Here is a 55334-nt window from a genome sequence, read left to right as displayed (position 1 = left end):
CCCTCCCCATAAATGGCGGGTCCGAATTGGTGGATATGTTTCGTTAATCCTGCAATGCTACCATAGGTTGTTAACCAATCATTAACTTCTCTTGAGGAGACTGGCCAATGGGACAGAAGTGGATCATCGACGTATTATCGGACCTGCAAGCTTTTGCGCAAAAGAATGATCTGCCGCTGTTGGCGGATCAACTTGTGCTGACTGCGCGTGTTGCGCAGGCCGAAATCGCGCCGTTGACCAAGGGAACACCGCTTGCGGTGGTTGGTGACGGCGCTGAAGCTGGACAACTTTCTGGAGAGACTGGAACAGGCCCGCGGGCTTGACGATGTTCAGGGCCTGACATTCGCCCTGCGCGACCTTTTTGGTGTCGATCACATCGTCTATCACTGGGTCAGCGCCGATGGCGAACAATACGGCTGCGGCACCTATGATCCGGTCTGGATCCAGCACTACCTTGATCGCGAATACCTGCGGGTTGATCCTGTGGTCCTTGGCTGCTTCCAGCGGTTTCATCCGGTGGAATGGAAGCGGCTTGATTGGTCATCAAAACAGGCGCAGGCATTCCAGCGCGATGCGATTGCGCATGGCGTCGGCAATCAGGGATTTTCGGTGCCCGTGCGCGGCCCGAACGGGCAGTTTGCACTGTTTTCTGTATCGACCAATGCCAGTGACGATGACTGGGCGCGCTTTACCCAGGATTATCAGCGCGACCTGATCCTGATTGCGCATTATTTCAACAAAAAGGCGCTTGAGTTTGAAAAGCACCGCGCGCCCGAACCGACCAAACCGTTGTCCCCGCGCGAGGTAGACGCCTTGACCTTTCTGGCGATGGGATATGCGCGTGCGCAGGTCGCGGAGATGCTGTCGATCTCGGAACATACCCTGCGCGCCTATATCGAAAGTGCGCGCTTCAAACTGGGCGCAATCAACACGACGCATGCGGTTGCGCGCGCCATGTCCGAAGGGATGATCGTGGTGGGTGGATCAGCCCGCGCCGCCGCTGGCGCATGGCCCGGCAAAGGCACGATTCCGCCGCGCGAAGCCGCCGAGTAGACCACCGTCACGGTCGGTTTTCGTTGCGTTAACCATGGCAATCCTAACGTGCCCCCGTTGCAAGTCGCAAAGGGGAACAGGATGCTGCGTTATCTTTATGCTGACCAACTGAAGGATTATCCGGCCCTGCGCGCGTCGATGTTTCGTGACCGCGCCGACCAATTTGCACACCGTCTGGGGTGGGAAATGCAGGTGGATGAACAGGGCTGGGAACGGGATGCATATGACGCCCTGAACCCGCTTTACGTCATCTGGCAGCGCCGCGACGGGTTGCACGGCGGGTCGATGCGGTTCTTGCCAACCACGGGTCAGACGATGGTGCGCGACCACTTTGATGAACTGACCCAAGGCACAGATATCACCAGTCCGCTGATCTGGGAATGCACCCGGTTTTGTCTGGCGCGCGGTGCGGCACCACAGGTCGCGGGCGCGTTGATGTTGGCAGGGGGGGAGCTGATGCGCGGGTTCTCCTTGACGCATTTTGTCGGGGTGTTTGACGCCCGCATGGTGCGGATCTATCGCATGATCGGATCCTCGCCGACCGTGCTGGGCAGCAGCGGCGCGGGGCGCGACAAAATCAGCGTCGGCCTTTGGGAATATGCCCCCGCCGCACGCGCGCGGGTCTTGCAACGTGCAGGCATTTCCTCGGCCTTGTCGGAACACTGGTTTGCCCGCGCCTTTGGCCATTCACCACGGATATCGCAACAGGCTGCGTGACCTCTGGCACGCGCCGCGCCTGCGCTGTAGGGTCACGCCATGTCACTGCCCGCACTCACATTTTCGCACGATCAGGCCGAAGCCTGGGATAGCATTGCTGAAACGCTGCGCGGCTCTGGAATCGATCTGGATGACCACTTGCTGATGCCGCCTGCGGGTGATCCGGCCTCGTCTGTGATGGCCGTGGTTGGCAAGGCGGGTTCGGGCAAGACGCTGCTGCTGGCGGAACTGTTCAAGGCGCTGCGCGATGCAGGCGTCGATGTGGTGTCGGGCGATTGGGAAGGGCGCAGGCGCAAGGATCGCCGCACGCTGGCCATTCTGGCGCCGACGAACAAGGCGGCCAGCGTTTTGCGCAATCGCGGCGTGCCTGCGACGACGATCCACCGGATCCTGTATACCCCCGTCTATGACCCCGAATTTGAAAAGGTCGCCGAATGGCTGGCCGGTCAAGGCGACCGCCCCGAGATCGAGGGGCTGACAGATGTGGCGCTGGATCGTGCCTGGGCGTCTTACCAGGCGAACACATCGGTGCCGGCGGCGTTGGCGGCGGCGGGCCTGCGCGGCAGTGATTTCATCACCGGATGGAAGCGCCGCGAGGAGCCTTTGGATATCGGCCTGGTTGACGAAAGCTCGATGCTGGACGCCAAACAATTCGAGGATCTGACCGAGATTTTCCCGACCCTGCTGTTGTTTGGCGACCCTGCACAATTGCCCCCCGTCAAAGGTGAAGGCGGGGCGATGGTTTTCGATAGTCTGCCGGACAACCGCAAGCTGGTCCTGAACCGTATTCACCGTCAGGATGCGGATAATCCGATCCTTGATCTGGCCCATGCGCTGGGCGATCCGGCGCTGGAATTTCACCAGTTCGAACAGATGATCGCCGATGCCGCCGCCCGCGACGAACGCGTTGTGATGGCGCAGCGGGTCGAAAGTGATCTTATGGCGCGCTCGCCCTGTCTGGTCTGGCGCAACGCCACGCGGATCAAGCTGATCCATGCGTTTCGGGCCGCCTTTGGTGCGCCCGAGGATGAATTGCTGGAAGGCGAGCCGCTGATCTGCGACGGGATCGAACTGCCGATGAAGCACCGCAAGAAACGCCTGGACCTTGAGGCGCGCGGCCTGATCAAAGGCGCGCAGGTGATCTATCTGGGGCCGGGGCGCAAGCCGGGGTTCTCGCGCCTGCACGTGATGGGGGCCGAAGATCCACAGGTCAGTGCCGCGTCCATCGTCAAGATCGAACACGAGGGCGACGAAGAACCCTTCATCCCCTTTGCCGCCCGCATGGGGGCCACGTTCTTGCACGGTGCGGCGGTGACGATCCACAAGGCGCAGGGTTCGCAATGGGATACCGTGCAGGTCTTTGCGCCCGACATCCAGATCGCCAGCCGCATGGGCCGGATGGAGGCGGGCACGCAGCTGTGGAAACGCCTCGCCTATGTGGCGATCACGCGAGCAGAAACGCAGTTGCGCTGGGTCGTTCGCAATCGTCTTGCGCGGCCCAGCGGGACGCTTGGCACCGAAGATTTGCGCGTTGACCCGGTGCCGTTGGAACTTGAACGGGACGCCGAATGAAAAGCATCATGATCACGGGTGCCAGCGGCGGGATTGGCCGTGCCTGCGCGCAGGCCTTTCTGGCAGCGGGCTGGCGTGTGGGGTTGATCGCGCGCCGCGCCGCTTTGCTGCAAGAGGTCGCGCAGGGGCACGACGGCGCCGTCGTCCTGCCCTGCGACGTGACGGACGAGGGCGCGGTTGCGCAGGCGTTCGATACCTTCGCGGCCAAGGCGGGCCGCCTTGATGTGTTGTTCAATAACGCCGGTATTTTTACGCCTGCCGCCCCGATTGATGACATTCCCGTTGCCGATTGGACCCGTGCGGTGGCCGTCAATCTGACGGGCATGTTTCTGTGCGCGCGGGCGGCGTTTGGCCAGATGCGTCGCCAGTCGCCGCAAGGGGGGCGGATCATCAACAATGGATCAATCAGCGCCCATGTCCCGCGCGAGGGTTCGGTGACCTATACCACGACGAAACACGGGGTGACGGGGTTGACCAAGACGCTCTCGCTGGATGGCCGTCCGTTTGATATTGCCTGCGGCCAGATTGACATTGGCAATGCCCGAACGGATATGGTGGCAGAGCTGGCAAAATCGCAGCCCGGAATGGCGACGATGGATGTGGGGCTGGTGGCCGATGCAGTGCTGCGCATGGCGCAATTGTCGCCCGAGGCCAACGTGCAGTTTCAGACGATCATGGCGACCAAGATGCCCTATATCGGGCGGGGTTAGCGGCGCAGTGCCGTAAAGATCGCCGAGGCCCCCCAGCCCGCCGCGATGGCGATCGCAAGCGACATCAGGCCGTAGATCAGCGGTTTTTCATGGGCGAGGTTAAAGAGCCAGCGTTCCAGCCCGACTTTCTTGACGGGAATCACCGTTTCATATTCGTCAACGACGATCCCGTTGCGGGTCAGGTAAATCTGGGCGTTATAGTCGCCCTCGGTAAGGTTGGCTGGCAGGCGGAACGCGGCGCTGAACAGCGTGCTTTCTTCAAGGTCGACCATGCCTTCGCGGACCTGATATAGGTCGTTGCCCGCGCGGATGCGGATCAACGCGGTCGTAAAATTTTCGGAATCTGTCACGCCCATCGGCGCGCCGACAGACCGGATCGCGCGCGGGATGCTGATCTTGTAGCGCAGGTCTTCGACGTCGGTCAGGATTTCGCGCAGGGGGGCAGTGGTCGCGACGGCATAGAAAGACGGGGCCGCGTCAATTTCTACGACATCGGTATTGACCCAAATGCCCAGGCGGCGTTCCTTGCGGCGGACCGTGACAGGGACAGTCGGCCCGGCGATGGTGATGATGACCTCAAGGTCGCTTGCCAGATCGATCGGGCTTTCGCGTTTGACCGCGCCAAACAGCAAAATGTCCGAGCCGTCAAATGTTGCCGTGATTGCAACGGCGTCTTTGCTAAGACCCAGCACGACTTCTTCGGCCTTGGCGGGCAGAGCAAGCACAATCAAAAGGGCGACAAGCCGGATCATGAATGCTCGCTTTCGCCAATGGAATAAAGCTCCGATGGCATGACCAGCAGATCAAACGCCAGCTTGCCGCAGACCGCCAGCACCATGATCGCCAGCAGGATACGCAGCTGTTCGGCTTTCATGCGTGTGCCGATGCGCGTGCCGATCTGCGCGCCAATCACGCCGCCGATCAGCAACAGTACCGCCAGTGCCATATCGACGGTAAAGTTGGTCGTTGCGTGCAGCAGGGTGGTGAAGGCGGTGACGAAAATGATCTGGAACAGCGAGGTGCCGACAACAACCTTGGTGGGCATGCCCAGCAAATAGATCATTGCGGGAACCATGATAAAGCCGCCACCGACACCCATGATCGCTGCAAGGATACCCACCAAAACCCCGACGATCAGTGGCGGAATCACCGAGATATAAAGCCCCGACACGCGGAACTTCATCTTGAACGGCAGCGAATGCACCCATGTGTGCTTGCGCCGGACCGGGGCCGCGCCCGTCTTTTTGCTGCGCCGGATCGCGCGCAGGCTTTCCAGAAACATCAGCCCGCCAACGATGCCAAGAAACAGCACATAGCTTAATTTTACCAGCAAATCGACTTGGCCAAGCGACCTGAGGTAATTGAACACGACAACCCCAAGGGCCGCGCCGACAAGCCCGCCTATCAGCAACACCGTGCCCATTCGCAGATCAACGGTTTTGCGTTTGAGATGTGCCAGCACACCGGAAAAGGACGATGCAACGATCTGGTTTGCTTCGGTTGCAACGGCCACGGCCGGGGGGATGCCGATAAAGAACAACAGCGGCGTCATCAGAAAGCCGCCGCCCACGCCAAACATGCCCGACAAAATCCCGACCATACCGCCCAACCCCAACAGGAGGAAGGCGTTGACCGATACTTCGGCAATGGGAAGGTAAATTTGCATAGGTTACCGGGTCCGGCGATGGCTAAGGCCGCTTACCTAGAAAACGCCGCTTTGGCCAGCAAGTCAAATGCCGCAGGCGTCAAATACCGGAAAATAGGGCTGCTTTCGGCCTGTGGACCTATGCCTTGGTCCGATCTGGATTTATTCGCGGTCGCGCAAATAGCGGCGCAGCACCTTTTCCAGCTTGGCGGCACCGATCGGGGCCATCGCCTTGGTGTGGTCGTGGCTGATGTTTTCGTCACTCATGCCCGCCGCCATATTGGTGATGGTGGAAATTGCGGCACAGCGCAGGCCAAGGAACCGCCCAAGGATCACTTCGGGGACGGTGGACATGCCCACCGCGTCTGCCCCCAACATCGCGATTGCGCGAATTTCGGCAGGGGTTTCAAAGGACGGGCCGGAATACCACGCATAAATCCCGTCGGCCATGTCGGTGTTTTCAGCAGTGGCGGCGGCGCGAAGGGCGGCGCGGAGGCCCGGATCATAGGCGTCTTTCATTGGCACAAAGCGTGCATCGGTCGGTTCTCCGATCAACGGATTCAACCCGGAAAAGTTGATGTGATCAGACAGGCACATGATTGAACCGGTCACCATATCAGGGCGCATGGATCCGGCGGCATTGGTGGCAATCAGCGTGTCCGCGCCCAAGTCGTGCAGCACCTCCAACGGCAGGCGCATTGCATCGCCGCGCCCGCTTTCGTAGTAATGCGCCCGCCCGCCAAAGACGGCCACGCGCACGCCCTCAAGATTGCCGATCACAAGGTTGGGGTTGTGCCCGCTGACACCTGCGTGGGGAAACCCGTCAAGGTCACCATATGGGATTGCCACGCCGTCCACCGCACCGGTCAGATGCCCAAGGCCGGACCCAAGGATCAGCCCGACCTGCACCGGTGCATCACCCGCGCGGGCGCGGATCAGGGCGGCAAGGTCAGCGCTCTTTGACATATGGTTCGCCGCCTGCGCGCGGTGGAATGGCCTTGCCGACGAAACCGGCCAAGATCACGACGGTCATGATAAAGGGCAGGGCGTCAAGCAGTTGACCCTGGATATCGAAACCAAAGGTTTTCTCGATCAGATCGGGGCGCAGGGCAATTGCCTGCAAATAGCCAAACAGGATTGTCGCAGACAGTGCATACCAGGGCCGCCATTTGGCAAAGATCAGCGCGGCCAGCGCGATATAACCGCGTCCTGCGGTCATGTCCTTGGTGAAACCGGCCTGCAAGGCCGTGGCAAGGTATGCACCGGCAATACCGCACAGGACACCACAAATCATCACGGCGGCATATCGCAGCCCGACAACTGAAACGCCTGCAGTATCGACCGCGGCGGGGTTTTCGCCCACGGCGCGCAGACGCAGCCCGAAACGGGTGCGATAAAGCAACCACCACGTGGCAGGGACGCAAAGCAGGGCAATATAAACAAGGATCGTCTGGCCTGAAATCAGGTCGGCGTAGACAGGGCCAACCATTGGCACGTCTGCCAGGGCTGCGGCAAAGGGCAATTCGATCGGTTCAAACCGCGCGCCACCGGCAAGCTGGGGGGTGCGCCCCCCTTGGGAAAACCAGCTTTGCGCGACGACCACTGTCAGGCCAGCCGCCAGAAAGTTGATGGCAACACCGGAAATAAGCTGGTTGCCGCGAAAGGTGATCGAGGCCATGCCATGCAGTGCAGCCAGTGCCATAGATGCGCCGATTCCCGCAAGCAGACCGATCCAGGCGTTGCCACTGGTATAGGCCACGGCGGCAGACAAAAAAGCGGCCGCCAGCATCTTGCCCTCAAGGCCGATGTCAAAAATGCCGGACCGTTCGGAAAACAAGCCCGCAAGGCAGGCCAGCAGCAGCGGCGTGGCAAGGCGGATGGTCGAATCCCAGACCTGGATATTGAACAAAAGATCCACGTGTTATCCCCCATCTTTGCTTGCGGCTTCGCTTGTGGCTCGGGCTGTGGCTTGTTGAAGGCGATGAACACCTTTTCAAGCGGCGCCCGCACCATCTGGTCGAGCGCGCCCGTAAACATGATCACGAGCGCCTGAATGACGACGATCATTTCGCGCGGGATACTTGTCCACAGGGCAAGTTCGGCACCGCCCTGATAAAGGAACCCGAACAGAATCGCGGCAAGGAACACACCAAACGGGTGGCTGCGCCCCATCAAGGCTACGGCGATACCGATGAAACCCGCGCCCTCGACGGCGTTCAGAACAAGGCGCTCCGCCTCGCCCATGACGTTGTTGACGGCCATCATCCCGGCCAGCCCGCCGGAAATGATCATCGAGACCATGATGATTTTCGTCGGGCTGATACCGGCGTATTTCGCAGCCGATTCCGAGTGGCCAAAGGCGCGGATTTCATAGCCAAGCCGCGTCTTCCAGATCAGCACCCAGATGGCGACACAAGCCAGAACCGCAACAAAAAACGCTACATTGGCGGGTGTGCCGCGAAACAGCGTGGTTTCGCCAAAGCTGAACATATCCTGAAAGGACGGCAGGTTCGTCGCTTCGGGGAATTTCGACGTGGCCGGTTCCATCCCCGGTGCCTTGAGCTGGTTGACCAGCAGGTAGTTCAGCAAAGCGGCGGCCATAAAGTTGAACATGATCGTGGTGATCACGATGTGGCTGCCGCGTTTGGCCTGCAGAAACGCCGGGATCACGGCCCATGCGGCGCCAAGCAGCGCAGCACCCGCCGTGGCCCCCAGGATCGCAAGCGTCCAGTGCGGCCAGGGGATATAAAGGCAGACAATCGCGACGCCAAGACCGCCCAGAATCGCCTGCCCCTCACCGCCGATGTTGAACATGCGCGCGTGAAAGGCGATGGCGACGGCAAGCCCCGTAAAGATGAAATTCGTCGCGTAATAAAGCGTGTAGCCCCAGCCATAACTGGACCCAAGCGCGCCACTGACCATCAGTTTCAACGCGGCCCAGGGATTTTCTCCGATCGCAAGGATCACAAAGGCCGAAATAATTGCGGCAAGGATCAACGAGACAAGCGGCACAAGAATAACATCGGCCCATTTTGGCATCCGTTCCATCAGGCGGCCTCCCCTTTGGTCATACCGGCCATCATCAGGCCAAGCTCGTTTTCGTCCGTGTCAGCGGGCAGGCGTTCGCCCATCATCTTGCCGTCAAAAATGACCGCGATCCGGTCCGACAAGGACAGGATTTCTTCAAGTTCGACTGACACCAGCAAGATCGCCTTGCCTTGGTCGCGCAGGGCGATGATCTGCTGGTGGATGAATTCAATCGCCCCGATATCGACACCGCGGGTGGGCTGGCCGATCAACAGCAGATCGGGGTCGCGCTCCATCTCGCGGGCCAGGACGATTTTTTGCTGGTTGCCGCCGGAAAAGCTTTTGGCCTGCAAAAAGGGATCGGGCGGGCGCACGTCAAACCGTTCCATCTTGTCGGCGGTGTCTTTCTTGATCGCGGCGTTATCCATCAACAGGCGGTTGCGCTGGTATTTTGGGTCGTGATGATAGCCGAACACCATGTTTTCCCAAGCGAAATAGTCCATGATCAGGCCTTCGCGCTGGCGGTCCTCGGGGACGTGGGCGATGCCGCGCGCCCGGCGGCTTTGGCCATCGGATTTGCTGCCCGTCAGGTCGATTTTTTCACCGTTGACGAGAATTTCACCGGTGGCTTTTTCATACCCGCCCAGCACCTCGAGAAGTTCGGACTGCCCGTTACCTGCAACGCCGGCAATCCCGAGGATTTCACCGGCGCGCACCTCAAAGGATACCCCCTTGAGGCGGTGCACGCCCTTGTCGTCAGTGATGTTCAAATCGCGGACTTCCAGAACCTTTGCGCCCGGCTTGGCAGGTTCTTTGTCGACCCGGAGCAGCACCTTGCGCCCGACCATCAGTTCGGCCAATTCGGGCGGGCTGGTGTTGGCGGTTTTCACGGTGGCGGTCATTTCGCCGCGTCGCATGACGCTGACGGTATCGGTGATCTCCATGATCTCGCGCAGCTTGTGGGTGATCAGGATGATGGTTTTGCCTTCTTCGCGCAGCCGCTCAAGGATGCGGAACAGCTGGTCGGCTTCGGCGGGGGTCAGCACGCCGGTGGGTTCGTCCAAAATCAGAATGTCAGCTTGACGATACAGCGCCTTGAGGATCTCGACGCGCTGTTGCATGCCAACACCGATGTCTTCGATCACGGCGTCGGGTTCGACGTTCAGGCCGTATTCTTCGGCCAGCGCCTTGAGTTCGCGCCGCGCCTTGGCAAGGCTGGGGCGCAGCATCGCGCCGTCTTCAGCCCCAAGGATCACGTTTTCAAGGACGGTGAAATTTTCGACCAGTTTGAAGTGTTGGAACACCATGCCGATGCCCGCAGCGATGGCCGCCTGGCTGTCGGGAATCTGGACTTTGCGCCCGCTGATAAAAATCTCGCCCTTATCGGCTTTGTAAAAACCGTAAAGGATCGACATGAGGGTCGATTTGCCCGCGCCGTTTTCGCCGATGATTCCGTGGATCGTGCCGGGCATGACGCGGATCGCGATATCCTTGTTGGCTTGGACGGGGCCGAACGCCTTGGAGATACCCTTGAGTTCGATGGCGGGGGCGATATCGGTCATGTCAGGCCCCTGTGCCGACAAATCCGGCCAGCAGAGTCAGTTTGCCAGCCTCATCGAGGGTGGCAAAATAGGTGCCGTGTTGGACCATTTCGGCACCGTCCGGCCCCTTGCCACCAAAGGCGATGATCGCGCGGTGGTAGCCGTTAACGTCGTCTGTTTTTTCGACGCGCGCGGTCCAGCCGGGGGCATTGGCGCTGAACATACCCACGTAGTCGGCGATGGCGCCGTTATCGTCCAGGCGCGCGCCGCTGCGCGGATCGGAATAGATCCCGCCAGTGGCAAAGGAATCGTCAATCAGGGCGCGCCGCGCCTTTGGGTCGGTTTCGCTCCAGGCGCGAAAGAAGGTTGTAATTGCATCGCTCATTGTTCTGATCCCCCATTTGCAAAGGGCCGCGCCGATCACCGGCGCGGCCCTAATTATTTGGCCTTAGTCACCTGACTTAGAAGTCATAGACAGGGCAGGATTCGTCGGTGTTGTAGTTGTGAACCGCGACTTCGCCCGACATGATCGCAGCGGATGCAGCATCAAGTGCAGCCTTCATTTCATCCGTAATCAGGGCTTCGTTGAATTCATCCAGCGCATAGCCGACGCCGCCGTTGGACAGGTCCATGACGTTAAAGCCGGCCTCCAGGTCTTCACCAGCGACCAATGCGTCATAAACGGCGTTGTCCACACGCTTGAGCATGGAGGTCAGAACCATGCCGGGGTGCAGGTAGTTCTGGTTGCTGTCCACACCGATTGACAGGATGCCTTCGTCGGCGGCGGTCTGCAGAACGCCAACACCTGTGCCGCCAGCGGCTGCGTAAACAACATCCGCGTCCTGGCTGATCTGGGCCAGTGTCAGTTCCGATCCCTTCACGGGGTCATTCCAGGCGGCAGGCGTCGTACCGGTCATGTTGGCGATGACCGTCGCGTCCGGATCCGTTGCCAGCACGCCCTGCACGTAACCACATGCAAAGTTGCGAATCAGCGGGATATCCATGCCGCCGATAAAGCCGACGGTGCCAGTTTCGGATGCCATCGCAGCCGCAACGCCGACCAGATACGATCCCTGTTCTTCGGCAAAGACGATCGAGCGCACGTTTGGCGCATCAACCACCATGTCGATGATCTGGAACTTGGTGTCGGGGTAGTCCGCCGCAACTTCGCTTAGCGCTGTGGCCCATGAAAAGCCTGCCATCACGATGGGGTTGTTGCCGGCTTCGGCGAAACGGCGAATGGCCTGTTCGCGCTGGGCATCGGACTGAATTTCAACTTCGTCGTATGAGCCGCCGGTTTCTTCGGCCCAACGCTGCGCACCGTTATAGGCGCTTTCGTTGAAGGATTTGTCGAACTTGCCACCAAGGTCGAACAGCACGGCCGGATTAGCCAGTGCGGCACCCGCCGTCAGCGCCAGAGCAGCCGAAGCAGAAAGTAATTTCGTCATGAGGGTCATGTGTGTCTCCCAGGTCTTTGATTTCGGGGCGTGTCCGGTTTCCCGTCGCCCCCGCGAAAAGCGTGCTGATCATGTCAGCATCGCAAGATAAGGCAACGCGGGGCCGCAAGGGTCAACAGCTTTTTAAGAAATTGATGGCCGAAAGGGCGGGTTCGCGCGATCCGGCCGTGGGTGACGTGAGGTCAGATCACCACAAGCGCTTTGCGCAGCACCAGGGCGGCAACGGCGGTGCCATCGTTGCGGCGATAGTAATTGGGCCGTTCGCCCACGAGACTATAGCCAAACCCCTTATAAAGTGCCTGTGCCGCCATGTTGTCGGCGGCAACTTCTAGGAAAACGCTTTGCACGTGACGGGCGCGCAACCGGTCTTCGCACGATTGCAGGACTGTGCGCGCCAGCCCCTGGCGGCGCAGATCTGGATCGGTGGCGAGGGTCAGAATTTCGGCCTCGTCCAGCGCAATGCGCGCGATGACCATCGCCGAGGTATCTCCGCAGAGAATCACATGGGCGTCAGCCATGAGCCGCGCGAATTCATCCGCGCTCCACCGGCGCGACGCTGGGAAGGCGCGCGCGTAAAGGCGCGCAGCGGTGGCAGGCGTCACGGCAGGATCAGCGGCGCGGGGTCGCTGGGCGGGGCCGCATCGGCGGGGCGCAGATAAAGCGGCGCGGGGCGCGCAATCGGCGCACCGGCGGTCAGACGTTCGGCCGCGAGTTGCGCGATGTTCGTGATCAGGGCGACCGGGTCAGGAGGGGAGGCCGTGCCTTGTGCCAGCATTGGCGCGTCACTGCCTTGCGCCGTATAGGTCTGCGCATAATGGTGGTCGCGGGGGGCAGGCAGGCAGGCGGCAAAGGGGCGTGGTTGACCGTGCGCGAGAGCCTCGAGTGATGACACGCCGATCGCAGGTTTGCCAAGCCCCAAAGCCACGCCGCGCGCGGCGGATACGGAAATGCGAATGCCGGTGAAATTGCCCGGCCCGATGCCAACGGCCACAGCGTCAAGCGCACTCCAGTCGATGCCTGCCTCGGACAGCATATCCGCAAGCATGACCATCAGGTGTTCAGCCTGCCCGCGCGCCATCGGATCGACGCGGGTGGTGATTTGGCTATCCAATAACAAAGCGGCGGCGCAATGCGCCGCCGATGTGTCAAATGCAAGGATCGTTGGGTTAGGCGGCAACGGGGCGCACCTCGACCACCTCGGGGATATAGTGGCGCAGCAGGTTTTCAATGCCCATTTTCAGGGTCAGTGTCGAAGACGGGCAGCCTGCGCAAGCGCCCTGCATGTGCAGATAGACGATGCCGCGATCAAAGCCGTGAAAGGTGATGTCGCCGCCATCTTGTGCCACTGCGGGGCGCACGCGGGTATCAAGCAATTCTTTGATCTGATTGACGATTTCACCATCTTCGCCGGTATGTTCCGCATGGCCGGACGCCGCCTGTTCGCCTTCCATCACCGGCTGGCCCGATTGATAGTGTTCCATCACCGCACCGAGGATCGAGGGTTTGATATGGTCCCAATCCGTGTCGTCGGATTTGGTCACGGTCACGAAATCGGTGCCGAAAAACACCGCCGCAACGCCTGACACCGCGAAAATACGCTGGGCAAGGGGGCTGACTGCCGCGGCCTCGGCACTTGCGAAATCGGCCGTGCCGGACGCCAAAACCGTCTGGCCGGGCAGGAATTTCAATGTCGCGGGGTTCGGCGTGGATTCGGTTTGAATGAACATGGGACCAACCTTTTTTGTCAGGCTTATGATATGCGCCTGCAACCCCGCAAAGTCAAGGTTTGGAACGATTCTAAATAGCAAAGGCCGGTCCAAGGGACCGGCCTGAGATGAAGGTGCAATGCTTACCGTGGTTCGACGTCATACTCTTGCGTGGCGACGATCTGGCCATTCACCTTGAGCACGGCGATCACATCGTCACGCACGGTTTGGCCAAGGTTGATCTGGACGTTGGCGTTTGCCCCGGCGCGCACTTTCTGGCTGCCCAGAAGGTCGCCCTGAACGCCCGTGTGATAGTCATAGATTTCGACCGTGCCATTACCCGACGCGCGGATATTCTCGAGCGAGATGAACGACGAAGCGTCAAGCTGGCGGTCAAGACTGAAGGAATTGTCTTGCGCAGAAGCAAGGGTGGCGGAGCCCAACAGGGCGGCGAGTGTTAGTGCGATTGTCTTGGTCATGGTGCGTCCTTTCAAAGACTTGGTTCGTATTTTTCAAGCTGGCGCATTGCCCGCTTTCGATGACACCAAGCTGACGCCGTGCACACCGTTTCGGAAGGGGAACAGCGCACACGAAAACTCGACCGCAAAGTGAACGGTCTATCCCCTTGACCCCGGCGCAGTTTGCGACGTGGCGAGAGTTTCACACATCCTTCAACAGTCATCGCGCGCCAGCGCACCGAACCCTGCCGGATTCAGGCGGTTTCACGCCATCTGTGATCACGCGGAAATCGGCCACGCAATTTTGTGATCTGGGAATGTTTCCGATTTCTCACGGAGTTGCGAGGAAAATACCGTGATTTCAGAGGCTTCTTGTGTCAGGTAATCGCTTCGAGCCGTTCTTTGGACATCTCGCCGGGGACGATGGTGATGGGAATCTGGAGAGCGCCGGAATTGCGGGTCAACTGCGTGACCAATGGGCCGGGCCCTTTTTTGTCGGTGCCGGCACCCAGGATCAGCACACCGATTTCGGGGTCTTCGTCAATTTGTGCCATGATTTCGGGAACGGCCTCGCCCTCGCGGATGATCAACTGCGGATCGACGCCTTGCTTGTCACGCATCCATTTGGCGAAAACCTCGAAATGCACCTCGATGCGTTCACGGGCCTCGGCGCGCATCACTTCGCCCACACCGATCCAGTGGTTAAATTCATCCGGCGGGATGATCGACAACACCGCAACGCCGCCACCGGTTTTCGCTGCCCGCATGGCGGCAAAGCGCATTGCATTCAGACATTCGCGGCTATCATCCAGAACAACCAGAAATTTACGCATGACGGTCCCCCATATTCGGCCCGAGTGTGGCGCAGTGCGGCCGAACTGGCAACGGTTTTGCGGTATCGACCTGATCGCATTCTAGATCAGGCGGCGCAATCTGCGCAGGCACAGGTTTCCACATTGTTGTCCGCAAAAGACCAGAATCTGAACGATCAAGGCATATCCGAATGCCAACGCCCCGATTGTCGCATCGCTGAGACGCACCATTGCGCGAAACACGCGGCTTTTGCCCAGAACCTGCATGATCCGGCGCGTATTTGGCCCCGCAGCGTCTGAAACGCGGGCCAGTCGCGCCGCATCCTCGGCGCTGTCGATATGGCGCATCAGAACAAGCGCCTGGGCGGTGTCGGTATTGCGGCGCAACCGGCCCAGATCTGCGGCAATCGCGCCCAGGCGGGCCAGTTGCACCGTGTCGGTAATTTCGTCCAGCGGCGCGCGCCCCCCGAGATAGGCAGGCACCCGCGACCAGTTGACCGGAAGGCGCGCTGCACCACCTAGAATACGTGCAAAGTCCGGTGTCAGGCTGCCAAGGCGGCGCGCCGTGCGGATCAGCCCCGCGCCAAGCTTTATGGTTCCTGACGTGCCGCCGCTGACGACGATCGCCGCCGTTGCGCCAAGCCCGACCAAGGCCAGCCCCAGATCAAGCTCGTCGACCTCGGCGCCTGTTGCATAGTTCACACCGGCGCGCCGCAATGCATTCAGATCGCCCGCCGGTGAGACCTCGAATGGCACCGCGCAGGCGCCAAGTTGCGCGATTGAACGGCAGGACGATATATCGACCGCGCATTGCGCGCATGACAGTGAATTGGCAACAAAGCCCGATTGCGCCGCAACGATATCGCCAGCCAGGGTCAATGTCTCGGGCGGCAGCGGGATCTGATATGCCTGCGCAAGGTCGATATGCAATTCGATACGGTCAAGATCCTTTGCCGCGACCGCGTCCTGAAACCGTGGGACCAGCCATTCAGGGTTCACGGTGCGCGCCATTTCCCGTTCAAGCGTGATTGCTAGCTGGTCAGTGCCGCGCGCGACGAACGGAGCGACGAAGGGGTTGGTTGTCATCAGCCAGACAAAGGTCATCGCCGTCAGACCAAACGGGCTGAGCGCAAGCGCGAGGCGAAGCCAGCGCCGCATCAGCCCGCCGTCGCGGCCCAATCCCAGTAAAGCTCGCGCAGGCGACGCGTTACGGGGCCGACCTGATACTGACGATCATCAAAGGCGGTGACGGGCGTGACCTTGGACAAATTGCCTGTCAGGAACACTTCGTCCGCGTTACGGAAATCATCGAACGTCAGCACGGTTTCCTGGACCTGCACGCCGTCATTGGCAAGGTTGCTGATGTGACGTGCGCGGGTGATTCCCGCCAAGAATGTCCCGTTGGGGATCGGCGTAAAGATCGCGCCGTCTTTGACCATAAAGGCGTTTGCCGTGGCACTTTCGGCCACGTTGCCCATTGCGTCAGCGACAAGGGCATTGCCGAACCCCTTGGCCCGGGCTTCGGCCAGCATCCGCGCGTTGTTGGGATAAAGGCAGCCCGCTTTGGCGTTGACCACCGCGCTTTCCATCACCGGGCGGCGAAAGCGCGTCGTCGTTAAAGTGGTTGTCGCATCCGGCGCTGCCATCGGGATTTCCTCGAGACAGATCGCAAAGCCCGTTTCGCCATCTTCGCGCGGCACGATCGCGTTGAACCCGCTGTCGATCGCCCAATACATCGGCCTGATGTAGATTGGTGACTTTGGCGGATAAAGCGCCAGCCCCTCGTGGATGATCTTGACCATATCTGCCGTTTCGATGGTCGGTGTGATCATCAGGGCCTTGGCCGAACGGTTCACGCGGGCGCAGTGGGCCTCAAGATCGGGGCATAGCCCGTCAAAGGCGCGCGCACCGTCAAACACACTGCTGCCCAGCCACATGCCATGATCGGCGGCGCGCATCACAGGGACGTCGCCGGTATGCCATGTGCCTTGGAAATAGGTGCGGATGTTCTTGCCGGTCGCCATCTGGACTTCCTTTCGTTTGGAAGAACGCTAGTCGCCGCAAGGTATAAGGTCCAGACCATGAAAACGCGCCCGGGCGGGGTGGCCCGGGCGCAAGGGACAATCGGCGGGACGGGGCCGAGTTGGCGCGTTGGGCAAGCCGCCCGTTGCGCATCTCTACATTGCCGGGATTCGGATTCAGTTTTGTGACGGATAGCGCGCCAGCAAGGCACCAACATCAAACGGGCGATTTCCCATTGTAAGTTGCCCGTCGGCCCCGCGCGGCCAGTCGGCCTTGGGGCGGTCGACATAAAGCTCGACACCGTTGTCATCGGGATCGCGCAGATAGACCGCCTCGCTCACGCCATGATCCGCCGCCCCGTCCAGCGGGACGCCAGCACCAAGCACCCGGTGAATCGCGGCGGCAAGGCTCGCATGATCGGGATAAAGGAACGCAGTGTGATACAACCCTGTGTGCCCGGGCGGTGGCGGTGTCGCGCCAAGGCTTTCCCAGGTGTTCAGCCCGATATGGTGGTGATAGCCACCCGCTGACAGGAACGCGGCCCCTTTGCCGTAACGCTGCTGCACTTCAAAGCCAAGAACATCGCCATAAAACGCGATGGCGCGATCAAGGTTGGACACGCGCAGATGAACATGGCCGATGCGGGTTGTGTTGGGGGCAAGGTTGGACATTTCAGGCTCCGATTGTCATGACTTGCAGATAGGTCGCGTGTGATCGTCTGTGAATATCCTGTTTCAAACGCCAATGGTGCGTAAATGCACAGTGGACGAGGCTTGAAACCTTCGCCAACAGCGTCAACTGTCCCCTGTATCAATGCAAAGGATGTCATATGACCTACACGCCGCCCAAAGTCTGGACCTGGGACCAAGAAAATGGCGGGCAGTTCGCCAGTATCAACCGCCCCATCGCAGGTGCCACCCACGACAAGGACTTGCCGGTGGGCAAGCATCCGCTTCAGCTTTATTCACTGGCCACGCCCAATGGCGTCAAGGTCACGGTGATGCTTGAAGAATTGTTGGCGCAGGGGGTGAATGAGGCGGAATATGATGCCTGGTTGATCAACATTGGTGATGGCGACCAATTTGGCAGCGGCTTTGTCGACGTCAACCCCAACTCCAAGATACCGGCGCTGATGGATCGCTCTGGCGACGCGCCCCAGAGGGTGTTTGAAAGCGGGGCGATCCTGCTTTATCTGGCGGAAAAGTTCGGGCATTTCCTTCCCAAGGACCACGGCGCGCGCACCGAATGTCTGTCGTGGTTATTCTGGCAGATGGGCAGCGCGCCCTATTTGGGCGGCGGGTTTGGCCATTTTTATGCCTATGCCCCTGAAAAATTTGAATATCCGATCAACCGTTTCGCGATGGAGACCAAACGTCAGCTGGACGTTCTGGATCGCCAGTTGGCGGATCATCCGTTCATCGCGGGCGCAGATTATACCATCGCCGATATGGCCATCTGGGCGTGGTATGGGCAGTTGGTTCTGGGCCGTCAGTATGGCGCTGCTGACTTTCTGGATGTCGCCAGCTACAAGAATGTCATGGCGTGGGCACAAAAGATCGACGCGCGCCCTGCCGTGAAACGTGGCCGCATGGTGAACCGGACCTTTGGCGAGCCCGAGACGCAATTGCACGAGCGCCATGACGCCAGCGATTTTGACACGCGCACGCAGGACAAGATCGGCGATACCCCCTCGTAATCAGGGCGCAGTGGGTCTAGGGACGGGTATGTTCGATATCTTCCTGGTGGCTGCCCCCGGCCTTGAAAACACCCTGCGCGAAGAAGCTGCCGCTCGTGGTTTCACCAACCCTGTCGTCACGGCGGGGGGTGTCACCGTGCAGGGCGATTGGGCCGAGGTCTGGCGCGCCAATCTGCAGATGCGCGGGGCGGGGCGTGTGCTGGCCCGTATCGGTGAATTTCGTGCCTTCCATCTGGCGCAACTGGATAAGCGGTCGCGCAAGTTCCCCTGGGGCGACGTGCTGCGCGCCGATGTGCCGGTGAAGGTCGAAGCGATTTGCAAAGCCTCGAAAATCTATCATGCGGGCGCGGCAATCCAGCGCGTGGAAAAGGCGCTGGTCGAAGAGTTGGGCGCAACGATTGCCGCTGATGCACCGATCCGGCTGAAATTGCGGATCGACGACAACCTGTGCACCTTCAGCGTCGATACATCAGGTGAAAGCCTGCACAAGCGTGGCCACAAAGAGGCCGTGGGCAAGGCACCCATGCGCGAAAATCTGGCGGCGATGTTCCTGCGGGAATGTGGCTATAACGGCAGCGAGCCGCTGGTTGATCCGATGTGCGGGTCCGGCACGTTTGTGATCGAGGCGGCAGAGATGGCGGCTGGTTTGCACGCTGGCCGCTCGCGCGGTTTTGCCTTTGAACAACTGGCAACATTTGATGCGGCGAGATGGGCAGCCATGCGTGCCGACCAGCCCGCAACCCTGCCGTCGGTGCGGTTTTTTGGCAGCGACCGCGACGATGGTGCAATCCGCATGTCCATCGCCAATGCTGCCCGTGCAGGTGTGGCAGAGTGCACCCAATTTACCCGCGCAGCCGTGAGCGATGTGCAGCGCCCCGATGGCCCGCCCGGACTGGTCATCGTCAACCCGCCATATGGCGCCCGGATCGGCGACAAAAAGCTGCTGTTCGCGGTTTATGGCGCGCTGGGCAAGACGCTGCTGGAGCGGTTCAAGGGTTGGCGGGTCGGGATGGTCACATCTGACAACGGGTTGGCCAAATCATCCGGCCTGCCGTTCAAACCCGCAGGCCCGCCGGTGTCATTCGGCGGGCTGAAGGTCAAGCTGTTCCAGACCGACGCCCTGCGCTAGCTGCGCAGCATTCCAACGATATCGTAGGTTTTTGCCAAGATCGGCGCGGCGATGGTTCGGGCCTTTTCGGCACCCGCTGCCAATGTGCGGTCAATTTCGGCGGGGTCAGCCATCAGGCGGGCCATTTCGGTGCTGATCGGCGCGAGTTTTTCCACGGCAAGATCGGCCAAGGCGGGCTTGAACGCGCCCCAGCCCGCGCCGGAATATTGTGCGATGACGTCGGCGGGCGTGATATCGGCCAGGGCGGCGTAGATATCGACCAGATTGCGTGCTTCGGGGCGGTCGGCCAGCCCTGCGACGGTGTCAGGCAGCGGGGCCGGATCGGTGCGCGCCTTTTTGAATTTCCTGGCGATGGTGTCGGCATCATCGGTCATGTTGATGCGCTCCATATCGCTTTCGCCGGATTTCGACATCTTCTTGGTGCCGTCGCGCAGGTTCATCACGCGGGTCGCGGGGCCGTCGATCACCGGTTCGGTGACGGGAAAGAAATCAGTGCCATAGTCATGGTTGAACTTGTTGGCGATATCGCGGGTCAGTTCGACGTGCTGTTTCTGATCTTCGCCCACGGGGACATGCGTGGCGTGATAGAGCAAAATGTCAGCGGCCATCAGCGCGGGGTAAGCGTATAGGCCGAGCGAGGCTTTTTCAGCGTTCTTGCCGGCCTTGTCCTTGAATTGCGTCATCCGGTTCATCCAGCCAAGGCGGGCGACACAGTTGAAAATCCAACCCAGTTCCGCATGGGCGGACACTTGCGATTGGTTGAACAGGATTGATTGCGCAGGGTCGATCCCCGAGGCCAGATAACCGGCGGCAACTTCGCGGGTGGCATTGCACAATTCGGCAGGGTCCTGCCAGACGGTGATCGCGTGCATATCAACCACGCAGTAAATCGTTTCGAAATCGCCGCCCTGCATCCCGACAAAGCGTTTGATCGCGCCAAGGTAGTTGCCAAGTTGCAGCCCGCCGGACGGTTTGATGCCGGAAAAGACGCGGGGGGTGAATGTCGCTTGGGTCATGATCGGGTCCGGGGCTGGATTTCGGGTTCGCTCTCGCTTACCCATGCCGCAAGAGGCCGTCAACCAAAGGACCCGTTCCATGCGCAGTGAAAACCCGTTCAATGCCATTCCGCCGATCATTCTTGGGCTTGTGGCCGTCGTGGTCGGCGTCGAAGCGGTGCTTAGTCTGGCGGATCAGGGCTGGCTTGGCGGGCGCACGGGGGTCGGCTGGCGGTCTGCGGCGATACAGGATTATGGGATGTCGCCCAATGTCATCGCGGTCGTTTTTGATCAGGGCGTGTGGACGTTCGATCTGCTGAAACGCTTTGTCACCTATCCGTTTGTCCACGGTTCTTTTACCCATGCGTTGTGGGGGATTGTCCTGCTGCTGGCGCTTGGGAAATATGTCGCAGAGATATTGAACCCCGTCGCTGTCATCATTCTGTTTCTGGCCTGCACGATTGGCGGGGCGCTGGTTTACGGGCTTTTGTCACCGCGCAACGTGGCGCTGATCGGGGTATTTCCGCCGGTTTACGGGTTGATCGGTGCCTATACCTATCTGATGTGGTTGACCTTGGGGCGTTTGGGCGAAAACCAGTTCCGTGCATTTTCCCTGATTATCGTCCTTTTGGGGATCATGCTGGTTTACGGGATGGTTTTCGGGTCCACCCCCACGTGGATTGCTGAAATCGCCGGTTTCGTGATTGGCTTGGCCCTCGCGCCGATCCTGTCACCGGGGGGTGGGGCGCGTTCATGACGCGTATCCGACAGCGTTCCTAACGGCGCATTGCCCGTTTGAATTCACCAAGCCGAAATGCGCCAAGGGCATGGCCAAGGGCGAAATAGGTCGTGATGCCGATCGACACCAGCACCGCAAGCGCAAGGTAGCGCCAGGTCGGGACCATCAGGAACGGGCCGATCACCAGCGTCAGCCCCCAAAGGGTCACGCCCATCAACGCCGACACCGCAATGATGCGCCAGATACGGCGTTTGAACCGGGCGTCGAAATGCGCGGCCTCGCCCATGTCGCGTGACCCGCGCCAGAGTAGCAACACCATCGCCCAACCCGCCAAAGTGGTCCCAAGCGCGGCGGCGATATAGCCGATGTAATAGGACAGCCCAAAGGCAACCACGGCATTCACCAACAACGACACAAGAGCATAGTAGAACGGGCGGCGTGTGTCCTCGCGGGCGAAAAACAGCGGTTGCAGGGCTTTTTGCATCACGAAGGCGGGCAGCCCGAGGCCATAGACCGCGACCGCAAGCGCGGTTGCCGCGGCATCATCGGCGCCAAAGGCCCCGCGTTGGAACAGCACCGTGACCAGCGGCAGGGGGATCACCATCAGCGCCACGGCGGCGGGGACCGTCAGTGCAAGGCTCAACTCGCAGGCGCGGTTGAACGCATCACGTCCGCCCGCCATGTCGCCCGCGCGAAGACGGCGCGACAGGTCGGGCAGCAGGACCACGCCGATGGCAATGCCGACCACGCCAAGCGGTAGTTGATACAGGCGATCCGCATAGGACAGCCAGGCAATTGCCCCGTCAAAAAAGCTCGCGACCTGGCGCCCGACCAGCAGGTTGATCTGCACAACACCGCCGGCAAGCGCGGCAGGCGCTGCGATAATCGCAAGGCGTTTCAGGTCCGGTGTCAGGCGCGGGCGGCGCGGGATCAGGCGGAATCCGGCGCGGCTGGCCGCGATCCAGACCAGCACCAGTTGCGCGATCCCCGCCAGCGGCACCGCCCATGCCAGCGTGTCACCCACCGGCCAGCCCAGACGGTTGCCCAACAGGATCGCCGCGACAAAAATCACGTTCAGCAACACCGGCGCAGCGGCGGCGGCCACGAACCGCCCCGTGGCGTTCAAGACGCCGGACAGCAGGGCCGCAAGTGAGATGAACAGGATGTAGGGAAAGGCGATCCGGCCATAGGCCACTGCCAGATCGAAGCGTTCGTCGCCCAGAAACCCGCTGGCCATCGCCATGACCAGAAACGGCATGAACACGGTGGCCAACAGTGTGAAACCGATCAGGATCGTCGCCAGTCCGGTAAAGGCATCGCGTGCGAAATCTGCCGCGTCGTCGTCGCCTTCCAGCTTCTTGGAGAACATCGGCACGAATGCCATGTTGAACGCCCCTTCGGCAAAGAACCGGCGGAACATGTTGGGCAGGCTGAAGGCGACGAGAAATGCCTCGGCCACCGGCCCGGTGCCCAGATAAGCGGCGATCATGATGTCGCGCACAAAGCCAAAGATGCGGCTCAGCAAAGTCCAGACACCGACCGTGAGAAAACCCGAGACAAGGCGGATAGGTTTCAAGATGACGCGTCCTTGTGCGGCTGGGGCTGCCACGCCATTCCCATGTAGCCATGCCCCTGCGCAAGCTCTGTCAGCATTTTTTCCAGCCGCCGTTGCCGCGTTTCTTCACGTTTGGGCGCAGCAATCCAGCCCAACCAGTCATTGCGCTGGTAGGCGGGGCGGGCATCGAATGCTGCGCGCAAGCCACGCGCATCCAGCGCCGCGCGCACAAAGTCGGGCATCGGGTTTATATCGCGTGTCAGGGCCATTGCTCGCTCATGTCAGTTTTGGACTGGTCGCGAACCCGTCGCGCCACAACACAAGCGCCATCACCGGATGGTCATGGGTCGTCATGGCGTGGGACTGGCTGCTTGCATGAAATGACGCGTCACCGGGGCGTAGAACCCGTGAGGGATGGCCTTGACGATGAAATTCGGCTTCGCCTGCAAGAACGAAATAAATCTCCTCGGCGGGGTGGTCGTGCCACGGGTAGTGCAGGCCCGGCGGCATATAGACGACATAGGCAAAAAGGCTTTCGCTTGAAAAGGCGCCGCCGCTGCCGATCAGGCAGTAGCATCCGAAACGGTCGAGGAAATCCTGACCGATATCCGTGCCCTTGTAGGTTTCGCGCCACAGCGCATGGCGCGCTGCCGCGACGAAGGCGTCGCGCAAGCCGGTGTAAGCACGGGTGGTCAAACCCCGATCGCTTTCAAGCAGCGCGCGCGCGGGGATGTCGTGTGCCACGACATTCTGAGGCTTGATATCGGTTGGAAACGGGCAGAAATCCTGAAGCTGGGGAGTTGCCGCATAAACGCGCGAAAATTCGGAAAACAACCTGTCCCAGACGTCTGTTGTCATGCGTGCGCCCTTTCGGCACCCTGTGCGATAGCCTCGCGCAGTTTCGTTTCCAGCGCGCGTTGCTTGCTTTCGGCGTGGAATTTCAGCCCGAACATGTCTTTGACGTAGAAGGTATCGACCACCTGTTCACCGTAAGTCGCGACCACCGCACTGGCGATATAGATGTTGGCGTTGGCCAATGTGCGCGTCAGATCGAACAGCAATCCGGGCCGGTCGCGGGTATCGACCTCGATGATGGTATAAATCTCTGACCCTTCGTTATCAAAGGCGATTGAGGTGGGCACCTTGAAAGCACGCTCACGCTTTTTGATCTTGTCGCGATCGCGCATGGCTTCGCCGGTTACCACCTTGCCCAGCAGGGTCTTCTGTATCATCGCGCGCAGGCGCGGCAGGCGCGTGGGATCATAAGGCGCGCCATTGGCATCTTGAATCCAGAAGGCGGCGGTGGCGTAGCCGTCCTTGGTCGTAAAGGTGCGCGCATCGACGATATTGGCCCCGACCAGCGCGAGCGCGCCACACATCCGGCTGAATATCCCCGGGTGATCGGCCATTGCGAAACAAACGCGCGTGGCGTCGCGGTCGGGATCGGGGGTCAGTTCAAGGCGGATTTCATCGTCACTGATGCCGCGCAAAAGATTGGCAAAATCGGCGTGTGCGGTGACATGAAGGCCTTGCCAATAGGGCGGATAATGGCGGGCCACTTCGGTGCGCAGGTCTTTTTCGTCCCAATCTGGCAGGGCAGCGCGCAGGTTCTTTTTCGCCTCTGTGCCCCGTTCCTCGCGGTTGAGCGCCTCCATCCCTTCTTCAAGGGCGCGGCTGGTTTGGCGGTAAAGCGCGCGCAGCAGCGATGCTTTCCAGTTGTTCCAGGTGTTGGGGCCGACGCCGCGAATGTCGCAGACCGTAAGCACGCACAGCAGATCAAGCCGTTCCTTGGTTTTTACAGCCTTGGCAAAATCACGCACGGTGCGGGGGTCGGCGATATCGCGTTTTTGCGCCATATCCGACATCAGCAGGTGATAGCGCACCAGCCATTCAACGGTGTCACATTCCTTGCGTTTCAGCCCCAGACGCGGGGCGACCTTGCGCGCGATTTGCGCACCCAGCACGGAATGGTCTTCGTCGCGGCCCTTGCCGATGTCATGCAAGAGCAGCGCCACGTAAAGCACCTTGCGGTTGATCCCGTTCTTGATGATCGCGGCCGAGACGGGCAATTCCTCGTCCAGTTCGGCGCGTTCAATTTTGGCAAGGTGGCTGATGCACTGGATCGTGTGTTCGTCAACGGTGTAGTGGTGATACATGTTGAATTGCATCATCGCGACGATGGTTGCGAATTCGGGGATGAAAGCGCCCAGAACGCCCAATTCGTTCATCCGGCGCAGGGCCCGTTCGGGGTTGCCGTGTTTCAGCAGCAGATCAAGGAAAATATGGTTGGCTTCTTTGTCGCTCTGCATCTGGCGATCGATCAGATCAAGGTTGTTCGCCAACAGGCGCATCGCATCGGGGTGCAGCAAGGTGCCCGTGCGCAGGGCTTCCTCGAAGATACGCAGCATGTTCAGCTTGTCGGCCAAAAACAGCGTTTCGTCGGCAACAGTCAGGCGATTCTGGGCGATGGCATAGGGCGCGCGCGCCTTTTTGCGTCGCTTGAGCAAGCGGGTCAGCATCGGTTCGGCTTTGATGTAATGCGTTTCGAGCGCGGTCAGAAAGATGCGGGTCACTTCGCCCACCTGAGTGGCGTGGCGAAAGTAGTCCTGCATAAAGTGTTCGACGGCGCGGCGGCCACCGTGATCGGCGTAGCCCATGCGCGCGGCGACCTCGACTTGCAAATCAAACGTGAGTTGGTCCGTCGCGCGCCCCGTGATCAGGTGCAGGTGGCAGCGCACAGCCCATAGAAAATCCTCGGCCTTGTGAAAGGTATTGTATTCGTCTTGCGTGAATACGCCCGCATCGACCAGTTCCGCAGCGGTGCGCACGTGGTTCACGTATTTGCCGATCCAGTAAAGCGTTTGAAGGTCACGCAGGCCGCCCTTGCCCTCTTTGACGTTGGGTTCGACGACATAGCGCTGCCCACCCTGCTTGCGGTGTCGCTCGGCGCGCTCGGCCAGCTTGGCCTCGATGAAGTCGGGGGCGGTCGATTTGAACAGGTCCTTCCACAGCAGATCGGCCAGCGACTGTGCAAGGTCGGGATCACCTTCAAGGTAGCGGTATTCGACCAGCGAGGTGCGGATCGTGTAATCCTCGCGGGCGAGGCGCAGGCAGTCTTTGACGGTGCGGGTAGCGTGGCCGACCTTCAGCTTGAGATCCCACAGGATATAAAGCAGCGATTCAATCAGGCTTTCGGCCCAGGGGGTCGTCTTGTAGGGCGTGAGGAACAGCAGATCGACATCGGAATGCGGGGCCATTTCGCCGCGCCCATAGCCACCCACCGCAATCACGGCGATGTTTTCAGCGGCGGTCGGATTGGGCAGCGGATGCAGGTGGTCCAGCGCGACCCCAAGCGCGGAAGTGATGATCTGATCGGTCAGCCATGCATAGGCGCGTGTCGTCGGGCGGGCGGCAAACGGGGATTTGGTAAAAGCATCGGCGATGGCTGTGCGCCCGCGCATCTGGGCCTGCGCGAGAACAGCAACGGCGGCGGCACGAATGACTTTGGGATCAGTCTGGCCTTGCAGGGCCGTGACCAGCGCGCTTTCGACCGCAGGTGCGTCGAAGATGTCCTGCGCCGGACAGAGAAAACTGTCCGGCGTCGCGGGGTCTGTGCTGATGTGATCGGATTGGGTGGGAAGGGCGTCAGAGCCCCGCGCCACCAAAGCTTCTGGGGGCTGGGTCAACGATGACAACCTGATTATTGCGGATTTGTGCGACCGCAAGGCCGCGCTCGTTCGTGCCGTTTGGAAGCAGACGGAAGATGCCGCTTGTGCCCTGAAAACCTGACCGCTGTGTCAGTGCCGAGCGGGTCAGCGCAGCACGATTGCCATCGGCGACCAACGCGCCCACGGCAGCAATCCCGTCATAGGCCAGACCCGCCAGCGGGTGCGGTGCCTCGCCATAGGTGGCGGTGTAGCGGCTTTCGAAACCCGCGGTCATTCCTTGGTCAGGCAGCGCGAAATAGCCGCCCTGCAGGCCCGGCAGTGACAGCGCCTGAGGCGCAGCGTTCCAGCGGGTCAGACCGATAAGGGGCGTCGCACCGGGGTTGAACCCCCGATCCGGCAGTGCTGTTGCAAGGATGGGCAGATCGGCGTTGACGCCGCCTGTGACGAACACGGCTTCGGCGCCGGTCGTGCTGACTGCGGCGGCGATTGGACCAGCGGCCTGAAAGATGCCGTCCTGGCTGAAGGCATAGCTTTGGACACCTGTCACAGTTGCGCCGTTGGCACGGGCCGCTGCGGCAATCGCATCGCGGCCAAGGTTGCCTTGCAGGTCGTCGGCATGGGCGATCAGAATGCGGTCAAGCCCTTGGGCGGTCGAGTAACCAACCAATCGGTCGGCCGTGTTGCGGAACGTCGCGCCCAGAACGAAAACGTTGCCACCGGCAATTGTCGTGTTGTTGGAAAAGGCCAGCACGTTGACGCCCGACTGCGCGGCGGCAAGGCCAGCGGCATTCGCGGCCTCGGCATAAAGCGGGCCGATGATGATCCGCGCGCCATCGTTGATCGCCTGGGCGGCCATCGCCGCGGCCTGCTGCGGGTTGCCAGCGGTATTGTAGACGCGCAGGTTAATGGCCACGCCGTTCAGGTCGGCAATCGCCATACGTGCTGCGTTTTCAAGGTTTTGCGCCAGAAAGCTGTCGGTCGCCTGACCTGATCCGCCCGGCACCAAAAGGGCGACCTGCACTGGCGCGCTTGGGTTGATGCTTGGTCCGCCATTGCCCGGCGTGCCGCCAAGCATTGTAGGATCACAGGCCGCAAGCCACAAAAGGGACATGGCGGCAAACAAGCGCAGGGCGGCCTTACGTAGGCTGGGCAAACGGGTAAACATGGACTATCTCACTCCCTCTGGTGGCGCGTTGTGCGCAAAGCTGGCGGGCCGTTGAATGGCCGCGCTTGCTGGGACCATAATAAGGCAGAGGGCACAAGGGTCGAGTCATGATTTTTGAAACCAAGCCACTCGCTGCCGGTCTGTATTTTGTCGCCACGCCAATCGGGGCCGCGCGCGACATCACGCTGCGGGGTCTGGATATACTGGCCAGTGCCGATGTGATAGCCGCCGAAGACACGCGCACCGCACGCAAGTTGATGGATATTCACGGCATCCCTTTGGGGCAGCGCCGTCTGATCGCCTATCACGATCACAGCAGCGAACATGTGCGCGCGCGCTTGATGGCGGAAATCGGCACGGGCAAGTCCGTGGCCTATGTGTCCGAGGCGGGCACGCCGCTGGTCGCCGACCCCGGGTTTGCCCTAGGACGTGCAGCGATTGCCGAAGGATATCAGGTAATTGGCGCGCCTGGCCCTTCGGCTGTTCTGGCCGCCTTGACCGTATCGGGATTGCCCACGGACCGGTTCATGTTTGTCGGGTTCTTGCCAAGCACGGCGGCTGCACGGCGCGCCGAACTGGCCGCGCTGGCTGATGTGGGCGCGACACTGGTGTTTTACGAATCGCCCAAACGCGTTGGTGCTTTGTTAACGGCCATGTGCGAGACTTTGGGGGCAGGGCGGTCGGCTGTGGTTTGTCGTGAGTTGACGAAAAAGTTTGAAGAAGTGCAGCGCGGAACCCTTGGCGAACTGTCGCTCGCTATCGGCGATACGCCGCTGCGCGGTGAAGTTGTGGTACTGGTCGACCGTGGCGAAGGCCGCGAAACCGGCACGGACGAAATCGAAGACGCGTTGCGTGACGCGATGAAAACGATGCGCGTCAAGGATGCGGCAACAGCCGTGGCGGGGGCCTTTGGGCTGGCACGCCGTGATGTCTATCAAATGGCGCTGAAACTCGAGGATAACAGTTGAGCGGGGCAACATCCTATCACGCTGGCCTTTGTGCCGAAGACGCCGTTGCACAAGTTTATGTGCGCCGCGGCCGCCGCATTGTATCGCGCCGCTGGCGTGGCAAGGGCGGTGAGATTGATTTAATCGTGCAGGACGGCGATGGGCTGATCTTTGTCGAGGTCAAGAAAAGCCGCAGTCACGGCCGTGCCGCCCAAAGCCTGTCGCGCCGCCAGATGGACCGGATCAGCATGGCGGCGAGTGAATTTCTGGGCACCCAGCCGCGTGGGCAGTTGACGGACGTGCGCTTTGATCTGGCAACGGTGAATGGGACCGGCGAGATCGCGATCCTTGAAAACGCCTTTCAGGAATTCTAGCGCGCGTGTCTTGCGCCCATAGCTGGGCTGGGCCATCTAAGGTGGGACAGTGACACAGGATGCCCGCGATGACCCTCAAAGTAGCGTTTCAGATGGACCCGATCGGGCCGATTAATATCGACGCTGACAGCACCTTTCGCATCGCCGAGGAAGCGCAGGCGCGCGGCCATTCCCTGTTTTACTACACGCCCGACAAGCTTGCCTATCAAGAGGGGCGGATCACCGCGCGCGGCTGGCCCCTGACCGTCAAGCGCGAGGAGGGGAACCACTTTGCTTTGGGCGAAGCGACCGACGTGGATCTGGCTGATTTCGATGTGGTCTGGCTGCGCCAGGATCCCCCTTTGACATGGGCTATATCACCACGACCCACCTTTTGGACCGGATTCACCCCGACACATTGGTGGTGAACGATCCGTTCTGGGTGCGCAACTATCCTGAAAAACTGCTGGTTCTCGATTTTCCCGATCTGACGCCGCCCACGGCTGTGGCCCGTGACCTTGACACGCTGCGTGCCTTTCGTGCGCGCCACGGCGATATCATCCTCAAACCGCTTTATGGCAATGGCGGGGCTGGTGTGTTCAAGCTGCACGCCGAGGATGGCAACCTTGCCTCGCTTCATGAGATGTTTACTGGGATCAATAATGAACCTCTGATCGCGCAGAAATTTCTGCCCGCTGTTTCGGCGGGCGACAAGAGGGTCATTCTGGTTGATGGCGAAGCCGTTGGCGCGATCAACCGCGTGCCCGCCAAGGGCGAAACGCGATCAAACATGCATGTGGGCGGGCGCGCTGAAAAGGTGGAGTTGACGGCACGCGACCTTGAGATTTGTGCGCGTATCGGCCCGCTTTTGCGGGAAAAAGGGCAGGTTTTTGTCGGGATCGACGTGATTGGCGACTGGCTGACTGAAATCAACGTGACCTCGCCCACCGGTATTCAGGAGCTTGAGCGGTTTGACGGCACGAACATCGCCGAGAAAATCTGGCATGCGATCGAGCGGCGCCGTGCATGAGCCTGCGCGCCCGCTTTTTGAATGGCTATCTGCGGGCGATTGAAAAACCGGCCATCCGGCGCATCGCCAGATTGCCAGTAGCGCGCGCCCGGCAGAAATTCGAGCGCCAGATGCGGATGATCTATGGGCGGCCGCGCGGGCTGCGCAGGGTCCAGATCGCGGGGTTTGACGCGGTTGAAACCGGCCCCGCAGATGCGCCCGTGCCGGTGCTTTATTTTCACGGTGGCGCCTATCTGATCGGCAGCCCGCGGGCCTATGCAGGTTTGGCGCGGCGGCTGGCGCGCCGCTGCGGGTGCCGCGTGATCGTGCCCGCCTATCCCCTTGCGCCTGAACACCCGTTTCCTGCTGCGCCGGATGCGGCGCTGGCGATTTACCGCGCCCTTGCAAAACAGGGTCCGGTGATCTTGGGCGGGGATAGCGCGGGTGGCGGGTTGGCGCTTTCGCTGCTTGGGCAGATTTGTGCGCAGGACTTGCCCCAGCCGTTGCAGACATTTGCGTTGTCGCCCTGGACGGATTTGACCTTGGCCAGCCCCAGCATCGCTGAAAACGCCCAACGCGAAGCGGTGTTGCCGCATGAACGTATGGTGGAGGGGCGCGATGCCTATCTGAACGGTGCACCTGCGGATGATCCGCGCGCATCGCCGGTTTTTGCAGATTTCAAGGGCGCAGCGCCTGTGCGCATCTGGGTTGGAGACACGGAAATCCTGTTGGACGATGCCCGCCGCATGGCTGCGCGGTTGCAGGGGCAGGGTGTTGACGTCGATCTGACCGTTGCGCACGATTTACCCCATGTCTGGCCCATTTTTGCGGGCTGGCAACTGCCCGAATCTGACACGACCCTGGATGATATTGCAGCGGGTATTCACACTTCGCTGGACAGTGCCAAACGATAGCTTACGGCTTCGGCCACGTGGGGTTGGCGCACGTCGGCATCCCCGTCCAGATCGGCAATCGTGCGCGCAACCCGCAGCACACGGTGATAGCCGCGCGCCGACAGTCCGAATCTTTGCGCGACCTTGGTCAGCAAGGCGCGCCCTGCGCTGTCGGGGCTGGCAATTTCCTCGAGCAGGGCGCCCTCCATATCGGCATTGACCCGCACATTCGCATGCCCCGTGAAACGCGCGGTCTGGACATCACGGGCGCTGGTGACGCGGGCGGCCACATCTGCGGAACTATCGCCACATGCAGGCAGATCAAGATCGGAAAAGGCCACGGGCGGCACTTCGACCCGCAAATCAAAACGGTCCATCAGCGGGCCCGAAATGCGCCCAAGATAATCTTCACCGCATTGCGGGACCCGGGCGCAGGCGCGGGCCGGATCAGATAAATATCCGCATTTACAGGGGTTTGCTGCCGCAACCAACATGAATTTGCAGGGGTAGCGCACATGCGCATTGGCGCGCGCGACCACCACATCGCCGGTTTCGATAGGTTGGCGCAGGGTCTCTAGAACGGTGCGCGAAAATTCGGGGAATTCATCCATGAACAGCACGCCGTTGTGCGCCAGACTGATTTCGCCCGGTTTCGCGCCGCGCCCGCCGCCGACAATCGCGGCCATAGACGCAGTATGATGGGGCTCGCGAAACGGACGCTCGCGGCTGATCCCGCCTTCGTCCAAAAGACCCGACAGCGAATGGATCATCGAGGTTTCCAGGGCCTCGGCCGGATCAAGGGGGGAAGGATCCCCGCAAGGCGCGCCGCCAACATGGATTTTCCCGAGCCGGGAGAACCGACCATCAGCAAGTGGTGCCGTCCGGCGGCGGCGATTTCCAGCGCCCGTTTCGCGCGTTCCTGCCCTTTGACGTCGCGCAGATCACGCGCGTGGGTCGGACGGGTGACTTCGCCGGGTTGTGCCGGGGCGATGACAGATTGGCCGGTGAAATGGCGCACCACATCTGCCAACGACCGCGCGCCAATGACATTGGCCGCGCCGACCCAGGCCGCCTCGGCGCCGCAGGTTTGTGGACAAAGCAGGGTGCGGTCCTCGCTTGCGGCAGCCATTGCGGCTGGCAGGGCGCCGACGACCGAAACCAACGTGCCATCAAGCGAGAGTTCACCCAAAGCCAGTGTTTCTTGCGCCTTGTCTTGCGGAATGATGTCGAGGGCGGCCAGCAAAGCGACCGCAATCGGCAAGTCGTAGTGCGACCCTTCCTTTGGCAGGTCGGCGGGCGACATATTGATCGTGATCCGTTTTGACGGCAGGGCGATGGCCATTGCCGTCAGCGCGGCGCGCACCCGCTCGCGGGCTTCGGACACGGCCTTGTCGGGCAGTCCGACGATGGAAAACGCGGGCATCCCCGGCGAAATGGCGCATTGCACCTCGACCTGTCGCGCCTCGACCCCCTCAAAAGCTACCGTGTAGGTCAGTGCGACCATGTATCCCGTCCCTCCGTTATGGTTAACGGTTTGGCAGGAAAGGCGTTTAAGAATGGTTAACGTTCGGTCAGACGGGCCAGTCAGCCTGGGGTAAATCCAGCTCGAATTTTGACATCTCGGGATCAAGTTTCAGGCCGTCCGCCCGCCATTTCCGGAACGCGGGATCGGCAAGATGGGCCGCGACATAGGATTTGGTAATTGATCGTGTATCAAACCCATAGGCGGCCAGCCGTGCCGCCATCGGTGCGAAAATCGCATCGGCAAGGCAGTAGTCGCCGCAAAGCCACGGGCCAGTGGCCCCCGTCACTTCGCGCGCATTGCTCCAGATCTGCTCAAGGCGGTCAAGTTCCGCGGCAATTTCGACGGGCGGTGTGACGGGCGCATAAGCGTGGCGCAGGTTCACCGGCCAGTTACCGCGCAACCCGCCAAAGCTGGAATGCATTTCGTTGGCCAAAGTGCGCGCCACGGCGCGGGCGGCGGGATCGCGGGGCCAGAATGCGATATCGGGATGGCGGCTTGCCAGTTCTTCGGCGATGGCCATGCTGTCGGAGACGATCACACCTTCGGGCGTGCGCATCGTCGGCAAGGTGCGCGCAGGCGAAAGGCCGGACAGGTGGCGTTTGACGTCCGCTTCGTCTTGGGGTTGAAACACGGTGAGCGCGACCTGATCGGCAAGACCAAAGTGTTCAAACATCAAATAGGCCGCGATGGACCAGCTGAAATAGAGGCGATTGCCCAGGAATAATTCATACGTCATGGGCCAAGTTTAGGGCGCTGCGCACTACCGGCCAAGTCGTGATTTGTGCGCGGGATCATCACGGTAAGTGATTGATCCGCGCAATGCCCCTGATGGGCCACATCTGGATTTCCGTGATCGAAAAGTTGGCGATTTGGTGGCTCATCGCCTGATAGGCGGTGCATCCGCTGGCGCGTTGGATCTGCGTCATGATCACGCCGATATGCGCCACGGCAATGATATCGCGGCGGGGGTTTCGCGTTATGATCGCGTCAATCGCGGCGCTGACCCGGGCGGCGACCATGTTCCAGCTTTCGCCCCCGGGTGCCGCCAGATCGCCCGGGGTCTCCCAGAAACGGCGAACAAGGTCGGGGTCGCGGGCGGTCACGTCGCTGTGGTGCAGCCCATCCCAGTCGCCAAAGTCAAATTCACGCAGATTGGGGTTGTGGGGCAGGCGATGGCGCGTGTTCTGGATTGCGTCGGCGGTGTCGACAGCGCGCGACAGGTCCGAAGACACTACGATGGCGGCATCGGGCAGGTCACGGTCAATCCGTGCAATCTGGGCGGTGTCTGACAGGTCGGCAGGCACATCGCGGTGGCCGACGAATGCGGTTTCATGGGTCGGGCCGTGGCGCACCCAAAACACGCGACTCATGGCAGGTCGCCCTTGAGGGTCATTGGCAGGCCGGCGATTACGTTAACGACCAGTTCGGCGCGCGCTGCAATCTCCTGATTAAGCGCGCCCTGCGCGTTGCGGAATGCACGGGCAAGGGCGTTGTCAGGCACGATCCCGGCCCCGACTTCGTTGGAAACCACGACCACGGGGGCGGGGCAGGCGGCAAGCGCGTTCATAAAGTCGTTAACGGTGTCAGGTGCCGGAGGGTTGGCCAAAAGGGCGTTGGACAGCCAGAGCGTTGCGCAATCAAGCAGGACAATCTGGTCGGCGGTCACAGCCTCCAGCGGCGCGGCGATGTCGCGGGGGGCCTCGATTGTGTGCCATTCGTCGCCGCGCTGGGCCTGATGGGCTGAAACTTTGTCAGCCATTTCAGTGTCATAGACCTGCGCTGTCGCCAGATAGACCCTTGGGCGGCCGGTTCCAACCACCAGCGTTTCCGCAAAGGCTGATTTGCCCGAAGCGGCACCGCCCAGAACCAAAGTGATTTGAGGCAAGGAAAATTCAGGCACGTTGGGTGATCCGATGCGGTCTGCGTTGCGTAATACCCCTTAAGAACACGTTGTCACTGCTCAACACAATATGGGGGTTTTCGACATGGCTTTTGATGGACCGTCTGATCAGACTTTTACGCGCCGCGCGATGAAAGCTGAACTTCTGGATGCCGAAACTGAATTGGAACTGGCCTATGCCTGGCGCGATCAGCGCGACGAACAGGCGTTGCATCGGTTGATCACCGCCTACATGCGGCTGGCCATTTCGATGGCCAGCAAGTTTCGCCGTTACGGCGCGCCGATGAACGACCTGATCCAGGAAGCATCACTTGGCCTGATGAAAGCGGCCGATAAATTCGATCCCGACCGCGGCGTGCGCTTTTCGACCTATGCGGTCTGGTGGATCAAGGCGAGCATTCAGGACCATGTGATGCGCAACTGGTCGATGGTGCGCACGGGGTCCACATCGTCGCAGAAATCCCTGTTTTTCAACCTGCGCCGGGTGCAGGCGCGTCTTGAACGCGAAGCCTTGGCGATTGGCGAAACGCTTTCAGGTCACGACCTGCGCGCGCGGATTGCAGCAGACGTGGGCGTGCCCCTGAAAGATGTTGAAATGATGATGGGCCGCTTGGCCGGTTCGGATTTTTCGCTGAATGCGACCCAGTCAGCCGAGGATGAAGGCCGTGAATGGATTGACGCGCTTGAAGATGATGGGCCTCAGGCCGCCGAAACCGTGGAGAACAGCCACGACACAGAGACGCTGCGCCAGTGGCTGATGACGGCCCTCAATCACCTGAACGAGCGCGAGAGGTTTATCGTGCGCGAACGCAAACTGCGCGAAGAACCACGCACGCTCGAGAGCCTTGGCACCGAATTGGGCCTAAGCAAGGAGCGCGTGCGCCAGCTTGAATCGGCTGCATTCGGCAAGATGCGCAAAAGTCTTGAAGGGCAGTCAGCGGAAGTGCATCACTTCCTCGCATGAGGACTCTTGCTCTGATCTCGGCCATATGGGCCTATCCGATCGTCGCCCAGCCGCTGCCCGAGGCTGCGGCAACGGCCGATGTCGTTGTCTTGGGCGAAGTGCACGACAATCCTGCGCATCATGAACGCCAAACAGATTGGGTTGCGCAGATCGCGCCTGCGGCAATCGTGATGGAAATGCTGACACCCGATCAGGCCGCGCTGATCACGCCACAAACGCGCCAGGACCCCAAAGCGCTTGGTGACTTGTTGGCGTGGGATGCTGCAGGTTGGCCCGATTTTGCGATGTATTACCCGATTTTTGCGGCGGCACCGGATGCGCTGATCTACGGCGCGGCAGTGCCGCGCGACGATGCGCGGGCCGCGATGGAAGACGAAATCGCGGCGACCTTTGGGCCAGATGCGGGGGCTTACGGGTTGCTTGGCCCGCTCCCTACGGATCAGCTGGCCGCCCGTATCGCGCTTCAGGATGAGGTGCATTGCAACGCCATGCCAGCCGAAATGCTGCCGACAATGGTGGATATCCAGCGCCTGCGCGATGCTACGCTTGCACGGGCGGTGGTGCGGGCGATGCGTGACACACGGGGCGCCGTGGTCGTGATTACCGGCAACGGCCACGCCCGCAAGGATTGGGGCATGCCGTCAATTCTGGCGGAGGTGATGCCCGATGCGCGTATCTTTGTGCTTGGGCAGACGGAAGACGACGCACCAATGGACGGAGTGTTTGACCTGATCCTGAGTGCGGCGCCCGTTGCGCGCCCGGATCCCTGCGACGCCCTGCGCTAGCTTGTATTTCGCGCGCGCCGCACCTACTCCTTGTCTAACGATATAGGGGTGGCGCGAATGGCCAAACATATCCTTTTGATCATCGGTGGCGGGATCGCGGCATTCAAATCGCTTGATCTGATCCGCCGCTTGCGTGAACGCGGCCATCAGGTGACGCCCGTCCTGACCCGCGCAGGGGCTGAATTCGTCACGCCGCTCAGCGTGTCGGGATTGGCCGCGACCAAGGTCTATCAGGACCTGTTTGATCTGACGGACGAGGCCGAGATGGGCCATATCGAACTGTCCCGCGCAGCCGATCTGGTGGTTGTCGCGCCCGCAACAGCGGATTTGATGGCCAAGATGGCGGGCGGACATGCCAATGATCTGGCCTCGACCCTTTTGATGGCCACGGACAAGCGTGTTCTGATCGCCCCCAGCATGAACGTGCGGATGTGGGAACACGCTGCGACCCAGCGCAATCTGGCGACACTGCTGGGCGACGGCATTCTGGTGGTTGGCCCAAACGAGGGGGATATGGCCTGCGGTGAATACGGCCCCGGTCGCATGGCCGAGCCGCTCGAGATTGTCGCGGCGATTGAAGGAGCGCTGAAAGACGGGCCGCTGCAGGGCAAGCACGTGCTTGTCACATCCGGCCCGACCCATGAACCGATTGATCCGGTGCGCTATATTGCGAACCGGTCATCGGGCGTGCAGGGCGCAGCGATTGCGCGGGCCTTGATGGGTCTGGGCGCAGATGTGACCTTTGTGACGGGCCCGGCGGATGCGGCGCCGCCGCAAGGTGTGAAGGTTGTTGCCGTGCAGACGGCTGCTGAAATGCAGGCCGCCGTGCGCGCGCACTTGCCCGCCGACGCAGCGATCTTTGCGGCGGCGGTGGCGGATTGGCGCGTGGCAGGTGCGAGCGACAGCAAGATTAAGAAAGACGGGAAAGGTATGCCAAAGTTGGCATTTACCGAAAACCCCGACATTCTGGCCGAGGTCAGCGCGCTGCGCAAAGGCCGCCCGAAACTGGTGATTGGCTTTGCTGCCGAAACCGATGATGTGATCGCCAACGCCACCGCCAAGCGCAAGCGCAAGGGCTGTGACTGGATCGTTGCCAATGATGTGTCCCCCGCGACCGGGATCATGGGCGGGCCTGAAAATGACGTGACCTTGATCACCGCAGACGGGACCGAGGACTGGCCGCGCATGGGCAAGGATGCCGTGGCTGCGCGGCTGGCGCAAAAGGTGGCCGATGCGCTGGGCTAGGGCGGTGGAGCCTCCGGCGGAAGTTATTTTGGAAGAAAAAGCGGAGGCGGGATGCCACTGATAGCCATTGAATGGGTCGATGGGGCCGATCAGAGCCTGCCTTTGCCTGCCTATCAAACGCAGGGTGCGGCGGGGGCAGATGTCTGTGCCAATTTGCCTGACCGCGGCGAGATTATTTTGGCTGCGGGCGCGCGCGTGCTGGTGCCAACGGGGTTGCGCTTGCAGATACCTGACGGGTTCGAGGTGCAGCTGCGCCCAAGGTCCGGACTTGCGCTGAAACATGGCATTACCCTGCCAAACAGCCCCGGCACGATTGACAGCGATTATCGCGGGCCCCTGGGCGTGATCGTGATGAACGCAGGGGACGCTGAATTTATCATCCGCCACGGTGACCGGATTGCCCAGATGGTTGTCGCACCCGTCGTGCAGGCGCGGTTTGCCGTTGCCGACGGCTTGGATGCGACGGCGCGCGGTGCGGGCGGTTTTGGATCGACGGGGCAAACAGGATGATCATGGTGTTGCTGATCGCGCTGGTCTTGTGGCTGATCGGCGCGGCTATGGGCGCACCGCACCGGGCGCGATGGGTCATGATTGCCGTGTTGTTTGCCGGTGTGGCCATTGTCCAGCTTGCTTTGCCGGCGGGGCATCCGCTGCGCGATGCAACGGGGGGTGATGTCAGGCTTTGGCTGATGATCGCTGTATTTGTCGGGATCGCGCTGGCATACCGCGCTGTGCTGACGCGCGTGCGCGCGCATGTGCAAGCGCGTGAACAACCGGCCACTGACGCCAGTTTCAGCGCGACAGAGCTGGACCGCTATGCCCGCCACATCGTGCTGCGCGAGGTCGGCGGGCCGGGGCAAAAGGCCCTGAAAGATGCCGCGGTTCTGGTTGTCGGCGCGGGCGGCCTTGGATCGCCTGCCCTGTTGTATCTGGCGGCGGCGGGGGTTGGCACGATTGGCGTGATTGACGACGACACAGTTGATAATTCCAACCTGCAGCGGCAAGTGATTCACCGTGACGCAGATATTGGAACGGCCAAGGTACGCTCTGCGGCCGCCGCGATGCAGGCGCAAAATCCGAACGTGGCTGTGAAAACCTACCAGCGCCGCCTGGATGATGATATCGCCGCAGCGCTGATCGCTGAATATGATCTGGTGCTGGATGGCACGGACAATTTCGCCACGCGCTATCTGGTAAACGCGACCTGTGTGCAGGCGGGTGTGCCACTCGTGGCAGCCGCGCTGACCCAGTGGGAGGGCCAGATCAGCGTCTATGACCCCGCAAAGGGCGCGCCCTGTTATCGCTGCATTTTTCCGCAAGCGCCCGATCCCGCCCTTGCGCCGTCCTGTGCCGAAGCTGGCGTCATTGGTCCGCTGCCCGGAGTCTTGGGCGCGATGATGGCCCTGGAGGCGGTCAAGGTGATCACCGGCGCTGGCGAAACACTGCGCGGGCGGATGATGATCTATGACGCGCTTTATGGTGAGACGCGCACCATCGCGATGACCCCGCGCGCGGATTGTCCAGTCTGCGGGGGATGACTCTTGCACGCGCGCCGTGTTGCGCCATACTCGGGCTGGTTCAACACTTGGGAGACTGCCATGAAACTGCTTGCCCCTCTTGCCGCTGCTGCGGCCCTGTTTGCGACAACTGCGCTGGCCGAAGGGCATTTGCCCGATCTTGACGGCCATGAAATTGTCGTCGTGACGGAAAATGCCTATCCGCCATTGCAGTTCATCGCCAATGGCGAGGCGATTGGCTGGGAATATGATGCGATGGCAGAAATTGCCAAGCGTCTGAATGCTTCGGTCGTTTATGAAAATATCAGTTGGGATGCGATGATCCCGGCGGTGTCCGAAGGTCAGTATGATATGGGCATGACCGGCATCACGATTCGCGAAGACCGCGCTGAAATCGTTGATTTTTCCGACAGTTACATGACAAGCCAGATGGTCATGCTGGTGCGCGGCGACGAGGTGCGGTTTACCGATGCCGCGTCCTTTGCGGCTGACGCCGATCTGCTGTCCGCCGCCCAGCCCGGCACGACACCGTTCTACGTGACGGTTTACGACGTGCTGGACGGTGACGAAGCCAACCCGCGCATCGTGCAGATGGAAACCTTTGGTGCGACCGTGCAAGCGCTGCGCACAGGTGACGTGGATATGGTGCTGACGGATGGCACAGCCGGTGCGGGCTATGTCGAGGCATCCGATGGCGGGCTCAAGATCATTGGCGCGCCGCTGGGCACCGAGGATTTCGGCTTTATCTTTCCCAAAGGGTCCGATCTGGTGGAGCCGATCAACGCCGCGATTGCCGATATGGCCGCTGATGGGACGCTTGAGGCGCTCAACACCAAGTGGTTCCTTGACTACAAGCTTGGCGAATAAGTTGTAAACGGGGCTGGCCCTTGGCTGGCCCCGACGTATCCTATGATCCCCCAATCCCCCAAGATCGTGACTTCCCGTGGTGGCTGCTGATTGCCGCCAGCATCGCGGCATATCTGATGTATCGGGTGGTGGCGGATGACCTTTACAATAAGGTTCTGATGACCCTGTCCAAGGGGATTTGGGTGACGATTTTCGTGACGCTGGTAGGATTCGGGCTGGCGGCACTGATTGGATTGGTGCTTGCGATGGGGTCGCTGTCGCGGTTTGTGGTGGTTCGGCAACTTTGCCGTTTCTACATCGAGATCGTGCGGGGCGTGCCGATCCTCGTGTTGTTGCTTTATGTGGCCTTTGTCATTGCGCCCGGGATGGTCGCGCTGGTGAATTGGGCGCTGGAAGGTATCGGCGCCGATCCGATCCGCACCCGTGATTTCAGCCTGATGTGGCGCGCCATTATCGCGCTGACGATCGGCTATTCCGCCTTCATTGCCGAAGTGTTCCGCGCCGGTTTGCAAAGCATCGAACGGGGCCAGATCGAGGCCGCCGAGGCGCTGGGCCTTGGGCCGTGGAACCGCTTTCGCCATATCGTTTTCCCACAGGCGTTTCGCCGGATATTGCCGCCCCTTGGCAATGATTTCATCGCGATGATCAAGGATTCCTCGCTGGTGTCCGTGCTGGGCGTGCTGGATGTGACGCAGCTGGGCAAGGTCACGGCGGCGGGCAATTTCCGCTATTTCGAGACCTATAACGTGGTCGCGCTGATCTATCTGATCATGACCGTATCGCTGTCGCTGGTCCTGCGCCGGATCGAGAAACGCTTGCGGCAAAAGGATTTCGGTTAAGCAGGTGGTGGTGCATTGCGCCCAAGAGGCCTATCTGTGATGCAAAGGAGACTTTGATGACCAACCCGCTTTTGCAGACATGGGACACGCCGTTTGGCCTGCCGCCCTTCGATCAGATTTCCGATGACGATTTCGCACCTGCCGTTGACGCTGCACTGGCCGAGGCACGCGCCAATATCGCAGCCATCACCGCCAATGCGGACGCCCCGACATTTACGAACACTATCGAGGCGCTGGACCTGTCTGATCGCCTGCTTGATCAGGCTTTGGGTGCGTTCTATGCGATGGCGGGTGCCGATAGTAACCCCGCGCGCGAAGCCCTGTCGCGGGATTTTGCACCGCTTTTGTCGGCGTTCGGTTCGGAAGTGTCATCCAACACGGACTTGTTCACGCGGATAGAAACCCTTTGGCAGGATCGCGAAAATCTGGACCTGACCGATGAACAACAGCGCGTGCTGCTGCTGACACGGCGCAATTTCGTGCGGTCGGGTGCGCAGCTTGAAGGCTACGCAGCGGATCGGCTGACCGAGGTGAAGGGGCGGCTGTCAGTGCTGGGTAACCAGTTTCGCCAAAATCTGCTGGCCGATGAACGTGACTGGTTCATGCCACTAGCTGATGCTGATCTGGCGGGATTGCCCGATTTCGTGATCGCCGCGGCGCGGGCCGCAGGTGGGGATCACGACGTTGATGGGCCGGTGGTGACACTGTCGCGCTCGTTGATTGTGCCGTTCTTGCAGTTTTGCCCGAACCGCGCCTTGCGTCAGAAAGCCTACGCAGCCTGGGCTGCGCGCGGTGCCAATGGCGGCGAAACCGATAACCGCGATATCGCCGCTGAAACCCTTGATCTGCGCGCACAGCGGGCGGATTTGCTGGGCTATGACAGCTTTGCCGAGTACAAGTTGGAGACTGAAATGGCAGGCACCCCGGATGCGGTGCGCGACCTGCTAATGAAGGTCTGGGAGCCTGCCAAGGCGGCGGCAGATGCAGACGGGATGCGCCTGCAAGCGATGATGCATAACGATGGTGAAACCGGCCCGCTTGAACCCTGGGATTGGCGCTATTATTCCGAAAAACGCCGCAAGGAAGATCACGATCTCGACGAGACCGCGCTCAAGCCGTATCTGCAACTCGACCGTATGGTCGCGGCGGCATTTTCCTGCGCTAACCGGCTATTTTCGCTAGAGTTTACGCCGATAGACGTGCCCTTGTATCATGCCGATTGCTGCGCCTGGGAGGTCACCCGCGATGGTGAGCATATCGCCGTGTTCATCGCCGATTATTTCGCGCGATCGTCAAAGCGGTCGGGGGCGTGGTGCAGCGCGATACGCAACCAGCAAAAACTGGCGGCCGACATCCGCCCGCATGTGGTGAACGTGTGCAATTTCGCCAAACCGCCCGAGGGCGAACCGGCGCTGCTGTCATATGACGATGCCCGCACGCTGTTTCATGAATTTGGCCACGCGCTGCATCAAATGCTGTCGGATGTGACCTATCAGCTGATCAGCGGCACCTCGGTGGCGCGCGATTTCGTTGAATTGCCCAGCCAGTTGTTTGAACACTGGCTTGGGGTGCCTGAGGTGCTGGAAGAATTCGCAACCCATGCCGAAACCGGCGCGCCCATGCCCCGCGATTTGCTGGACCGGATGCTGGGGGCCGCGACCTATGACATGGGGTTCCAGACCGTTGAATATCTGGCTTCGGCGCTGGTTGATCTGGCCTTTCACGAAGGCGATGCACCCACCGACCCAATGCAAAAACAGGCCGAAGTGCTGGAAGAAATCGGCATGCCGCAGGCGATTGGTATGCGCCACGCCACCCCGCATTTCGCGCATGTGTTTGCCGGTGACGGCTATTCCTGCGGTTACTACAGCTACATGTGGTCCGAGGTGATGGACGCGGATGCCTTCAAGGCATTCGAGGATGCGGGTGGGCCGTTTGATGCGGATATGGCCGCCAAGTTGGAACGGCACATCCTGTCGGCGGGCGGGTCGCAAGAGGCGCAGGATGCCTATCTCGCCTTTCGCGGACAGATGCCTGACGTGGGGCCACTTTTGCAGGGGCGGGGATTGGCCCGCACCGGCTAGCGGCTGGGATCGTCGGGGTGCGGTTTCACGCCAAGCGGATCCTTGTGGATCAAGACATCGGCGCGTGGATAGGCGTGCAGGATGGCCCGGCGTAGGGCCGCGCCGATTGCATGCGCCTGATCGAGCGTCTGGCTCCCGTCAAGTTCCACATGCAAGTTGACAAAAACCCGGCTTCCGGAGACGCGGGTTTTCAGGTCGTGAAAACCGTGAACACCCTCGAAGTCCTTTGCAATCGCGGTGATCCCGGCGATCATCTCGGGATCGGCCTGCCGATCCATCAGCGCATCCCACGCACCTTTGCCGATGCGCAACGCGCCCACGGCCAAAAGGGCCGCAGCGCCGAGCGCGACCACACTGTCAATCTGCCCCAGCCCGAATGCGGCCGAGGCCCAAAGGGCCAGTATGGCGCCTATATTGGGGATCAGGTCGCCCAGATAATGAAGGCTGTCGGCCTTGACCACGCGGTTGCCTGTCGTGCGCGCCACGCGGCGTTGCCACAGGACCAATCCCAGCGTCAGAAAGATGGAAAACACCATGATCGCCATGCCGCGCTGTTCCTGTTGGGGCAGGGTCACGCTGTCATCAAGAAGCCGCAGCACAGCGGCAACAGCGATCACACCGGCGGATATCAGAATGAACAGGGACTGGCCAAGGGCGGCCAGATCCTCGGCCGAGGTATGGCCGAAATTGTGGTCGTCGTCGGCAGGCTTGGCGGCATAGGCAATCGCCGCCAGGCCACCCAGCGACATCATCAGGTCCATCGCGCTGTCGGCCAATGTGGCGGCGACGGCCAGCGAACCGGTTTGCCCCAGGGCCCACAGCTTGGCGAGCACCAGGACAAGCGCGACCGTCACCGACAGCAGACCGGCCGACAGGTTCAGGGTTGTGTCGTGTCTAGCGCTCATGCCCAAGCTTAGTCGCGCAATTCATCCGCGCCAACACCCCATAGGGCCGACTTGGGGGCCCACCCGCGATAGCCGCCCGCCGTCAGCCGGCAATAGGTCGCGTCGCATTCGCCAAGGCGGGCAATCACGCCGATCTCAAGCACTGCGGTTTCCGGCGATGTGTCATCGGCGCGGGCATAAAGCGGCTGCATGTCCTGATCGACGATCACCGTGCGCGAGCCCGACAGCAGCGAATAATGCACCCAGCCGCCCACACCATCGCGATCAATCACACGCCGCCAGTTGCCATATTCATCGACGATTTGCAGCGGCATGCCGCGGCGGTTGAACACCCAGTCGATCCGGTGGCTCAGGGATGGTCCGCGCCTAACGTTGCTCTCATCGGCTTTCAACGACACGAATCGCGGGACAGGCAGGTTGGTGTCCGAGCCAAGTTTGACCGCGGCCTCTTGTGCCGAAGTCGTCGCTGCCATTGCCACAAGTGCAAGCACCATCAGACTGCGCGCCAAACCGATCATTGGACCACCTGTTATCTAAATCATTGCTCTGCGGCATCGGGGTTCTTGTGCCTCCTGCGCCTGACTGGCAACCTGCCAGAGAACGCGCGCATTTGAAAGCGAGAGGAGCAGATCATGCCAAGCAAACGCCTAAGTGTTGTCGTCACGCGACGGTTGCCCGATGTGGTCGAAACGCGGCTCAGCGAGCTGTTCAACGTGGAGTTGCGTGATGACGACACCCCGATGAGCGCCGAAGAACTGGCCGCTGCCATGCAGCGTGCCGATGTATTGGTGCCAGCGGTAACGGATACGCTTGATGCCAAGGTTCTGGCGCAGGCCGGTGACAAGCTCAAACTGATCGCGAATTACGGCGCGGGTGTGGACCATATCGATGTGCACACCGCCCGTCAGCGCGGCATTCTGGTGGCCAATACCCCCGGTGTCGTCACCGAGGACACTGCCGATATGACCCTTGCACTGATTTTGGCCGTGACACGCCGCATCCCCGAGGGGTTGGCGCTGATGCAGTCGGGCAATTGGGGCGGCTGGGCCCCCACGGCGATGCTGGGTGGGCGCATTGGTGGTCGCCGTCTGGGCATTTTGGGAATGGGCCGGATCGGGCAGGCGGTTGCGCGCCGCGCCGCAGCCTTTGGGATGCAGGTGCACTACCACAACCGTAAACGCCTGCGCCCCGAAATCGAGGATGCGCTTGAAGCGACCTATTGGGAAAGCCTTGACCAGATGGTTGCACGGATGGACGTGATTTCGATCAACTGTCCGCATACGCCCAGCACATTTCACCTGATGAACGCGCGGCGCTTGAAGCTGATGAAACCCGATGCGGTGATCGTGAACACCTCGCGCGGGGAGGTGATTGATGAAAATGCCCTCACAAGGATGCTGCGGGCCGGTGAACTGGGCGGCGCGGGGCTCGATGTGTTTGAACACGGATCGGAAATTAACCCCCGCCTGCGCGAATTGCCTAACGTGGTTCTGCTGCCGCACATGGGGTCAGCCACGATCGAAGGACGGGTCGAGATGGGTGAAAAAGTCATCATCAATATCAAGACATTCGATGACGGCCACCGCCCGCCCGATCTGGTCGTGCCGGGGGTGCTTTAGGGCCACTGCTCGGGCAGGTTGCCCGCGTGTTCGTCAACGATCCTGCGGTAGTGCCGCATCTGGTGGTCCAAGCCGGCGTTGTTGCTGCGTGGTTTGAGGTTCTTGGCGGTGCCAAGGTGGCGGAAGCCGCCGGGTAGGGTGGTGACCAGGTCGTCGCTGCGCAGGATTGACAGAGACAGTTGTTCGTTGCGCAGGCGGGTCGCGCCCCAGCGCGGGCGCGGGGCGGCAAAGCCGATCGCGGGTACGCCCCAGCTTTTTGCTAAAATTTGCGCCGCTGCGGCCCCCAGCGAGTGACCGATGATGAATTTCGGCGGGATATCGGCGAAGTGGTCAAAGATCGCCTTGGAGTAGGTCAGGAATCCTTGATGCCAGATCGCGCCGCTGTGGCCGGTGGCGGTGGCGCTATCCTCAAGCCGGTAGCGTTTGCCGCCGATCTTGAACACACGCAGGTTGAACAGGATATAGTCGCCCAGCGAATTGCTGCCGGGCAGCAAAAGCACACCATTGTTGAGCATGAATGCCGTGACATCGCCCTGATCCAGCGCGCGCCGGATCAGCGGGGCGACGGATGGGTGCGTCTTGGCGTGTTTTCCGGCTTCGGCCAGTTGGGCGGCGGCTTTGATGGGATACTGAAACATGGTGCCCTCCGTGATAGGTGATCACGTTAGCACAGAGCGCCGCGCATACTTATGGGGGTTTACCCGACCCTGGCGGGTTACTGGATCAACCCGCGCGTCGAGTAGCGCATGTCGTCATTATCAGGGCGTGCACCAATGACGGCTGGGGAAAACCCACCGATATTCATCATGCTCTGCGTGTCCATGCGCGCCGTAAATCCGCTTTGTGGGGCGGAACACGCACCAAGAGTCGTTACCGCAACAAGCGCGGCAATAGCGAAACGGGTCATACTACTATCCTCAACGGAGCCGCTATTGGCGCAGCCCTCATTTGTTTAACTCCCTGCAATATAGCAGTGATTTGCGCGATAGCGATATGTGACTGTGCGCGATTGTTTCCCCTGCGGCAAAAATGCCGCGCAGGTCAACGAGGGGCAGATACACTCCGGAGCATCTAGCGGTATACCTGATCCTCGGACGGGAATGAGCGGTCTTTCACCTCTTGGGCGTAACGTTTCACGGAATCCTCGATCATCGGCCCCAGTGAGCCATAGACTTTGACAAATTTCGGGGTCCAGGGATTCATCCCCAGCATATCCTCGAGCACCAGAATTTGCCCGTCACATTCGGCTGACGCGCCGATGCCAATGGTCGGAATGTCGATCTGTTTGGTAATCTTGGCCGCGAGCGGTTCAACCATACCTTCCAACACGACTGCAAAGGCGCCCGCCTGTGCCACAGCGCGCGCGTCTTCTTCATGGGCGGCCCATGTTTCCTGATTGCGGCCTTGGGTCTTGAACCCGCCCATCACGTGGCTGGACTGCGGCGTCAGGCCCGTGTGCGCCATCACCGGAATCCCGCGCTCGACCAGAAAGTGGATGGTTTCGGCCATGCGCGCGCCGCCTTCCAGTTTCACCGCGCCACAGCCGGTTTCCTTCATGATCTTGGCGGCGTTGCGAAAGGCGATATTGGGCGATTCCTCGTAGGTTCCAAAGGGCATATCCACCACGATCAGCGCCTTTTTCGTGCCACGCACAACGGCCTTGCCATGCATGATCATCAGATCCAGCGGCACACCTACGGTGCTGTCCATGCCGTGCATGACCATGCCCAGACTGTCCCCCACGAGGATGAAATCGGCGTATTTGTCGACAATCGCGGCTGTATGCGCGTGATAGGATGTCAGCGACACGATTGGGTCGCCGTTCTTGCGGCTCGCGATTTGCGGCACGGTGTTGCGGCGGATGGTTTCGGTCTGGCTGCTCATGGTGTGATCTCTCGCTGGTCAATTAGCATGACGGGGTTGTCGCTTGGGCCAAATTCGACTGAAAGCATGATCGCAATCGGCCCTTTCATCAGCCCCGTTGCGGGGGCAAGGGTGGCGGGTTCAACGATATCGACGGCGCGCAGACGGGCGCGCGGTTCGGCGTTGATTGTGGTGCGCAGGGCCTGGTCAATCCGGTCTATGGGAACGCCGCGGCCCGCTTCGGTCTGCGCCTTGTCGAGCGCACGCGACAGGACAACAGCCGCATTGCGGTCGTCCTCTGCCAGCCGCACATTGCGCGATGACATGGCAAGCCCGTCCGGTTCACGCACGGTCGGGATGCCAACGATGTCCAGCGGCATATGCAGGTCACGCGCCATGCGTTTGATGACCTGCAACTGCTGATAGTCCTTTTCGCCGAAATAGGCAGCATCGGGTTGGGTGATGTTGAACAGCTTGGTCACAACCGTCGCCACGCCGCGATAATGCCCCGGGCGCACAAGCCCGTGCAACACGTTCGCCAGCCGCGTGGTTTCAACGATGGTTTCGTCGCTTTCGGGGTAAATTTCACGGGCATCGGGGATCAGCACCGCATCGACGCCCGCATCGCGCAGCGTCGCCAGATCGGCGTCTTCGGTGCGGGGATAGCTGGCAAGGTCTTTGGGGTCGCCAAACTGTGTTGGGTTCACGAAAATCGTGGCGACCACACGGGCGTGCGCGGTTTTGGCCGCCATGACCAGCGCCATATGGCCCGCGTGCAGCGCGCCCATAGTCGTCACAAGCCCGACCGTGTCGCCAGCGGCGCGAAATCCCGCGATCGCAGCGCGGATGTCGGAAATGGACCGGCAGACCTGCATTTCATCCCCAAAAGCAACAATCTTGCGCCATTGTTACTGCCCTGCAGGACGCTTCACAACTGCCCGCTGTCGCAATTGCGCCAAAGGTGGTCGGGACACTCTCGCCCCGCCGCAGGATTTGCGCCAAATTGCGGCCAACGAAATGCGCCAGCGAAAGAGTCGCCCCATGAAAACCAATGTCAAAGCCCTCGTTGTCGGCGGTGGTGCCGTCGGCACCTCGATTGCCTATCACCTTGCCAAAGCGGGCTGGAAGGACGTCATGCTGTTGGAACGCGATGAGCTGACATCGGGGTCCACCTGGCACGCGGCCGGGCTGTTGCCGCTGTTCAACATGTCTTTTGCTACGACGCACATCCACAAGTACTCGGTCGATTTCTACAAATCGCTCGAGGCGGAAACCGGCCTGAACGCGGGCTTTGCCGTGGTCGGGAACCTGCGCATGGCGCAGACGGATGAACGCATGGACGAATACATGCTTTATGCATCGACTGCCGAAACATGCGATGTGCCCTATCAGTGGCTGACCCCTGATGAGATCAAGGAGCGCTGGCCGCTGATCCGCACTGACGATCTGAAAGGCGCGCTTTATCACCACACCGACGGTTATATTAACCCCGCCGATGTGACGCAGGCGATGGCCAAGGGTGCGCGCCAGCACGGGGCTGTGATTGAACGCAAATGGCAGGCGGATGCGTTCCACTGGACCGGGTCGGCGTGGGAGGTCACCTGCACCAAGATGGTGGAAAAGGGCGGCAATCTGGTCGCATCGGATGAACAGATCGTCATTACGGCCGAACATGTGGTGACCGCCTCGGGTAACCACGCCCAGACAACGGCGAAAAAGCTGGGCATCAAGATTCCGGCCATTCCGGTGGAACACCAGTTCATCGTCATGGACCAAGACCCTGCGCTGGTCGAATACCGCAAGAACGGCGGCGCCGAACACCCCGTTGTGCGCGATGCCGATGCGCAATCCTATGTGCGCGAAGAACGTGGCGGGTGGATTCTGGGTGTCTACGAGAAAAACGCGCCTGCGGTGTTTGAATACGGTGTGCCAGACAGCTTTCGCGCCGATCTGTTTCCCCTCGATCTGGAGCGGATCGAGGACCAGTATATGGCGATGATCCACCGCGTGCCGTCCTGCGAAGACAGCGGCCTCAAGGATGATTTCAACGGCCCGATTTGCTATACGCCCGATGGCAACCCGCTGGTTGGTCCGGCACCTGGCCTGCGCAATATGTGGCTGGCCGAAGGGTTTTCGTTCGGGATCACCGCCGCTGGCGGCACCGGCTATTACCTGGCGCAGATGATGGTCGAGGGCGAGGCCGAGATCGACATGGCGTCCCTGGACCCCAAGCGCTACGGCGACTGGATGACCACCGAATTCGCCGCCCGCAAGAACGAAGAATGTTACGACCACGTTTATATTCTGCACCACCCCGACGAAGAACGCCCCGCGTGCCGTCCGCTGCGCACATCGCCCGCCTATGACCGGCAGGCAGCCCGCGGCGCCCAGTTCGGCTGGGTCAATGGCTGGGAGCGCCCCAATTACTATGCGCCGATGGGGTTCAATGATCACGACGCGCGGTCCTTCCGCCGTGGCGGCTGGTGGCAATATGCGGTCGACGAGGCCAAGGCGATCCGCGAGGGCGTTGGTTTGGTCGATGCGACAGCTTTCACCAAGCACATCGTAAAGGGGCCCGGCGCGACGGCGTTTCTGGACTGGTTCACCACCAACAAACTGCCCCGCGTGGGCCGGATCAACCTGACCTATGCACTGACGGCCCACGGCACGACCCGCACCGAATACACCATCGTGCGCCTATCTGAGGATGAATATTATCTGGTCTCTGCAGGGGCTTGGACGGAATATGACGCGGACTATCTGCGCAAGGCGATCGAAGACAAAGAGCCCGAATTTGGCCGGATCGACTGCCAGAATGTCACGACCCAATGGGGCGTGTTTGCCATCGCTGGCCCGAAATCGCGCGACGTTCTGAATGCGGTGATCAAGGACGCCGAGCCGGAAACCGCGCTGTCCAACAAGCGCTTCCCGTGGTTGTCGGCGAAAAAGATCGAGTTGGGCATGTGCCCCGTCAACGCCATCCGGGTGGCCTATACGGGTGAATTGGGATGGGAACTGCACCACCCGATTGAAATGCAGAACTATCTGTTCGACCTGCTGGAAAAGGCGGGCGAACCGCACGGCATGAAACTGGTCGGGGCACGGGCGCAAAACTGGCTGCGGATGGAAAAATCCTACCGCGCCTTCGGCACGGAACTGGGCCGTGATGCGACCCCTCTCGAGGCAGACTTGCCGCGTTTTGTGGATCTGTCGAAAGATTTTCACGGCAAGGCGGAGATGGAGGCCAAGGGTATTCGCGCCAAATGCGTCACCCTGTTGATCGACGGCCCTGATGACGCCGATCCCTGGGGACGCGAGGCGCTGTATCACGGAGAGACCCGCACCGGTCGCCTGACCTCGGGCGGGTATTCCGTGGCGTTCGGGACATCCATTGGCATGGGCTATGTCAAACCTGAACATGCTGTGGTGGGCACCAAGTTGCAGGTGAAAATGCTGGACAAACTGTGGAATTGCGAAATTGTTGAGGACAGCCCCTATGACCCCGCCAATGCCACGATCCGCAAGGACGCCTAGCGACCAAAACGCCGTGAAAAGACCCCGCAATATCGGGGTCTTTTACCTGGAACGACCCTCATATCGCCGCAATTGCGCCCTGCGCTTGTCCGTTTGACCTGCCAGATTGGCCGCAATCCGGTCAATAGCGGAGTGAGCAGAGATGAGACATCACCCTGAGTTGCAGGCGCTTGCGCCATGGGTTGCCGCCTTTGGGGTCGCGCCACATACACAGATTGCCACGCCAAACGGGTTGCGGTCCGCGCAGGACTTGCGTGTTTGCGATCTTGTGACCACCCGCGATGATGGTGCCATGCCGATCAGCGATGTGCGCGAGGCCGTGGCGGCCCCCGCCGAACGGGCGCATTATCCGGTGCGTATTTCCAAAGGCGCGCTTGGCTTTGGCCTGCCCCGCGCGGACCTTGATCTTGGCCCGCAGCATCGTGTGCTGTTTCAGCATATCCGTGTCCCGCTCTTGTTCGGAGAGGACGCCGTGTTGGTGCGTGCCAAATCACTGGCCGCATCCCACGATGGGGTGGCGGTGCAGCGCGCCGTGGTGCCGCCCACCTATGTTCAGATCACCCTGCCCAAACAAGCGGTGATCTTTGCCAATGGCGTGCCCGTCGAAAGCCTGCTGGCGGATGGTGCCTGTGAGCTGCCGTTCATCACCCTGCGCAGTTGGGAAGTGATGGCGGCGGTCGCCTGAGCCACCTAACCTTGGAGCTCCAGAAACTGCGCGTGGTGCCGTGCCATCAGGGACGGGTCCGGCAGAAACCGTTCCGGGGTTTCCAGCCTGTCATGGCCTTGCATCAACACATCCCTTGCCCGATCCCCAAGGCGCGCGGAAACAACGATCCTGTGCGTGGCGTCAAACGAAATAAGGTGGCGGTCGAATGCGCGGTCGTGCAGGGCGTTCAGGCACAGCCCGTTGCGCGGGTTCATCCGGTTGCCTGGGTCATCCGCCCAGCCGACAATATGCGAGGCGGTCAGTAGGGCTGGATCGCAAATGCCAGTCATGGCACAGCGCCCCTGATACGATGTCAGGATCATGCGGCGAAAGAATGACTGCCCGTCACGGGCTGTCGCGTTGACCTGCCGGTCGCGCCCTTCTCGCCATCCCGGACCATGGTGCTGTGATGGGTGCGGCGGATAGAGGCCACCAAGACGCAGGCCGGCGGCGATCACAGGGTCCGGATTGGCCAGAAATTCTGCCCAGACCGCGCGATCGGTCGCGCTTGCATTGGCCATCCCCTTTTGTGGCAGAGTATCATCAAGCGCGGCGAGATTTCCTAGTTTCAGGGCCACGGCGCTGGGCGTGCGCCCCAACTGACGGGCCAGGGTGATCATATCGGGATTGGTTTTGTGGAAACGGCCGAAATTGGTGCGCAGGTAAAGCGCGAGGGCGGCGCGGACCTCGGCCATGTTCCAATTGCGCCGTTGCGCCATCAGCCGAACCGTGCCGGATCGACAGCGGCGACGATCTCGGGGTCGATTGCGGGGGGCGTGCCGCCGATCAGATCGGCCAAAAGCTGGCTGGCGGCGGGGGCGGTTTGAAAGCCGTAGCCGCCCTGCCCAGCGCACCAGACAAAGTTTGGCATGCCCGTGTCGCGGCCCAACACCAACTGCCGGTCCGGCGCGAATGTGCGCAGGCCCGCCCAGTTCGCCAGCATCCGCGTGACCGGTTCGGTGACGTGTTCTTCATAGCGCGCCAGCCCTTCGGCCAGAACCATATCATCGGCCCATGCGTCATGCGGGTCGCAGGGGTCTTCCTCGGCGGGAGAAACGATGAGTGCGCCCGCGTCCGGTTTGCAATACCAATCTTCGCCCGCGCCAAAGACCATCGGCCATTTTGACATGTCATGCCCGCCGGGCGCGGGGATGCGCGCCATCGACCGGCGCAGCGGCGTGAAGCCAAGGGGTGTGACACCCGCCATTTGCGCAATCTGATCGACCCATGCGCCTGCGGCGTTGACCAGTGTCGTACCTTCATGGATTTGATCCCCGGCGACGACCTGCCAGCCGCTCGCGCTGCGTGTGATCGCATTAACGGGCGCGCCCGTGGCGATCTGCCCGCCGTTTGCACGCACTTCGCGGGCGAAATTCTGGATCAGCAGATCGGTGTCGATGTCCCATGCCGACGTGTCGATTGCGGCGCGGTCCACGACGGCGGTGTTCAGGATCGGCACCAGCGATTTTGCCTCCTGCGCGGTGATTTCGCTCAGCCCCATATCTGCGATGTCTTTGCGAAAGGCCGCGTCGGTTGCGCTGGTTCCGACCAGCATCAATCCGCGCGGGGACAACACACCGCCGTTGGCCGTCGCGTGATAGTCTTTTGAGGCGCGATTGAGGGCAATGACCGAGGGTTTGCCATAGCTTTCCTCGAACAACGCGGCCGAGCGGCCCGAGGCGTGATATGCCAATGCGCTTTCGCGTTCCAAGACCGTGACGCGCCCCAGATGAGAAAGCCGCGCGCCAGCGGAAATGCCCGCGATACCGCCGCCAATGATGATAAAGTCCTGCATGGGATGCGCCTTGGAAAGGTGTGTTGCGCCAAGGCTAGATCACCGCGCGGCGCTGCGAAAGACCCCAGTTCGAGGGGGTGGGGCAAGACCCACCTTACGAGTGGCGCCGCTGCGTCAGGCGGGGCACGACCCGCCCGACCCAAATGCAAAAGGCCCGCCGTGGCGGGCCTTCGCGTGTCGTCTTGCAAAGGGTTAGGATGGAATGTCGCCGTCCACACCTTCGACATAGAAGTTCAGACCGGCAAGCGCACCATCATCGGCAATCTCGCCCTCGGCCAGCCAGACGGAACCATCCTGCTTGTTGATCGGCCCCGTGAACGGGTGGTAGCTGCCATCGGCGATTGCATCGCGCATGGCTTCGGCTTCGGCTTTGACGTCTGCTGGCACCACGTCGGAAATCTCGCCGATACCGACCATGCCAGTGCCGATGCCGTCCCAGCGGTTCGACGTTTCCCAAGTGCCATCCATGACCGCTTGCACACGTTCGATGTAGTAGGGTGCCCAGTTGTCGATGATCGAACTGATCCGCGGCATCGGTGCATATTCCGCCATATCCGCTGCCTGACCAAAGGTGTAAACGCCACCCGCTTCCTTGGCCGCTGCGTGGGGTGCCGTGGAATCGGTATGTTGCAGGATCACATCGCAGCCCTGTTCGATCAGCGCCTTGGCCGCATCGGCTTCCTTGGCGGGGTTCAGCCATTCAAAGATCCAGATGATCTTGAACTCTACATCCGGGTTCACCTTGGAGGCATGCAGATAGGCCGAGTTAATGCCGCGCACAACTTCGGGGATCGGCACGGATGCGATATAGCCCACCTTGTTGGTTTTGGTCATCTTGCCGGTGAGGTGCCCCTGAATGGCGCGCCCTTCGTAGAAACGCGCCGAATAGGTGGAAACGTTTTCAGCCGATTTGTAGCCGGTCGCATGTTCAAATTTCACATTCGGGAACTTGGCCGCAACGTTGATCGTTGGATCCATGAAACCAAACGAGGTCGTAAAGATGATGTCGGCACCGCCAAGGGCCATCTGGGTGATCGCACGTTCGGCATCGGGGCCTTCGGGCACGGATTCCTGATACACCAGCTCAACAGCATCGCCGAAATAAGTGACCATTTCGAGGGCTGAATGGTGGTGATACTGGGTCCAGCCGCCATCGTTGATCGGACCGACATAAATAAAGCCGACCTTGGTTTTCTCCTGCGCGCGCAGCGGCGCGCCAAAGGCTGTCGCGAGTGCAGCGGCGGCACCGGATGCAAGCAGTGTTCTACGTTTCATATTGATAGTCTCCCAAGTGTTGGACCGGTAGCAGACCCGGCGGTATTGGCCCCGCGCATTAGCGCGACGCGTGGAAAGTTTTGCCCAGCGATCCCGGCCCCCGGCTGCCCGACAGCAGCACCAGAACAAGGATCGTGGCAATATACGGTGACATGGAAAGGTATTCTACGGGGATGGCAAGCCCCGTCGCCTGCAAGTTCAACTGCAAGGCGGTGACACCGCCAAAAAGATAGGCACCGACAACCAAACGGCCCGGTTTCCAGCCAGCAAAGACAACGATCGCCAATGCGATCCAGCCTGCGCCCGCAGTGATTCCATCGGTCCACTGTGGCACGCGCACAAGGCTGATATAGGCCCCGCCAAGACCCGCGCAGGCCCCGCCAAACAGGATTGCCCCAAAACGGATCAGGCGGACGTTGTAACCCAGCGCATGGGCCGCCTCGTGGTTTTCACCAACGGCGCGCAGGATCATCCCGCCGCGCGTGTAGCGCAGGAATGCCCCGACCGCGACGACCAGCGCAATCGAGGCGTAGACCACCAGATCGTGATTGAACAGGATATGTCCCAGCGCAGGTATGTCCGACAGTAGCGGGATCGCCAGTTTCGGCACCAATACTTCGGTGTCGGTGGTGTAGCCTTGTCCGACCATCGCCGCGAGCCCGACGCCAAACAACGTCAGCGCAAGGCCCGTGGCGACCTGATTGGTCAACAAAACAAGCGTCAGCACGCCAAATATCGCGGCCACTGCGGCCCCGCCTGCGGCGGCCCCCAGAAAACCGGCAAAGGCCGAGGACGTTTCGTGCCCCACGATATACCCGCAGACCGCGCCGGTAATCATCATGCCTTCAACCCCAAGGTTCAGCACACCTGCGCGTTCGACGACCAGCTCGCCGATCGCGGCCAGCAGGATCGGGGTTGATGCGACGATCACCGCCGCCAAGAGAAAGATCGGATTGATATCCATCTTAAGCCACCACCTTTCCAGCGGTTACCCGCACGCGATAATTGGTCAGCACATCGACTGACAAAAGCGAGAACAGCA

The 55334-nt window shown here is 60.9% G+C and carries 57 protein-coding genes and 3 pseudogenes (1 of these 60 running past the window's edge); 23 read left to right on the top strand and 37 right to left on the bottom strand.

The features are described 5' to 3' along the window. The first annotated feature begins 107 nt into the window (after nt 1-107). From FTO60_RS13705 to FTO60_RS13685, 5 genes are all read left to right on the top strand, one after another. Nucleotides 108-323: a hypothetical protein gene (locus tag FTO60_RS13705; RefSeq protein WP_148056486.1), complete on the top strand. Its 216-nt coding sequence runs from the start codon at nt 108-110 to the stop codon at nt 321-323. Continuing rightward, nucleotides 265-1053 carry a LuxR family transcriptional regulator gene (locus FTO60_RS13700; RefSeq protein WP_254696814.1) on the top strand — a complete coding sequence of 263 codons (789 nt, stop codon included), beginning with the start codon at nt 265-267 and terminating at the stop codon, nt 1051-1053. The genes FTO60_RS13705 and FTO60_RS13700 overlap by 59 nt, the downstream gene beginning before the upstream one ends. Nucleotides 1054-1134: 81 nt before the next feature. Further along, nucleotides 1135-1770, top strand: coding sequence for an acyl-homoserine-lactone synthase (locus tag FTO60_RS13695; RefSeq protein WP_148056485.1), 636 nt, complete (start codon nt 1135-1137; stop codon nt 1768-1770). 39 nt (nt 1771-1809) lie between these two features. Beyond that, entirely contained in the window at nt 1810-3342 is a 1533-nt protein-coding gene (locus FTO60_RS13690; RefSeq protein WP_148056484.1) for an ATP-dependent RecD-like DNA helicase, read from the top strand. Further along, on the top strand, nt 3339-4052 hold the full coding sequence (locus tag FTO60_RS13685) for an SDR family oxidoreductase (protein ID WP_148056483.1): 714 nt from the start codon (nt 3339-3341) through the stop codon (nt 4050-4052). The genes FTO60_RS13690 and FTO60_RS13685 overlap by 4 nt, the downstream gene beginning before the upstream one ends. Here FTO60_RS13685 and FTO60_RS13680 read toward each other — a convergent pair. From FTO60_RS13680 to FTO60_RS13605, 16 genes and pseudogenes are all read right to left on the bottom strand, one after another. Beyond that, nucleotides 4049-4804: a TIGR02186 family protein gene (locus tag FTO60_RS13680; RefSeq protein ID WP_148056482.1), complete on the bottom strand. Its 756-nt coding sequence runs from the start codon at nt 4802-4804 to the stop codon at nt 4049-4051. The two genes, FTO60_RS13685 and FTO60_RS13680, sit on opposite strands and share 4 nt — an antisense overlap. Continuing rightward, on the bottom strand, nt 4801-5718 hold the full coding sequence (locus FTO60_RS13675) for a sulfite exporter TauE/SafE family protein (protein ID WP_148056481.1): 918 nt from the start codon (nt 5716-5718) through the stop codon (nt 4801-4803). Before FTO60_RS13675 ends, FTO60_RS13680 begins: the two co-directional genes overlap by 4 nt. A 141-nt stretch (nt 5719-5859) precedes the next feature. Next, nucleotides 5860-6663 carry a purine-nucleoside phosphorylase gene (locus FTO60_RS13670; RefSeq protein ID WP_148056480.1) on the bottom strand — a complete coding sequence of 268 codons (804 nt, stop codon included), beginning with the start codon at nt 6661-6663 and terminating at the stop codon, nt 5860-5862. Then, nucleotides 6647-7615: an ABC transporter permease gene (locus FTO60_RS13665; protein WP_148056479.1), complete on the bottom strand. Its 969-nt coding sequence runs from the start codon at nt 7613-7615 to the stop codon at nt 6647-6649. Before FTO60_RS13665 ends, FTO60_RS13670 begins: the two co-directional genes overlap by 17 nt. Before the next feature lie 59 nt (nt 7616-7674). Continuing rightward, nucleotides 7675-8745: pseudogene (locus tag FTO60_RS13660) on the bottom strand (ABC transporter permease); the annotation flags it as partial. After that, the gene (locus tag FTO60_RS13655; RefSeq protein WP_148056478.1) at nt 8745-10286 is read right to left on the bottom strand and encodes an ABC transporter ATP-binding protein; all 1542 of its coding nucleotides are present in this window, start codon (nt 10284-10286) and stop codon (nt 8745-8747) included. The gene FTO60_RS13655 and the pseudogene FTO60_RS13660, both read right to left, overlap by 1 nt. Nucleotide 10287: 1 nt before the next feature. Next, nucleotides 10288-10650, bottom strand: a complete 363-nt coding sequence (locus FTO60_RS13650) for a nuclear transport factor 2 family protein (protein ID WP_148056477.1) — start codon at nt 10648-10650, stop codon at nt 10288-10290. 76 nt (nt 10651-10726) lie between these two features. After that, complete coding sequence (locus tag FTO60_RS13645) at nt 10727-11722, bottom strand: BMP family protein (RefSeq protein WP_148056476.1); 996 nt, start codon at nt 11720-11722, stop codon at nt 10727-10729. Between the two features lie 182 nt (nt 11723-11904). Further along, nucleotides 11905-12240: a GNAT family N-acetyltransferase gene (locus FTO60_RS13640; RefSeq protein WP_254696813.1), complete on the bottom strand. Its 336-nt coding sequence runs from the start codon at nt 12238-12240 to the stop codon at nt 11905-11907. Between the two features lie 80 nt (nt 12241-12320). Beyond that, on the bottom strand, nt 12321-12899 hold the full coding sequence (gene tsaB, locus FTO60_RS13635; protein ID WP_148056474.1) for a tRNA (adenosine(37)-N6)-threonylcarbamoyltransferase complex dimerization subunit type 1 TsaB: 579 nt from the start codon (nt 12897-12899) through the stop codon (nt 12321-12323). After that, nucleotides 12889-13449, bottom strand: coding sequence for a NifU family protein (locus FTO60_RS13630; protein ID WP_148056473.1), 561 nt, complete (start codon nt 13447-13449; stop codon nt 12889-12891). The genes tsaB and FTO60_RS13630 overlap by 11 nt, the downstream gene beginning before the upstream one ends. 122 nt (nt 13450-13571) lie before the next feature. Next, on the bottom strand, nt 13572-13907 hold the full coding sequence (locus FTO60_RS13625; protein WP_148056472.1) for a hypothetical protein: 336 nt from the start codon (nt 13905-13907) through the stop codon (nt 13572-13574). 356 nt (nt 13908-14263) lie between these two features. Beyond that, nucleotides 14264-14719: a universal stress protein gene (locus FTO60_RS13620; RefSeq protein WP_148056471.1), complete on the bottom strand. Its 456-nt coding sequence runs from the start codon at nt 14717-14719 to the stop codon at nt 14264-14266. Between the two features lie 81 nt (nt 14720-14800). After that, a complete protein-coding gene (locus FTO60_RS13615) occupies nt 14801-15856 on the bottom strand; it encodes a hypothetical protein (RefSeq protein ID WP_148056470.1) in 1056 nt (351 codons plus the stop codon). Then, nucleotides 15856-16722, bottom strand: a complete 867-nt coding sequence (locus FTO60_RS13610) for a branched-chain amino acid aminotransferase (RefSeq protein WP_148056469.1) — start codon at nt 16720-16722, stop codon at nt 15856-15858. The genes FTO60_RS13615 and FTO60_RS13610 overlap by 1 nt, the downstream gene beginning before the upstream one ends. Before the next feature lie 174 nt (nt 16723-16896). After that, nucleotides 16897-17391: a VOC family protein gene (locus FTO60_RS13605; RefSeq protein ID WP_148056468.1), complete on the bottom strand. Its 495-nt coding sequence runs from the start codon at nt 17389-17391 to the stop codon at nt 16897-16899. A gap of 158 nt (nt 17392-17549) precedes the next feature. On the opposite strand from FTO60_RS13605, the gene yghU reads away from it, so the two are divergent. Further along, entirely contained in the window at nt 17550-18416 is an 867-nt protein-coding gene (gene yghU / locus FTO60_RS13600) for a glutathione-dependent disulfide-bond oxidoreductase (protein WP_148056467.1), read from the top strand. Between the two features lie 28 nt (nt 18417-18444). Further along, a complete protein-coding gene (locus FTO60_RS13595; protein WP_254696812.1) occupies nt 18445-19545 on the top strand; it encodes a class I SAM-dependent RNA methyltransferase in 1101 nt (366 codons plus the stop codon). Here the strand turns inward: FTO60_RS13595 and trpS are convergent. Continuing rightward, entirely contained in the window at nt 19542-20561 is a 1020-nt protein-coding gene (trpS, locus tag FTO60_RS13590; RefSeq protein WP_148056465.1) for a tryptophan--tRNA ligase, read from the bottom strand. The genes FTO60_RS13595 and trpS overlap by 4 nt on opposite strands. A 79-nt stretch (nt 20562-20640) precedes the next feature. Between trpS and FTO60_RS13585 the strand changes: the two genes are divergently transcribed. After that, nucleotides 20641-21297, top strand: coding sequence for a rhomboid family intramembrane serine protease (locus FTO60_RS13585; protein WP_148056464.1), 657 nt, complete (start codon nt 20641-20643; stop codon nt 21295-21297). 19 nt (nt 21298-21316) lie between these two features. On the opposite strand, the gene murJ is transcribed toward FTO60_RS13585, so the two are convergent. Genes murJ through FTO60_RS13560 form a run of 5 tightly spaced genes read right to left on the bottom strand, consistent with a single transcriptional unit; the run spans nt 21317 to nt 27667 of the window. After that, nucleotides 21317-22855 (bottom strand): murein biosynthesis integral membrane protein MurJ, encoded by a 1539-nt coding sequence (gene murJ, locus FTO60_RS13580; RefSeq protein ID WP_148056463.1) that lies wholly within the window; start codon nt 22853-22855, stop codon nt 21317-21319. Then, nucleotides 22852-23103, bottom strand: a complete 252-nt coding sequence (locus FTO60_RS13575) for a YdeI/OmpD-associated family protein (protein WP_148056462.1) — start codon at nt 23101-23103, stop codon at nt 22852-22854. The genes murJ and FTO60_RS13575 overlap by 4 nt, the downstream gene beginning before the upstream one ends. A gap of 7 nt (nt 23104-23110) precedes the next feature. Further along, on the bottom strand, nt 23111-23692 hold the full coding sequence (locus FTO60_RS13570) for a dimethylsulfonioproprionate lyase family protein (protein WP_148056461.1): 582 nt from the start codon (nt 23690-23692) through the stop codon (nt 23111-23113). After that, a complete protein-coding gene (locus tag FTO60_RS13565; protein ID WP_302849712.1) occupies nt 23689-26454 on the bottom strand; it encodes a [protein-PII] uridylyltransferase in 2766 nt (921 codons plus the stop codon). The genes FTO60_RS13570 and FTO60_RS13565 overlap by 4 nt, the downstream gene beginning before the upstream one ends. A gap of 25 nt (nt 26455-26479) precedes the next feature. After that, nucleotides 26480-27667, bottom strand: coding sequence for a penicillin-binding protein activator (locus FTO60_RS13560; RefSeq protein WP_148056459.1), 1188 nt, complete (start codon nt 27665-27667; stop codon nt 26480-26482). Between the two features lie 107 nt (nt 27668-27774). Here FTO60_RS13560 and rsmI point away from each other — a divergent pair, with 107 nt between their 5' ends. The 4 genes and pseudogenes from rsmI (at nt 27775) to FTO60_RS13540 (ending at nt 30890) form a co-directional block, all read left to right on the top strand. Next, nucleotides 27775-28635: a 16S rRNA (cytidine(1402)-2'-O)-methyltransferase gene (gene rsmI, locus FTO60_RS13555; RefSeq protein WP_148056458.1), complete on the top strand. Its 861-nt coding sequence runs from the start codon at nt 27775-27777 to the stop codon at nt 28633-28635. Continuing rightward, nucleotides 28632-28988 (top strand): YraN family protein, encoded by a 357-nt coding sequence (locus FTO60_RS13550; RefSeq protein WP_148056457.1) that lies wholly within the window; start codon nt 28632-28634, stop codon nt 28986-28988. The genes rsmI and FTO60_RS13550 overlap by 4 nt, the downstream gene beginning before the upstream one ends. Before the next feature lie 68 nt (nt 28989-29056). Continuing rightward, nucleotides 29057-29997: pseudogene (gshB, locus tag FTO60_RS13545) on the top strand (glutathione synthase). Then, entirely contained in the window at nt 29994-30890 is an 897-nt protein-coding gene (locus FTO60_RS13540; RefSeq protein WP_148056456.1) for an alpha/beta hydrolase, read from the top strand. The pseudogene gshB and the gene FTO60_RS13540 overlap by 4 nt, the downstream one beginning before the upstream one ends. Here FTO60_RS13540 and FTO60_RS13535 read toward each other — a convergent pair. From FTO60_RS13535 to cobU, 4 genes and pseudogenes are all read right to left on the bottom strand, one after another. Continuing rightward, nucleotides 30860-32373, bottom strand: a pseudogene (locus FTO60_RS13535) (YifB family Mg chelatase-like AAA ATPase). The gene FTO60_RS13540 and the pseudogene FTO60_RS13535 overlap by 31 nt on opposite strands. 67 nt (nt 32374-32440) lie before the next feature. Further along, nucleotides 32441-33130, bottom strand: a complete 690-nt coding sequence (locus tag FTO60_RS13530; protein ID WP_148056455.1) for a glutathione S-transferase — start codon at nt 33128-33130, stop codon at nt 32441-32443. A gap of 58 nt (nt 33131-33188) precedes the next feature. After that, nucleotides 33189-33764 carry a histidine phosphatase family protein gene (locus tag FTO60_RS13525; protein WP_148056454.1) on the bottom strand — a complete coding sequence of 192 codons (576 nt, stop codon included), beginning with the start codon at nt 33762-33764 and terminating at the stop codon, nt 33189-33191. Next, the gene (cobU, locus tag FTO60_RS13520; RefSeq protein WP_148056453.1) at nt 33761-34294 is read right to left on the bottom strand and encodes a bifunctional adenosylcobinamide kinase/adenosylcobinamide-phosphate guanylyltransferase; all 534 of its coding nucleotides are present in this window, start codon (nt 34292-34294) and stop codon (nt 33761-33763) included. The genes FTO60_RS13525 and cobU overlap by 4 nt, the downstream gene beginning before the upstream one ends. 85 nt (nt 34295-34379) lie before the next feature. On the opposite strand from cobU, the gene FTO60_RS13515 reads away from it, so the two are divergent. Genes FTO60_RS13515 through FTO60_RS13480 form a run of 8 tightly spaced genes read left to right on the top strand, consistent with a single transcriptional unit; the run spans nt 34380 to nt 42595 of the window. Next, a complete protein-coding gene (locus FTO60_RS13515; RefSeq protein WP_148056452.1) occupies nt 34380-35258 on the top strand; it encodes an RNA polymerase factor sigma-32 in 879 nt (292 codons plus the stop codon). Next, nucleotides 35255-36043: a ChaN family lipoprotein gene (locus FTO60_RS13510; protein WP_148056451.1), complete on the top strand. Its 789-nt coding sequence runs from the start codon at nt 35255-35257 to the stop codon at nt 36041-36043. Before FTO60_RS13515 ends, FTO60_RS13510 begins: the two co-directional genes overlap by 4 nt. Nucleotides 36044-36100: 57 nt before the next feature. Then, nucleotides 36101-37288: a bifunctional phosphopantothenoylcysteine decarboxylase/phosphopantothenate--cysteine ligase CoaBC gene (gene coaBC / locus FTO60_RS13505; RefSeq protein ID WP_148056450.1), complete on the top strand. Its 1188-nt coding sequence runs from the start codon at nt 36101-36103 to the stop codon at nt 37286-37288. Between the two features lie 51 nt (nt 37289-37339). Beyond that, complete coding sequence (dut, locus tag FTO60_RS13500) at nt 37340-37798, top strand: dUTP diphosphatase (RefSeq protein WP_148056449.1); 459 nt, start codon at nt 37340-37342, stop codon at nt 37796-37798. Then, the gene (locus FTO60_RS13495; protein ID WP_148056448.1) at nt 37795-38826 is read left to right on the top strand and encodes a molybdopterin-synthase adenylyltransferase MoeB; all 1032 of its coding nucleotides are present in this window, start codon (nt 37795-37797) and stop codon (nt 38824-38826) included. The genes dut and FTO60_RS13495 overlap by 4 nt, the downstream gene beginning before the upstream one ends. Before the next feature lie 60 nt (nt 38827-38886). After that, nucleotides 38887-39672 carry a transporter substrate-binding domain-containing protein gene (locus FTO60_RS13490; RefSeq protein WP_148056447.1) on the top strand — a complete coding sequence of 262 codons (786 nt, stop codon included), beginning with the start codon at nt 38887-38889 and terminating at the stop codon, nt 39670-39672. A gap of 20 nt (nt 39673-39692) precedes the next feature. Beyond that, entirely contained in the window at nt 39693-40511 is an 819-nt protein-coding gene (locus tag FTO60_RS13485; protein WP_254696811.1) for an amino acid ABC transporter permease, read from the top strand. 56 nt (nt 40512-40567) lie between these two features. Continuing rightward, nucleotides 40568-42595, top strand: coding sequence for a M3 family metallopeptidase (locus FTO60_RS13480; protein WP_148056446.1), 2028 nt, complete (start codon nt 40568-40570; stop codon nt 42593-42595). Here the strand turns inward: FTO60_RS13480 and FTO60_RS13475 are convergent. Together FTO60_RS13475 and FTO60_RS13470 are read right to left on the bottom strand one after the other, a co-directional pair. Then, nucleotides 42592-43500: a cation diffusion facilitator family transporter gene (locus FTO60_RS13475; RefSeq protein WP_148056445.1), complete on the bottom strand. Its 909-nt coding sequence runs from the start codon at nt 43498-43500 to the stop codon at nt 42592-42594. The genes FTO60_RS13480 and FTO60_RS13475 overlap by 4 nt on opposite strands. 8 nt (nt 43501-43508) lie before the next feature. Beyond that, nucleotides 43509-44018: an SH3 domain-containing protein gene (locus FTO60_RS13470; protein WP_148056444.1), complete on the bottom strand. Its 510-nt coding sequence runs from the start codon at nt 44016-44018 to the stop codon at nt 43509-43511. 114 nt (nt 44019-44132) lie between these two features. Between FTO60_RS13470 and FTO60_RS13465 the strand changes: the two genes are divergently transcribed. Beyond that, nucleotides 44133-45119: a D-glycerate dehydrogenase gene (locus FTO60_RS13465; protein ID WP_148056443.1), complete on the top strand. Its 987-nt coding sequence runs from the start codon at nt 44133-44135 to the stop codon at nt 45117-45119. Here FTO60_RS13465 and FTO60_RS13460 read toward each other — a convergent pair. The 4 genes from FTO60_RS13460 to panC form a co-directional block, all read right to left on the bottom strand. Continuing rightward, nucleotides 45116-45757, bottom strand: coding sequence for a hypothetical protein (locus FTO60_RS13460; RefSeq protein ID WP_148056442.1), 642 nt, complete (start codon nt 45755-45757; stop codon nt 45116-45118). The genes FTO60_RS13465 and FTO60_RS13460 overlap by 4 nt on opposite strands. Nucleotides 45758-45834: 77 nt before the next feature. After that, on the bottom strand, nt 45835-46026 hold the full coding sequence (locus tag FTO60_RS13455; protein WP_148056441.1) for a hypothetical protein: 192 nt from the start codon (nt 46024-46026) through the stop codon (nt 45835-45837). Between the two features lie 164 nt (nt 46027-46190). Further along, complete coding sequence (panB, locus tag FTO60_RS13450) at nt 46191-47003, bottom strand: 3-methyl-2-oxobutanoate hydroxymethyltransferase (RefSeq protein WP_148056440.1); 813 nt, start codon at nt 47001-47003, stop codon at nt 46191-46193. Then, nucleotides 47000-47857: a pantoate--beta-alanine ligase gene (gene panC, locus FTO60_RS13445; RefSeq protein ID WP_148056439.1), complete on the bottom strand. Its 858-nt coding sequence runs from the start codon at nt 47855-47857 to the stop codon at nt 47000-47002. The genes panB and panC overlap by 4 nt, the downstream gene beginning before the upstream one ends. A 166-nt stretch (nt 47858-48023) precedes the next feature. Between panC and FTO60_RS13440 the strand changes: the two genes are divergently transcribed. Next, the gene (locus tag FTO60_RS13440; RefSeq protein WP_148056438.1) at nt 48024-50516 is read left to right on the top strand and encodes an FAD-dependent oxidoreductase; all 2493 of its coding nucleotides are present in this window, start codon (nt 48024-48026) and stop codon (nt 50514-50516) included. Between the two features lie 142 nt (nt 50517-50658). Further along, nucleotides 50659-51201 (top strand): Hint domain-containing protein, encoded by a 543-nt coding sequence (locus FTO60_RS13435; protein ID WP_148056437.1) that lies wholly within the window; start codon nt 50659-50661, stop codon nt 51199-51201. A 5-nt stretch (nt 51202-51206) separates the two neighbouring features. Here FTO60_RS13435 and FTO60_RS13430 read toward each other — a convergent pair whose 3' ends face one another. The 5 genes from FTO60_RS13430 to FTO60_RS13410 form a co-directional block, all read right to left on the bottom strand. Further along, entirely contained in the window at nt 51207-51941 is a 735-nt protein-coding gene (locus FTO60_RS13430) for an HNH endonuclease (protein ID WP_148056436.1), read from the bottom strand. Then, nucleotides 51941-53017, bottom strand: coding sequence for an FAD-binding oxidoreductase (locus FTO60_RS13425; protein ID WP_148056435.1), 1077 nt, complete (start codon nt 53015-53017; stop codon nt 51941-51943). The genes FTO60_RS13430 and FTO60_RS13425 overlap by 1 nt, the downstream gene beginning before the upstream one ends. A 192-nt stretch (nt 53018-53209) precedes the next feature. After that, nucleotides 53210-54292 (bottom strand): BMP family ABC transporter substrate-binding protein, encoded by a 1083-nt coding sequence (locus FTO60_RS13420; protein ID WP_148056434.1) that lies wholly within the window; start codon nt 54290-54292, stop codon nt 53210-53212. 58 nt (nt 54293-54350) lie between these two features. Then, nucleotides 54351-55256 (bottom strand): ABC transporter permease, encoded by a 906-nt coding sequence (locus FTO60_RS13415; protein WP_148056433.1) that lies wholly within the window; start codon nt 55254-55256, stop codon nt 54351-54353. 1 nt (nt 55257) lies between these two features. Continuing rightward, on the bottom strand, nt 55258-55334 hold the final stretch of the coding sequence (locus FTO60_RS13410; RefSeq protein WP_148056432.1) for an ABC transporter permease. Its footprint extends 1027 nt past the window's final position; only the last 77 of its 1104 coding nucleotides appear in the window; its start codon lies beyond the right edge, outside the window; its stop codon occupies nt 55258-55260.

The sequence above is a fragment of the Octadecabacter sp. SW4 genome (assembly GCF_008065155.1).
Taxonomy (GTDB): Bacteria; Pseudomonadota; Alphaproteobacteria; order Rhodobacterales; family Rhodobacteraceae; genus SW4.
The sequence above is the reverse complement of the archived record's forward strand: the minus strand, read 5'-3'. Positions and strand labels throughout refer to the sequence as shown.

What these genes read in the sequence shown, in the direction of transcription:
- FTO60_RS13605 (WP_148056468.1), bottom strand. Translation starts at nt 17,391, where the DNA reads ATGTCCAACCTTGCCCCCAACACAACCCGCATCGGCCATGTTCATCTG.
- FTO60_RS13670 (WP_148056480.1), bottom strand. Translation starts at nt 6,663, where the DNA reads ATGTCAAAGAGCGCTGACCTTGCCGCCCTGATCCGCGCCCGCGCGGGT.
- trpS (WP_148056465.1), bottom strand. Translation starts at nt 20,561, where the DNA reads ATGACCCAAGCGACATTCACCCCCCGCGTCTTTTCCGGCATCAAACCG.
- FTO60_RS13695 (WP_148056485.1), top strand. Translation starts at nt 1,135, where the DNA reads ATGCTGCGTTATCTTTATGCTGACCAACTGAAGGATTATCCGGCCCTG.
- FTO60_RS13425 (WP_148056435.1), bottom strand. Translation starts at nt 53,017, where the DNA reads ATGCAGGACTTTATCATCATTGGCGGCGGTATCGCGGGCATTTCCGCT.
- FTO60_RS13630 (WP_148056473.1), bottom strand. Translation starts at nt 13,449, where the DNA reads ATGTTCATTCAAACCGAATCCACGCCGAACCCCGCGACATTGAAATTC.
- FTO60_RS13585 (WP_148056464.1), top strand. Translation starts at nt 20,641, where the DNA reads ATGCGCAGTGAAAACCCGTTCAATGCCATTCCGCCGATCATTCTTGGG.
- FTO60_RS13620 (WP_148056471.1), bottom strand. Translation starts at nt 14,719, where the DNA reads ATGCGTAAATTTCTGGTTGTTCTGGATGATAGCCGCGAATGTCTGAAT.
- FTO60_RS13610 (WP_148056469.1), bottom strand. Translation starts at nt 16,722, where the DNA reads ATGGCGACCGGCAAGAACATCCGCACCTATTTCCAAGGCACATGGCAT.
- FTO60_RS13570 (WP_148056461.1), bottom strand. Translation starts at nt 23,692, where the DNA reads ATGACAACAGACGTCTGGGACAGGTTGTTTTCCGAATTTTCGCGCGTT.
- FTO60_RS13675 (WP_148056481.1), bottom strand. Translation starts at nt 5,718, where the DNA reads ATGCAAATTTACCTTCCCATTGCCGAAGTATCGGTCAACGCCTTCCTC.
- FTO60_RS13475 (WP_148056445.1), bottom strand. Translation starts at nt 43,500, where the DNA reads ATGAGCGCTAGACACGACACAACCCTGAACCTGTCGGCCGGTCTGCTG.
- panC (WP_148056439.1), bottom strand. Translation starts at nt 47,857, where the DNA reads ATGCAGGTCTGCCGGTCCATTTCCGACATCCGCGCTGCGATCGCGGGA.
- FTO60_RS13615 (WP_148056470.1), bottom strand. Translation starts at nt 15,856, where the DNA reads ATGCGGCGCTGGCTTCGCCTCGCGCTTGCGCTCAGCCCGTTTGGTCTG.
- FTO60_RS13650 (WP_148056477.1), bottom strand. Translation starts at nt 10,650, where the DNA reads ATGAGCGATGCAATTACAACCTTCTTTCGCGCCTGGAGCGAAACCGAC.
- FTO60_RS13640 (WP_254696813.1), bottom strand. Translation starts at nt 12,240, where the DNA reads ATGGCTGACGCCCATGTGATTCTCTGCGGAGATACCTCGGCGATGGTC.
- FTO60_RS13465 (WP_148056443.1), top strand. Translation starts at nt 44,133, where the DNA reads ATGCCAAGCAAACGCCTAAGTGTTGTCGTCACGCGACGGTTGCCCGAT.
- FTO60_RS13470 (WP_148056444.1), bottom strand. Translation starts at nt 44,018, where the DNA reads ATGATCGGTTTGGCGCGCAGTCTGATGGTGCTTGCACTTGTGGCAATG.
- FTO60_RS13490 (WP_148056447.1), top strand. Translation starts at nt 38,887, where the DNA reads ATGAAACTGCTTGCCCCTCTTGCCGCTGCTGCGGCCCTGTTTGCGACA.
- FTO60_RS13680 (WP_148056482.1), bottom strand. Translation starts at nt 4,804, where the DNA reads ATGATCCGGCTTGTCGCCCTTTTGATTGTGCTTGCTCTGCCCGCCAAG.
- FTO60_RS13515 (WP_148056452.1), top strand. Translation starts at nt 34,380, where the DNA reads ATGGCTTTTGATGGACCGTCTGATCAGACTTTTACGCGCCGCGCGATG.
- FTO60_RS13510 (WP_148056451.1), top strand. Translation starts at nt 35,255, where the DNA reads ATGAGGACTCTTGCTCTGATCTCGGCCATATGGGCCTATCCGATCGTC.
- FTO60_RS13655 (WP_148056478.1), bottom strand. Translation starts at nt 10,286, where the DNA reads ATGACCGATATCGCCCCCGCCATCGAACTCAAGGGTATCTCCAAGGCG.
- FTO60_RS13685 (WP_148056483.1), top strand. Translation starts at nt 3,339, where the DNA reads ATGAAAAGCATCATGATCACGGGTGCCAGCGGCGGGATTGGCCGTGCC.
- FTO60_RS13530 (WP_148056455.1), bottom strand. Translation starts at nt 33,130, where the DNA reads ATGACGTATGAATTATTCCTGGGCAATCGCCTCTATTTCAGCTGGTCC.
- yghU (WP_148056467.1), top strand. Translation starts at nt 17,550, where the DNA reads ATGACCTACACGCCGCCCAAAGTCTGGACCTGGGACCAAGAAAATGGC.
- FTO60_RS13440 (WP_148056438.1), top strand. Translation starts at nt 48,024, where the DNA reads ATGAAAACCAATGTCAAAGCCCTCGTTGTCGGCGGTGGTGCCGTCGGC.
- FTO60_RS13690 (WP_148056484.1), top strand. Translation starts at nt 1,810, where the DNA reads ATGTCACTGCCCGCACTCACATTTTCGCACGATCAGGCCGAAGCCTGG.
- FTO60_RS13415 (WP_148056433.1), bottom strand. Translation starts at nt 55,256, where the DNA reads ATGGATATCAATCCGATCTTTCTCTTGGCGGCGGTGATCGTCGCATCA.
- FTO60_RS13705 (WP_148056486.1), top strand. Translation starts at nt 108, where the DNA reads ATGGGACAGAAGTGGATCATCGACGTATTATCGGACCTGCAAGCTTTT.
- FTO60_RS13540 (WP_148056456.1), top strand. Translation starts at nt 29,994, where the DNA reads ATGAGCCTGCGCGCCCGCTTTTTGAATGGCTATCTGCGGGCGATTGAA.
- FTO60_RS13435 (WP_148056437.1), top strand. Translation starts at nt 50,659, where the DNA reads ATGAGACATCACCCTGAGTTGCAGGCGCTTGCGCCATGGGTTGCCGCC.
- FTO60_RS13495 (WP_148056448.1), top strand. Translation starts at nt 37,795, where the DNA reads ATGATCATGGTGTTGCTGATCGCGCTGGTCTTGTGGCTGATCGGCGCG.
- FTO60_RS13525 (WP_148056454.1), bottom strand. Translation starts at nt 33,764, where the DNA reads ATGAGTCGCGTGTTTTGGGTGCGCCACGGCCCGACCCATGAAACCGCA.
- coaBC (WP_148056450.1), top strand. Translation starts at nt 36,101, where the DNA reads ATGGCCAAACATATCCTTTTGATCATCGGTGGCGGGATCGCGGCATTC.
- rsmI (WP_148056458.1), top strand. Translation starts at nt 27,775, where the DNA reads ATGATTTTTGAAACCAAGCCACTCGCTGCCGGTCTGTATTTTGTCGCC.
- FTO60_RS13455 (WP_148056441.1), bottom strand. Translation starts at nt 46,026, where the DNA reads ATGACCCGTTTCGCTATTGCCGCGCTTGTTGCGGTAACGACTCTTGGT.
- FTO60_RS13645 (WP_148056476.1), bottom strand. Translation starts at nt 11,722, where the DNA reads ATGACCCTCATGACGAAATTACTTTCTGCTTCGGCTGCTCTGGCGCTG.
- FTO60_RS13560 (WP_148056459.1), bottom strand. Translation starts at nt 27,667, where the DNA reads ATGTTTACCCGTTTGCCCAGCCTACGTAAGGCCGCCCTGCGCTTGTTT.
- panB (WP_148056440.1), bottom strand. Translation starts at nt 47,003, where the DNA reads ATGAGCAGCCAGACCGAAACCATCCGCCGCAACACCGTGCCGCAAATC.
- FTO60_RS13625 (WP_148056472.1), bottom strand. Translation starts at nt 13,907, where the DNA reads ATGACCAAGACAATCGCACTAACACTCGCCGCCCTGTTGGGCTCCGCC.
- FTO60_RS13595 (WP_254696812.1), top strand. Translation starts at nt 18,445, where the DNA reads ATGTTCGATATCTTCCTGGTGGCTGCCCCCGGCCTTGAAAACACCCTG.
- FTO60_RS13480 (WP_148056446.1), top strand. Translation starts at nt 40,568, where the DNA reads ATGACCAACCCGCTTTTGCAGACATGGGACACGCCGTTTGGCCTGCCG.
- FTO60_RS13430 (WP_148056436.1), bottom strand. Translation starts at nt 51,941, where the DNA reads ATGGCGCAACGGCGCAATTGGAACATGGCCGAGGTCCGCGCCGCCCTC.
- FTO60_RS13460 (WP_148056442.1), bottom strand. Translation starts at nt 45,757, where the DNA reads ATGTTTCAGTATCCCATCAAAGCCGCCGCCCAACTGGCCGAAGCCGGA.
- dut (WP_148056449.1), top strand. Translation starts at nt 37,340, where the DNA reads ATGCCACTGATAGCCATTGAATGGGTCGATGGGGCCGATCAGAGCCTG.
- FTO60_RS13420 (WP_148056434.1), bottom strand. Translation starts at nt 54,292, where the DNA reads ATGAAACGTAGAACACTGCTTGCATCCGGTGCCGCCGCTGCACTCGCG.
- FTO60_RS13575 (WP_148056462.1), bottom strand. Translation starts at nt 23,103, where the DNA reads ATGGCCCTGACACGCGATATAAACCCGATGCCCGACTTTGTGCGCGCG.